This is a genomic window from Bartonella saheliensis (assembly GCF_902162175.1).
On the sequence record NZ_LR607196.1, the window covers coordinates 115343 to 166815 of the forward strand.

44 protein-coding genes, 3 tRNA genes and 2 pseudogenes (1 of these 49 cut by a window edge) are annotated in these 51473 nt (G+C 37.5%); 41 read left to right on the top strand and 8 right to left on the bottom strand.

Annotated features, from left to right (window positions below; genetic code table 11):
- Positions 1 to 593: the 5' portion of a 23S rRNA (adenine(2030)-N(6))-methyltransferase RlmJ gene (locus FS875_RS01580; RefSeq protein ID WP_144752099.1), read on the bottom strand. It extends 268 nt beyond the left edge of the window; the window shows 593 of its 861 coding nt (coding positions 1-593); the start codon lies at positions 591 to 593; its stop codon lies beyond the left edge, outside the window.
- Positions 594 to 1257: 664 nt separating this feature from the next.
- Between FS875_RS01580 and tatA the strand changes: the two genes are divergently transcribed.
- From tatA to FS875_RS01610, 6 genes and pseudogenes are all read left to right on the top strand, one after another.
- Positions 1258 to 1569, top strand: a complete 312-nt coding sequence (gene tatA / locus FS875_RS01585; RefSeq protein ID WP_144752102.1) for a twin-arginine translocase TatA/TatE family subunit — start codon at positions 1258 to 1260, stop codon at positions 1567 to 1569.
- A 55-nt stretch (positions 1570 to 1624) separates the two neighbouring features.
- Positions 1625 to 1948, top strand: a pseudogene (locus FS875_RS01590) (twin-arginine translocase TatA/TatE family subunit); the annotation flags it as partial.
- 8 nt (positions 1949 to 1956) lie between these two features.
- Entirely contained in the window at positions 1957 to 2739 is a 783-nt protein-coding gene (tatC, locus tag FS875_RS01595) for a twin-arginine translocase subunit TatC (protein ID WP_144752109.1), read from the top strand.
- A 76-nt stretch (positions 2740 to 2815) separates the two neighbouring features.
- The gene (gene serS / locus FS875_RS01600; RefSeq protein WP_144752112.1) at positions 2816 to 4093 is read left to right on the top strand and encodes a serine--tRNA ligase; all 1278 of its coding nucleotides are present in this window, start codon (positions 2816 to 2818) and stop codon (positions 4091 to 4093) included.
- Positions 4094 to 4229: 136 nt separating this feature from the next.
- Entirely contained in the window at positions 4230 to 4889 is a 660-nt protein-coding gene (locus FS875_RS01605; RefSeq protein ID WP_144752224.1) for a protein-L-isoaspartate(D-aspartate) O-methyltransferase, read from the top strand.
- Between the two features lie 169 nt (positions 4890 to 5058).
- On the top strand, positions 5059 to 6207 hold the full coding sequence (locus FS875_RS01610; protein WP_144752115.1) for a M23 family metallopeptidase: 1149 nt from the start codon (positions 5059 to 5061) through the stop codon (positions 6205 to 6207).
- A 73-nt stretch (positions 6208 to 6280) separates the two neighbouring features.
- Here FS875_RS01610 and FS875_RS10110 read toward each other — a convergent pair whose 3' ends face one another.
- Positions 6281 to 6448 (bottom strand): hypothetical protein, encoded by a 168-nt coding sequence (locus tag FS875_RS10110; protein ID WP_166428876.1) that lies wholly within the window; start codon positions 6446 to 6448, stop codon positions 6281 to 6283.
- 686 nt (positions 6449 to 7134) lie between these two features.
- Between FS875_RS10110 and yajC the strand changes: the two genes are divergently transcribed.
- The 3 genes from yajC to FS875_RS01625 all read left to right on the top strand — a co-directional run bounded on the left by yajC (position 7135) and on the right by FS875_RS01625 (position 10132).
- Positions 7135 to 7596 carry a preprotein translocase subunit YajC gene (yajC, locus tag FS875_RS01615; RefSeq protein ID WP_144752118.1) on the top strand — a complete coding sequence of 154 codons (462 nt, stop codon included), beginning with the start codon at positions 7135 to 7137 and terminating at the stop codon, positions 7594 to 7596.
- Positions 7597 to 8041: 445 nt separating this feature from the next.
- Positions 8042 to 8428, top strand: coding sequence for an Mth938-like domain-containing protein (locus tag FS875_RS01620; protein ID WP_144752121.1), 387 nt, complete (start codon positions 8042 to 8044; stop codon positions 8426 to 8428).
- An 843-nt stretch (positions 8429 to 9271) separates the two neighbouring features.
- The gene (locus FS875_RS01625) at positions 9272 to 10132 is read left to right on the top strand and encodes a phytoene/squalene synthase family protein (protein ID WP_144752123.1); all 861 of its coding nucleotides are present in this window, start codon (positions 9272 to 9274) and stop codon (positions 10130 to 10132) included.
- 808 nt (positions 10133 to 10940) lie between these two features.
- Here FS875_RS01625 and FS875_RS01630 read toward each other — a convergent pair.
- Positions 10941 to 12830 carry a peptidyl-prolyl cis-trans isomerase gene (locus tag FS875_RS01630; protein WP_144752125.1) on the bottom strand — a complete coding sequence of 630 codons (1890 nt, stop codon included), beginning with the start codon at positions 12828 to 12830 and terminating at the stop codon, positions 10941 to 10943.
- Positions 12831 to 12982: 152 nt separating this feature from the next.
- Between FS875_RS01630 and tpiA the strand changes: the two genes are divergently transcribed.
- From tpiA to FS875_RS01705, 15 genes are all read left to right on the top strand, one after another.
- A complete protein-coding gene (gene tpiA / locus FS875_RS01635; protein ID WP_144752128.1) occupies positions 12983 to 13747 on the top strand; it encodes a triose-phosphate isomerase in 765 nt (254 codons plus the stop codon).
- An 83-nt stretch (positions 13748 to 13830) separates the two neighbouring features.
- Positions 13831 to 14283 carry a preprotein translocase subunit SecG gene (secG, locus tag FS875_RS01640; RefSeq protein WP_144752131.1) on the top strand — a complete coding sequence of 151 codons (453 nt, stop codon included), beginning with the start codon at positions 13831 to 13833 and terminating at the stop codon, positions 14281 to 14283.
- Positions 14284 to 14415: 132 nt separating this feature from the next.
- A complete protein-coding gene (locus FS875_RS01645) occupies positions 14416 to 16044 on the top strand; it encodes a CTP synthase (RefSeq protein WP_144752134.1) in 1629 nt (542 codons plus the stop codon).
- Positions 16045 to 16080: 36 nt separating this feature from the next.
- Positions 16081 to 16917 carry a 3-deoxy-8-phosphooctulonate synthase gene (gene kdsA / locus FS875_RS01650; RefSeq protein ID WP_144752137.1) on the top strand — a complete coding sequence of 279 codons (837 nt, stop codon included), beginning with the start codon at positions 16081 to 16083 and terminating at the stop codon, positions 16915 to 16917.
- A 66-nt stretch (positions 16918 to 16983) separates the two neighbouring features.
- On the top strand, positions 16984 to 18252 hold the full coding sequence (gene eno / locus FS875_RS01655; RefSeq protein WP_144752140.1) for a phosphopyruvate hydratase: 1269 nt from the start codon (positions 16984 to 16986) through the stop codon (positions 18250 to 18252).
- A gap of 114 nt (positions 18253 to 18366) precedes the next feature.
- On the top strand, positions 18367 to 18774 hold the full coding sequence (locus FS875_RS01660; RefSeq protein WP_144752143.1) for a TM2 domain-containing protein: 408 nt from the start codon (positions 18367 to 18369) through the stop codon (positions 18772 to 18774).
- Between the two features lie 391 nt (positions 18775 to 19165).
- Complete coding sequence (locus FS875_RS01665) at positions 19166 to 19450, top strand: ribosome small subunit-dependent GTPase A (protein WP_425456889.1); 285 nt, start codon at positions 19166 to 19168, stop codon at positions 19448 to 19450.
- Entirely contained in the window at positions 19420 to 19530 is a 111-nt protein-coding gene (locus FS875_RS10950; RefSeq protein WP_425456890.1) for a hypothetical protein, read from the top strand. Before FS875_RS01665 ends, FS875_RS10950 begins: the two co-directional genes overlap by 31 nt.
- A gap of 239 nt (positions 19531 to 19769) precedes the next feature.
- Positions 19770 to 20081 (top strand): FtsB family cell division protein, encoded by a 312-nt coding sequence (locus tag FS875_RS01670; protein WP_139413074.1) that lies wholly within the window; start codon positions 19770 to 19772, stop codon positions 20079 to 20081.
- Positions 20082 to 20216: 135 nt separating this feature from the next.
- On the top strand, positions 20217 to 21257 hold the full coding sequence (gene pdhA, locus FS875_RS01675; RefSeq protein WP_144752145.1) for a pyruvate dehydrogenase (acetyl-transferring) E1 component subunit alpha: 1041 nt from the start codon (positions 20217 to 20219) through the stop codon (positions 21255 to 21257).
- A 16-nt stretch (positions 21258 to 21273) separates the two neighbouring features.
- A complete protein-coding gene (locus tag FS875_RS01680; RefSeq protein WP_144752149.1) occupies positions 21274 to 22638 on the top strand; it encodes a pyruvate dehydrogenase complex E1 component subunit beta in 1365 nt (454 codons plus the stop codon).
- 14 nt (positions 22639 to 22652) lie between these two features.
- Entirely contained in the window at positions 22653 to 23996 is a 1344-nt protein-coding gene (locus FS875_RS01685) for a pyruvate dehydrogenase complex dihydrolipoamide acetyltransferase (RefSeq protein ID WP_144752151.1), read from the top strand.
- 222 nt (positions 23997 to 24218) lie between these two features.
- Complete coding sequence (gene lpdA / locus FS875_RS01695) at positions 24219 to 25679, top strand: dihydrolipoyl dehydrogenase (RefSeq protein WP_144752157.1); 1461 nt, start codon at positions 24219 to 24221, stop codon at positions 25677 to 25679.
- A 68-nt stretch (positions 25680 to 25747) separates the two neighbouring features.
- Positions 25748 to 26710 (top strand): lipoyl synthase, encoded by a 963-nt coding sequence (gene lipA, locus FS875_RS01700; protein WP_144752160.1) that lies wholly within the window; start codon positions 25748 to 25750, stop codon positions 26708 to 26710.
- A 2-nt stretch (positions 26711 to 26712) separates the two neighbouring features.
- On the top strand, positions 26713 to 27174 hold the full coding sequence (locus FS875_RS01705) for a type II toxin-antitoxin system RatA family toxin (RefSeq protein ID WP_144752163.1): 462 nt from the start codon (positions 26713 to 26715) through the stop codon (positions 27172 to 27174).
- Positions 27175 to 27995: 821 nt separating this feature from the next.
- On the opposite strand, the gene FS875_RS01710 is transcribed toward FS875_RS01705, so the two are convergent.
- The 3 genes from FS875_RS01710 to rirA are packed head-to-tail and all read right to left on the bottom strand — an operon-like array spanning position 27996 to position 30124.
- Positions 27996 to 28484 (bottom strand): CinA family protein, encoded by a 489-nt coding sequence (locus tag FS875_RS01710; protein WP_144752166.1) that lies wholly within the window; start codon positions 28482 to 28484, stop codon positions 27996 to 27998.
- Positions 28481 to 29671, bottom strand: a complete 1191-nt coding sequence (locus tag FS875_RS01715; RefSeq protein WP_207999943.1) for a bifunctional 2-C-methyl-D-erythritol 4-phosphate cytidylyltransferase/2-C-methyl-D-erythritol 2,4-cyclodiphosphate synthase — start codon at positions 29669 to 29671, stop codon at positions 28481 to 28483. Before FS875_RS01715 ends, FS875_RS01710 begins: the two co-directional genes overlap by 4 nt.
- Before the next feature lie 21 nt (positions 29672 to 29692).
- Positions 29693 to 30124, bottom strand: coding sequence for an iron-responsive transcriptional regulator RirA (rirA, locus tag FS875_RS01720; protein WP_144752171.1), 432 nt, complete (start codon positions 30122 to 30124; stop codon positions 29693 to 29695).
- Positions 30125 to 30304: 180 nt separating this feature from the next.
- On the opposite strand from rirA, the gene FS875_RS01725 reads away from it, so the two are divergent.
- The 8 genes and pseudogenes from FS875_RS01725 (at position 30305) to FS875_RS01760 (ending at position 41489) form a co-directional block, all read left to right on the top strand.
- Entirely contained in the window at positions 30305 to 32569 is a 2265-nt protein-coding gene (locus FS875_RS01725; RefSeq protein WP_144752227.1) for a sensor histidine kinase NtrY-like, read from the top strand.
- Position 32570: 1 nt separating this feature from the next.
- Positions 32571 to 33929 (top strand): nitrogen assimilation response regulator NtrX, encoded by a 1359-nt coding sequence (gene ntrX, locus FS875_RS01730; protein ID WP_144752174.1) that lies wholly within the window; start codon positions 32571 to 32573, stop codon positions 33927 to 33929.
- A gap of 4 nt (positions 33930 to 33933) precedes the next feature.
- Positions 33934 to 35310: a Trk system potassium transporter TrkA gene (trkA, locus tag FS875_RS01735; RefSeq protein ID WP_144752177.1), complete on the top strand. Its 1377-nt coding sequence runs from the start codon at positions 33934 to 33936 to the stop codon at positions 35308 to 35310.
- A gap of 10 nt (positions 35311 to 35320) precedes the next feature.
- Positions 35321 to 36129 (top strand): annotated as a pseudogene (locus FS875_RS01740) (glycosyltransferase family 32 protein).
- Between the two features lie 146 nt (positions 36130 to 36275).
- The gene (gene clpP / locus FS875_RS01745) at positions 36276 to 36908 is read left to right on the top strand and encodes an ATP-dependent Clp endopeptidase proteolytic subunit ClpP (protein ID WP_144752180.1); all 633 of its coding nucleotides are present in this window, start codon (positions 36276 to 36278) and stop codon (positions 36906 to 36908) included.
- Positions 36909 to 37092: 184 nt separating this feature from the next.
- Positions 37093 to 38367 (top strand): ATP-dependent Clp protease ATP-binding subunit ClpX, encoded by a 1275-nt coding sequence (gene clpX, locus FS875_RS01750; protein ID WP_144752183.1) that lies wholly within the window; start codon positions 37093 to 37095, stop codon positions 38365 to 38367.
- A gap of 185 nt (positions 38368 to 38552) precedes the next feature.
- Positions 38553 to 40979 carry an endopeptidase La gene (gene lon / locus FS875_RS01755; RefSeq protein WP_144752186.1) on the top strand — a complete coding sequence of 809 codons (2427 nt, stop codon included), beginning with the start codon at positions 38553 to 38555 and terminating at the stop codon, positions 40977 to 40979.
- Positions 40980 to 41210: 231 nt separating this feature from the next.
- Entirely contained in the window at positions 41211 to 41489 is a 279-nt protein-coding gene (locus FS875_RS01760; protein ID WP_012231443.1) for an HU family DNA-binding protein, read from the top strand.
- A 1045-nt stretch (positions 41490 to 42534) separates the two neighbouring features.
- Here the strand turns inward: FS875_RS01760 and trmFO are convergent.
- Positions 42535 to 43947 carry a methylenetetrahydrofolate--tRNA-(uracil(54)-C(5))-methyltransferase (FADH(2)-oxidizing) TrmFO gene (gene trmFO / locus FS875_RS01765; RefSeq protein WP_144752188.1) on the bottom strand — a complete coding sequence of 471 codons (1413 nt, stop codon included), beginning with the start codon at positions 43945 to 43947 and terminating at the stop codon, positions 42535 to 42537.
- 168 nt (positions 43948 to 44115) lie between these two features.
- Here trmFO and FS875_RS01770 point away from each other — a divergent pair.
- The 6 genes from FS875_RS01770 (at position 44116) to FS875_RS01795 (ending at position 49764) form a co-directional block, all read left to right on the top strand.
- A tRNA-Leu gene (locus FS875_RS01770) sits at positions 44116 to 44198 on the top strand.
- Positions 44199 to 44332: 134 nt separating this feature from the next.
- Positions 44333 to 45760, top strand: a complete 1428-nt coding sequence (tig, locus tag FS875_RS01775; RefSeq protein WP_144752191.1) for a trigger factor — start codon at positions 44333 to 44335, stop codon at positions 45758 to 45760.
- A 125-nt stretch (positions 45761 to 45885) separates the two neighbouring features.
- Complete coding sequence (gene gatB / locus FS875_RS01780) at positions 45886 to 47385, top strand: Asp-tRNA(Asn)/Glu-tRNA(Gln) amidotransferase subunit GatB (protein ID WP_144752194.1); 1500 nt, start codon at positions 45886 to 45888, stop codon at positions 47383 to 47385.
- Positions 47386 to 47556: 171 nt separating this feature from the next.
- Positions 47557 to 47955: an NADH:ubiquinone oxidoreductase subunit NDUFA12 gene (locus tag FS875_RS01785; RefSeq protein ID WP_144752197.1), complete on the top strand. Its 399-nt coding sequence runs from the start codon at positions 47557 to 47559 to the stop codon at positions 47953 to 47955.
- A gap of 88 nt (positions 47956 to 48043) precedes the next feature.
- Positions 48044 to 48466 (top strand): DUF2155 domain-containing protein, encoded by a 423-nt coding sequence (locus tag FS875_RS01790; RefSeq protein ID WP_207999945.1) that lies wholly within the window; start codon positions 48044 to 48046, stop codon positions 48464 to 48466.
- 560 nt (positions 48467 to 49026) lie between these two features.
- Positions 49027 to 49764 (top strand): rhomboid family intramembrane serine protease, encoded by a 738-nt coding sequence (locus FS875_RS01795; protein ID WP_144752200.1) that lies wholly within the window; start codon positions 49027 to 49029, stop codon positions 49762 to 49764.
- On the opposite strand, the gene FS875_RS01800 is transcribed toward FS875_RS01795, so the two are convergent.
- The gene (locus tag FS875_RS01800) at positions 49754 to 50584 is read right to left on the bottom strand and encodes a TrmH family RNA methyltransferase (RefSeq protein ID WP_144752203.1); all 831 of its coding nucleotides are present in this window, start codon (positions 50582 to 50584) and stop codon (positions 49754 to 49756) included. The genes FS875_RS01795 and FS875_RS01800 overlap by 11 nt on opposite strands.
- A gap of 205 nt (positions 50585 to 50789) precedes the next feature.
- Here FS875_RS01800 and FS875_RS01805 point away from each other — a divergent pair.
- The 3 genes from FS875_RS01805 to FS875_RS01815 all read left to right on the top strand — a co-directional run.
- Positions 50790 to 50873: transfer RNA gene (locus FS875_RS01805), tRNA-Tyr, on the top strand.
- 35 nt (positions 50874 to 50908) lie between these two features.
- Positions 50909 to 50982, top strand: a tRNA-Gly gene (locus tag FS875_RS01810).
- 181 nt (positions 50983 to 51163) lie between these two features.
- On the top strand, positions 51164 to 51473 hold a 310-nt coding region (locus FS875_RS01815), incomplete at its 3' end, for a GTP-binding protein (protein WP_207999939.1).

Here is a 51473-nt window from a genome sequence, read left to right on the forward strand (position 1 = left end):
CATAAGGCGTAGATCCCTCCAGAAAAACGGCGATAAGCTTTTATTAATCCCTCAATAAGGCGGGAAAATTCCCCACTTTTTTCAAAGGGAGGGTCAACAAGGATAAACCCACGTTTTTCTTTTGGTGGTAAATGAGCATTTAAGGAGAGCCATCCATCCAAATGCAAAACTTTTGTTTGATAATCGCCAGCAAAATTTTTTGCTAAAATATGATAATCTTTATCGTGCAATTCTATTGCGGTGAGACGATCTTGTTTCCGTAATAATTGACGAATAAGAACAGGCGATCCAGGATAAAATACAATTTCTTTTTCCCCTTTATTGAGGGAATCAATGATATCACACCACGGACAAAGAAGTTCTCTTAAATCTTCTGGGATAGGCTTTGAAAAAATTCGTTGTACACCTTCGCGCCACTCTCCTGTTTTATAGGCTTCTAAAGAAGAGAGGTCATAAATACCAATACCAGCATGCGTATCTATAACGCGAAAAGCTTTTTCTTTGCGTTTGAGATATTCTACAATGCGCATGACAATAATGTGTTTAAAAACATCAGCAAAATTGCCAGCATGGTAAATATGCCGATAATTCATGGAAGAAACTCTATCGTATGGATAACTGTATAGGCTTATTAGCATAGAATAATAGAATTGATATCCATAAAAACTTTCTTGTAACAATCAAATAAGCCCCTCATCAAAAAATTATATACATAAAATATGAATGTCATGGGAGCACTTATTTCATTAGGATTTTAAATCTTTTATATGAAAGTTGAACAAGAAGAGGGCAAAAACATTTCAATGGAAGCTCTTTACTGAGTAAAGATGAAAGCCGGAGTTGTCATACCCCTATATATTATGATTTATTTTCTAGCATCCTTGACGTCTATAAGGAACCATTTTAATAGTTTCTATCTCTCTATATTGACCTCTCTTATGAGGTGCACGTGAATAATTCTTATAAAATAAGATATTTTACGCGTTAATAAAATATATTCTTGATCACATGCACAAATGTTGTCTAATACGCATTTTGAATGAGTTCATATTGCGGTACCACACTTAATATCTAGAAAAGTATGATATTACACCTTTTTAAAGTTTGACTGATTGATTGAAGACGATCATTCTTCTTCCGTTAAAACACGTGTGATTTCTTTTAAGTTGAGAAAAAAATATATAAATAGGATACAATATTTGATACATTATCCAGAGGAAATGAATAAGTGAGATAAAAAGCATAGAGTAGAGAGTAATGGGTAATATTTTTTCACCAACACATTTAATTGTAATTTTATTACTTATTTTGGTGCTTTTCGGACGCGGTAAAATTTCTGAATTAATGGGAGATGTTGCTAAAGGAATTAAAGCCTTTAAAAAGAATATGAAGGAAGAAGAGGGAGGCATTGAGGGTAATGTTGAAAAGACTGCTTCTTCCCAAATCATTGATGGAGAATCTCAACCATCTCAGCCGTTATCGGTAAAACATACAGCAACACGCAGAAAGGCTTCTTCTCACTCTAAAGGAGGCAAGGCATCTATTGCTAAAAAACAGCGTGTTAAATAACAAAAACGTCATCATTATTGTGCATTATTTTTTATGAGGAAGTTGAGTATAAGCGATGTTTGGGATTGATGGACCAGAGCTTGTCGTGATCTTACTTGTTCTCATCATTATCGTTGGACCGAAAGATTTACCTAAAATACTCAAGACAATCGTAAAGATAAGAGCTTATATGCATTCAACAGCAAATGAGCTTCGTCACCAGTTTGATGATGTAATAAAACAAATTGAGTGCGATGATTTGCAAAAAACGTGTTCAGATATGAATGCTTCAAGGAAGAAGTTGGCAGAAACTTTTGATTCCATTCAAAATACATTAGAGGGTATTCACGATAATTCGGATATTAAAGCAACTCACCATAAATTAGAAAAAGATAAAGAAGATGTGTCATGAATGTAAAAAAAGATGAGGTTGATGCCAATATGGCCCCCCTTTTAGAACATTTAATTGAACTTCGTCAGCGAATTATTTCGACCTTAGTTGCATTTATGATCACTTTTATGATGTGTTTTCTTGTTAAAGATTATATCTTGAATTTTTTACTATGGCCGTATCAGTGGGCAATGAAAATAGCGGGAGGGTATCCTGAGAGTATTCGTTTGCAATCAACGCAGGTATGGGAAACTTTTTTAACAAAGATGAAACTTGCTGCTTTTGGAGGAATTATTTTATCTTTTCCCTATACGGCTTTTCAGTTCTATAGTTTTATTGCACCAGGGCTTTATAAAAATGAGCGCAGGGCTTTTTTGCCCTTTCTCATTGGTAGCCCTATTTTATTTTGTATTGGAGGAGCGTTTGTTTATGCTCTATTGGCGCCAATAATACTATGGTTTAGCCTTTCTCAACAATTTCTTCCAGATGCTCAATTAAAGATAGAGTTTGTCGTACGTATTTCTGATTATTTGGGCTTTATGACGTCGTTTATCCTCATTTTTGGTTTGATTTTTCAATTGCCTCTTGTCATCAGTCTTTTAACAAAAGTTAGACTTTTAACGCCTCATGATTTGGTGTCTAAACGAAAATGGGCTATCCTGCTCTCTTTTATTATTGCGGCAATGATAACGCCGTCGGATTTTTTTACGATGTTTGCAGTAGCTTTACCAACGATAGCGCTTTATGAGGTCTCAATTTTAATTGCTTACGGTATAGAAAAGAGAAGAAAATCCACTTAAGAAAAGTGTATAATCTTACGCAATGAGAAATGAATAAAAACGATATAAATAAAAACGATATAAATGAGGAATTTTAATGCTTGATATTAAGTGGATTCGCGAAAATCCTGAAGAATTAGATAAAGCGCTTGTAAGAAGAGGCCTTGAGCCACAAGCCGAGAGATTAATACAACTTGATCTTGCACGTCGATCCCATGTTGCTAAAGTACAATTAGCACAGGAACGCCGCAATGCGATTTCAAAGGAAATAGGACAAGCTTTAGCTGCATCTGATCAGCACATGGCTGAACGGCTTAGAGCTGAAGTTGAAGAGCTTAAAGTTTTTCTTTCTTCTGCAACAGCGGAAGAAAAACAGCTGACGGAAAGTCTTGAAAAAATTCTTTCAGCACTTCCCAATATTCCATTGGATGATGTTCCAGATGGTAAAGATGAAAGTGATAATGTCGTCATTCGACATTTTGGGACACCTCCAACTTTTAATTTTACACCAAAGGAGCATTTTGACCTTGGTCAAGATCTCAAGCAGATGAATTTTGAGCGAGCTAGTCGTTTATCTGGAACACGTTTTACAGTGCTTTCAGGGGCGTTAGCACGGCTAGAGCGAGCATTGGGACAATTTATGCTTGATGTGCATGTCAATGAGCATGGTTATACAGAAGTTTCTGTTCCTCTTCTTGTTCGTGATGAGATTGTTTACGGCGCAGCTCAATTGCCGAAGTTTGCTGAAGATCTTTTTCAAACAACAGATGGCCGATGGCTTATTTCCACAGCAGAAGTGCCATTAACGAATTTGGTCAACGATGAAATTCTTGAAATATCAGATTTGCCACTGCGATTTTCTTCTTTATCTCCTTGTTTTCGTTCAGAGGCGGGCGCTGCTGGTCGTGATACACGCGGTATGTTGCGTCAGCACCAGTTTTGGAAGGTAGAAATGGTTTCGATTACCAGTGAAGAGCAGTCTCTCATTGAATTGGAACGTATGACGGAATGTGCAGAAGATATCTTAAAACGACTCGGTTTACCTTTTCGCACAGTGGTTCTTTCTACGGGGGATATGGGATTTGCAGCACGTAAGACTTATGACATTGAGGTTTGGCTTCCTGGCCAAGAATGTTATCGCGAAATTTCTAGTTGTTCCGTTTGTGGGGACTTTCAAGGCCGCCGTATGAACGCTCGCTATCGTAAAGAAGGCGACAAAAAATTGCATTTTGTTCATAGCCTTAATGGTTCTGGTACGGCTGTTGGCCGTTGTCTTATTGCTGTGCTTGAAAATTATCAACAGGCTGATGGATCAATTATTATTCCAGATGTTTTACAATCCTATATGGGAGGCATGCGTTATATTACTGCTTAATTTTGGGAAAGGAAAAACAACATGCGTTTATTGCAAAGAGGTAATGCTATGCAAACGCAAGAGGCTTTACCATTTTAAAAGAAGTGTTTTATAGAGATAAATAAAAATGCATCTCCATTAGAGAGTGAATGATACTATGGAGCAAAAGGGTATTTTGCAATTTCGTGAGGAGTTGGCTGCTCTTGTACTGAAAATGCGTAGCAAAGGCATTGATGACGTGCGATTTTTTTCGGCCTTGGAGAAAATTCCACGTCAACAATTTGTTTCTGCTCCGTGGTTTGATAGTGCTTATGATAATAAGGTTATTCCCATAGAGTGTGGGGAATATATGGAACGTTTGGAAGAACAGCTCTTGATTCTTTCAGCTCTATCATTGAAAAAAAAGCATCGTGTCTTGGAAATTGGTACGGGCTCTGGCTTTTGTACGGCTCTTATGGCATGCTTAAGTGATCGTGTGACGACGGTTGATCGTTATAAAACGCTTGTTGATTTAGCGCGCCAAAAATTTCAAACTTTGGGTATTGAAAATATTATTATACGGCAGATTGATGGAAGCCATAATGTGGCAAGTTTGGGATCATTTGATCGTATTCTTATTTGGCCGTCACGTTCTGATGAACCCAAGGAATTTTTAGAACTTTTAGCTGAGAATGGAATTCTCATTCAAGCCATAGGACCTGATGAAGGGGTACAAACGGTGACGCGCTATACAAAAATTGGTAGCCGATTTGAATGTTTAGAGTTGTTTCAAGTGCGTTATCAACCCTTTATTAAAGATATTGCGGAGAGACTCTAATTTTTAAAATTTAAGAAATAGCATAAATTATTTCACTCTCTCTATTTTATATTAAATTCACTTTGATCTTAATTAAAGATATTTATGAATAAAACATTTCATTTTAACACTTCGGTAATTTAAAAAAGCTTTAATAGAGTAAGTTGAGTATTGATGAGTGAGCAAAACGATGTGTCTAAAAGCTTTGGATAATATTTTCCAGTATAATTTTCAGAGAATAACTTTTTTAGCGGTGGTAACTATTGTTGCTGGTTGTAGTTCTGGTTCACAACGTTTTTCCAATATTGCTTCTCATCATAGGGTACCCTCTCAATCAAATATAGCGAATTCTATGTATATAGATCCGGGAATGCTATCGTACGGCGGGGACATGATACAAAGCACTGAGTTACCCCCCGTAGAACCAAATGATGATTCGTGGATCGATAGCAATCCTCCCTATAATTCTTCACAGCAAGGTAGGGGAGCTTCTCCTGATGATCGTGTTATAGGGGCACCTCCACGTAACCTTGGAACACTTTCCCGTTCACAAATGGATAATTCTCCTATTCTCCGGCAGAACTCTTATATTGTCCAGAGAGGGGATACACTACTCAGCATTGCACGACAAGTAGGGGTTAGTGTTGAGGCATTAAAATCAGCAAATGGTATAAACAGTAATTCTATTTATATCGGTCAAGTCCTTGTGCTTCCAAGCAGGCGTACGTTAGAAACTTCAACAGCAAAATCTTCATTCCAACCTCAGGTGACGTCTTCTATAAAGAATAAGAAAGCTTCTCCTATATATAAAGCTCCTGTAACAACACCACCTTCTGCACAGGTGAACAGATCAAATTCTGAAAAAAGTTCTTCTAAACAGATGGTGCAATTGAATCATGAATCTGATTTATCAAGTACCATTACGCGCACAGATAATATTAAGACGCCGCAAGCCACGGGAATTTCTAAAATGCGTTGGCCGGTACGAGGGCGTTTATTAAGCCATTTTGGTCAAAAAAAAGGAACAATAATGAATCGAGGAATAGACATTGCTGTGCCTGAAGGATCATCGGTAAAGGCGGCGGAAAATGGTGTTGTTATTTACGCAGGAGATGGCTTAAAAGAGCTGGGGAATGTTGTTATGATTCGACATGAAAATAATATTATCACTATTTATGGATGTAATAGTCAGCTTGTTGTGAGCAAAGGCCAAAGGGTAAGACGTGGTGATGAGATTGCGAAGTCGGGTGTTTCAGGAAATGTTAAAACGCCACGTGTTTATTTTGAGATGCGTAAGAATTCATTACCCGTTGATCCTTTTAAATATTTAGAAAACTAATGGATTAATGACATTAAATTTTAATAATCTTATAGTTTATAGAAATTTCATGAAAACAATTTATTTTCTTAAATCAATTGCATTCATCAGAATCTTTTAAATTTTTTAAAGCTTCTATTTTCGGTGCTAATTCTGCAATAAAATGATATCTCTGTTCAATTGGCTCTTGTAGATGATTCAAAACACTAAGCAATGTTTGAGGAGTCGAATAATCAATCTGTGATGTTACTTCTTTTTTCAAAGCCAATCTCATTTGATGAAGTATTGACGTGTTTCATGGACTTTAACATGACGTCCGATCATTGAAAGGTATTGGCCCATGTTTAACGTTATGTGGTAGCAAAAAGTCATTGGTTTAAAAGAGCAGTTTGTTTGGAGCATTAGAGATTATCATCTTTGCCTTTATGAAGGGATAGAACAAAGAGCATCACACGATTTATCAGCATCCAGCATTTGCAATATGCTTGCATTTAAGGAGCTTGAGAAGAGATATTTGACTTTTTTTCATAAAGAGTTTTTATCTTTATGTTTATTTTACAGGTGTGATGGGCAAGAAAATTTTTTGATGAATTCAAAAAGTTTGAAATGAGAGCGTTTTACGGTATTGAGCTCTATAATTCGACATTAAAAAATAATGAGTTATCTCTATAAATTAATATTTTTTCATTAAATAAATTATTTTGTATCATTTATTGAGTAAAAGAAAAGGCTTCTAGTGCAGGATATATAATAGAGAAAAATAAATCTGTTTTTTAAAATTTTTTCTTATTGTACTCTGTCTCTTAAGGGTTTATTGCATTTCCATCAAGCTGAGATTACATTGTATCATTATAGCTTTTTATAATAAATTCTTTAGGAATTTTTTCTGAATCGGGTTTAATTTTAAGAGAGTGGGAAATACCTGAAGTTTAACTATAGGAGATAAAAATGTTGATTACAAACGCTTATGCTCAAGTTGCAGGCGATGTTTCCGGTGGAATTTCATTTGTTAACGCTGTCCCATTCATTTTAATTTTTGCAATTATGTATTTTTTTGCCATTCGTCCACAGCGAGCCCAAATGAAAAAACGGCAGGAAATGCTTAATGCAGTACGTCGCGGTGATACAGTTATAACGGGTGGTGGTATTATCGGCAAGGTTACGAAGGTTCATGACGAGAGTGGTGAATTAGAGGTTGAAATTGGTGAGAATATGAATATTCGTGTTCTTCGTTCAACATTAGCGGATGTACGTGTTAAAGGTGAGCCGATTGCAGAAAAAAAATCAAAACTTAATGCTAAAACGAAAACACCACAAAAATCTAAGTCTAAAAAGACTGTGAAAGAAAATGTTAGTATCTCTGAAGAGGAAAAGGCAATATCAAAAGAAAATAAGGAAAATGCATCTTAAAGTGTAAGTGCGATTTATACCATTTTTGAAAGCATTTTTATAAAAAATGTTAAAATATAAAGAAGGAATGTTTTTATAGTCACGCTAGAAAGTGATATTTTTGTTTTCTGTAGACTATTAAAATGGTTGCTTTATTTATGGGATATTACGGAAAATCTTTCTACCTTTAAACAATGTCCTTATTTCTATAAAGAGAAGTTTTTCACTTTTGTGTCAACTAAGTTAAGAAAAATTTTTAAAAGATAGATAAATATAACCTTTCATCGTGGTTTATTGTTAACTTTTTAATATATTTTTGTCTAACCCAATCAAGGTGTTATAGTAAAATTTCTACCTCAATATTCTGATGAGCTATGGTTAACATAACACTGTTTTATATTCCCGTTGATTTTTATGGTAAGAAGTAAAAGACAAGTGAATTTTTAAAAATAAAGGGTTCTTATTCATGTCCGATGCAATTCAAATTCGTGAAGCACATTTTCCAAGTCGTGCGCCTATTGATGCTTATGGGAATGGTGGATTTCGTTTTGCTGATATGTCTCATAGAGGTTCTATTATTTGTATTCCATCAGGAATTTATGGCATTGATATGGCTGGGCCTGTTCCCACTCAAGGAGATCTATCTCGTGTTTTAGAAGAAGCAAATGAGATTGAAGTTTTATTAATAGGGACTGGAACTGAATTATTACGATTGCCTGAAGAGTTACAGGTCCTTTTATGGGAAAAGCGTATTTCATCAGATACAATGAGTACAGGAGCAGCAGTGCGTACATTTAATGTTTTATTGGCTGAAGATCGCGCTGTTGCGGCATTATTATTTGCGGTAGAATAAAGCATTGTTTAATAAAATAGATATGCTTATCTAGCATAAAAGGTGCGTGTAATTATTTTGTTGTATCTCAAAATACCATCGTTTAAGGCGGTAATATAAGGAACATAAAGTATTATACATAAAGCTTAATACATTAAGTGTATTTTTAATATAGCAGCAAGTATTCAGAGCTGAATTAGCCTGTAGAGCCTAGCATATCACATAAGTGATAAGTTTTTGGCATTTTAGGTCATTCATAAGAAGCATTTTTATTTCGTTCTAATTTTACCTACACACCCGCTTTATGTGTAAGATGAAAGAGAATAGGCATAAAATGAGAGAATCATATGATATGAGGGTTTCTAATTTAACAGATAAAATGATAAATTATTACTATAAATTAATTCGTTACGAGAGGTAGGAAACCGTCAAAAGAAATTGGATTTTTGACAGAGAAGTGAGAATAGGAATCTTTGTTCTTTGAAGTTGTAAGAAGAGGCTAATCATTTGGTGAAGTTTTGGATGATCAGTGTATTGTCATCTGTTCGGTCAAAAAGTATTTTTCTTTGTCTGTTCCTAAGTTTCATTACACATGTTACAGTTTATTTTATCTGTTTTTACGACAAATAAACGCTTAAATCCTATAAGATAAATTTTATCAAAAAAATGATTTATTTCATTTTAGAAAGTCTTCTTTCTGAAAAGAAAAGTCACTAAAAAAGAAACTTTCATTCATCAGATATGAAGAAACACATTTAAAAATCTTATTTTTTGAACTGTATTTTCTTATCTCTCATTTTTAAATATGAATAAAAAGAGAATATTAATTGAATAGCTAAAAAGGGACGTTAATAGGCTCATAGAATGATAGGCTCTCTTCCTTATTGTCTTGATATTTTACGTACTATAGATCGTGATCGCTATATATCGGTTTTATTTGCACCTAAAAAAAAGCGAAAAGCATTGGCTGCTCTTTACGCATTTAATGCTGAGATTTCTCGTATTCGCGAAAGTGTTCATGATCCACTCATCGGCGAAATACGATTACGCTGGTGGTATGATTCTATCGTGCATGAGGAAATGCAAACGAACGCAAGTAATCCGATTTTAAGTGATTTATTAACAGCAATGACTCTTTTTAATTTACCTAAGACAGCTTTTTTACGGTATTGTGATGCACAAATTTTAGATCTTTACCACAACCCATTAGAAACGCTTCATGATCTTGAGCATTATTGTAGTGAAACAGCAAGTATAATTTTACAGCTTTCTTGTCAGATATTAGATCCTGATGCCGCACAAGATTTTACAGATACCTATAAACATGGGGGAATTGCTCAAGGATTAAGCGGTGTATTGCGCCTTTTATCTTTTATGCAATCACGCTATCATTATTATTTACCTACTGATATGCTGCAGGCTGTAGGAATGAATAGGAAGGATTTAGATTCTCATCGTCTCAGTGATCAACAAAAGGGCCGTATTGTTGAAGCTATGGTAGCATTATCACGCGATCATTATAGCAAGTTTTATGCATCTTTTCATATGTTACCTAGAGCTCTTAAGCCAGCCTTTCTTCCATTGGTCATTATACCGGATTCTCTTCAAAAAGCTCTACGGTTGGGGGCTGAAACTTTTCAAGAAAGTGCAACTTTGTCATTAATACATCGCTATTGGCTGATAACAAGAGCGGCACTAAGCGGTCATTTTCCAAAGATATTGTAAAAGAATATGATGAGATTAGAGTTAGATTGATTTTTTTCATGTTGAAGACAAAAAGAGATATTATAATTATAAATCAATGTGTTATAAAAAAAGAAAAACATAAGATAAAGCCTAATACATTGGTGCATTTGATGAAAAACTTTGATATTGAGTACTCTAAATATATTGGCTGTGTCTTATTTACAAATGAAGTATAATTTCTATTTTATTATGAGGGAAATTACTTTGGCAGCCTATTAAGGCTATAGAAAAACGCTCATTTTTGAGAAATTAAAGTTATGAATCCATAATTGATGATTTCTATGACATATAAATATATTAATTTATCATGAGAGTTTATTTTTTTCCTATATTGAATGAGAGCGTTGAATAAATAAAGATTTTCTTGTTTTTAATCACGTTTATAATGAATTTTAAACTAGTTTTTTCATATCATAAGTTGGGTGTATCAATGAAAATCATTTCAGGAAGAAGCAATACGCACCTTATGAATTGAATGTTAAGAGTGGCAATATGACAAGCTGTAAATGTAATGACAAGAGGGATGACGTTTATAGCGGAATTGGCGACAACCTTTATAGCTTTTAGATGGATAATAGTGTTTACCATGTTGAAAAAACAGATTTAGCATTATCCATCACCTGTTTTCTTGCAAGCCGATATACACACTGATTTGCAAGAGAGTTAATTATGATGCCGATCTTAAGCTAGAAGCAAACAAAAGATCGGCCTTATCTTTTTCAACGATAGACGAAGTTCTGATAGAAATTCTATCAAAAAAGTTTTTTCAAAATTATATACATCCTTTTTATTGGAGAGCGTTAAAGATCTGATTATAATTTTTGCTATTAATTTCCAAAGGATGTTCTTTATTGGCAATTTGTAGCATTTCTAGCTTGAGATCTTCTCTTATCATCATATCTATATTGGCCCGAACTTCAGGTGGAAGAGTATGAGGAGTGATGTCTTTAGGCATCGTTACAGACTTTATTTGATAAACAATACGGTTTGTTGCAACTGGACCTTTTATGATGCCATAATGACCTTTGGGACTAGAAAATAATGTTTTAATTCCTTCAACACCAAGGATTTCAGAGGAATCTTGACGCCGGAGGAGGGGCGTTGTTTGTTTTGTAACACCAAGTGTTTGAGCAAGGGCAACAAGACTTTTTCCTTCCATAAGCTGTTTGAGAGCATTTTGGGCTTTTTCATCAAGAAGGCGTTGGATTTCCTCATTTTTCCATTGAGAAAGAACATCTATCTTAGCTTCTTCTAATGTTTTATCGCGAGCAGGAATAATTTTATCGACCTTATACCAGAGATATCCACCATTTTGAAAAGAGAGAGGATCAAGATCGACGCCTTCATTTGATTGATAGATGGCGTTTAACAAAGTATCTTTTTGAGGCAAATCCGTGAGGATTGTACCTTCAAGCGTTTTACCTGTTTTATCAAGGGTAATTGTGCGCAGAGTTAACTTGTATTGATCCGCAAGCTCTTTAAAAGAAGCGCCTTCAAAACGAGCATTTTCAATAGCCACATAATTGTTACGGATCTCATCAGCAGCACGATTTTTTGCAAGAGTTTGGCGAATATTTTCTTCTACACTTTCAAAAGGAAGTGAGCTTGCAGGTTCAATATGTGTGACGCGAACGAGAACAGGTCCTTGTAAATCATTTATTACAGAACTGATTTGTCCTTGTGGGAGTTCAAAAATTTCCGATGCAAGATGAGGAGGAAGTTCATTTTCTGCAAGAGGCCCTTTTTTTATGTCATTAAGAGTCTTTTTTTCAGCTTTTACCAGTTCATCAAAACTCAGTCCATCGGCTATTTTTTTTGCGGCCTTATCGGCTTCTTCGCGTGTGGAGAATCGCAGTTCTTCGAATATACGCTTTTCAGGCGTTACAAAATGTGACTCATTTTGGGTATAATAGGTTTTTGCTTCATCTGTTGAGATATCATTGGGTTTTATGAAATCATTAAGGTGCATTGATAGTAAAGAGACAGTCCGGTATTCCGGAGTGCGAAATTCACTTTGATGGGTTTCAAACCATTTTTGTAGTGTTTCGTGATCAGGATCAGTAATCGTTTGCTTTCCTTTGAGATCAATAACGAGATAATCAGCGCTCCGCCTTTCTCCTTGATAAAGAGCAAGAGCTTTATAAAAGAGATCTGGTGCTTTCATATCAGAAAGCAAAGCTGCAATAAGTTGGTTACGCTTTTCTTGTTTGGTATAATAATTAAGAAAAGCACTTTCACTGATACGTAAATGCTGAAGATAGTTATAAAATAAATTTTTATCAAATGTACCATTTATCTGGAACATCTTATCAGAACCAATCGTATGAGCGATTGTATCTTTTGAAAGACTTATTTTCATTTTACGGACTTGTTCATCAAGCAGTACATTTTGTTGCAATTGATTAAACACAAAAGCAGGAATTTGGTATTGTTGCATTTCATTTGGTGTAAACATTCGCCCAAGATGAGCCGCCTGTGCTAAACGTGCGCTTTGATCAGCAAGTGCAAGACGATAATCATCGATCGTTACGATGGACTTTCCAGAAGTAATAAGATCTCTTTCGCTTTTTGTGTGTAACCGTGGTATCCCCCATAAAAGAACGAAGCATAAGAGTAAAATAGAAAGGAAAACTCTAAAAATCCAAGAATTTGTAGCACTTCTTATGACGTCAAGCATTGTTCAATCTCATTTTAACATAAATTATTACCAAAGCAGTAATGGAATTTGCAATAAAGAGACGAAAGATGCAAGCTTTTAAAGACTTGCTTTCGTTTTATAATTTGATACTACAGATAAACAAAGTGTTATAAGAGCTCTTGAGGTAAAATATGTCTCCAAATATTCGGCCTTTTCTTGCTGGAAATTGGAAAATGAATGGAACGAGTGAATCGCTTGGAGAGTTGCGTGCTATTGCTACAGGCATAAGCTCAGATCTCAATCATCTATTTGAAGCGCTTATTTGTGTTCCAGCAACGCTTTTATCGCGTGCTTATGATACGCTGAATGGTGAAAATCTCCTTTTAGGAGGACAAGATTGTCACTTTGATGATCATGGTCCTTATACGGGAGATATTTCAGCTTTTATGCTTAAAGAAGCCGGAGCAAGTCATGTTATTCTTGGGCATTCAGAGCGTCGTACAGTGTATCAGGAAAATGATTCAATTGTCTGTGCCAAAGTGCAAGCAGCATGGCGCGCAGGCCTTGTGGCGCTTGTGTGTATTGGTGAAACATTGGAGGAGCGTGATAATAATAAAGTGTTGGATGTTCTTTCGCAACAGCTTGAAGGATCTTTACCAGATGATGCAACAGCAGAGAATACCATTATCGCTTATGAACCTGTTTGGGCGATAGGTACAGGTAATACAGCAACTTCAGAAGATATTGCAAAAGTGCATCATTTCATTCGTAATAAGATGCGCTCTCGTTTTGCTGATGAAGGTAATAAGATACGTTTGCTTTATGGTGGATCCGTAAAGCCATCCAATGCCTTCGAGCTTTTAAGCATTCCTCATGTTAATGGGGCTTTGATCGGTGGAGCCAGCTTAAAAGCAATTGATTTTTTAACGATTTGTGATGTTTGTCGTAAATTATAGAAGAGAAATTTGAGTTCCCCCTTGGATTGTGTATTATTTATGTGTAAAGAGCTTATAAAAGAGTTATTTGAAGAGCAGGGTTTATGCAAACAGTACTTATTGTTATTCATTTATTGATTGTGATTACTTTGGTTGGGGTGATCTTAATCCAACCTTCAGAAGGCGGTGGGCTCGGTGTGAGTAATAGCTCAGGGCTGATGAAAGCACGTGGATCTCGAAATCCTTTAACACGGTTGACAGCTATTTTAGCCTGTTGTTTTTTTGTTGTGTCCATTGGACTGACTGTTGTGGGAAGTATATCAAATTCGAGTTCTGATATTTTAAAGCGTATACCGGTTAATTCAGAGCAGAACTCTACCAATAAAGGCTCAGAATCAGTTCCATCATCAGATGGTAACTCTTCCCCTTCTATTCTTGAACAGCTAGGAGGGACTTCAGATTCTCCGAAGGAACAAAAATCGCTTAAAAATCCTGAAGCGGAAACCCCAGTTCCACCGGTTCTTGAAAATACAGTTCCGGATCACAGTACAAAATAGTTTTTTAAAGAAAATATAGATTTTAAAAAAGGTGATTTTTTCACCTTTTTTATTTTGTTTTAGAAGAAAAACTGTTTCTTTTTGCATTTTTTGCTGGAAAAATCATTATAAATTGCTTATCACCATAAGCCCATGGCACGTTATGTTTTTATTACTGGTGGTGTGGTTTCTTCCCTCGGAAAAGGCATCGCAGCGGCGGCGTTAGCAGCGTTATTACAGGCTCGTGGCTATCGTGTACGCCTTCGCAAACTTGATCCCTATTTAAATGTTGATCCAGGGACGATGTCACCTTATCAACATGGTGAAGTATTTGTAACTGATGATGGTGCGGAAACGGATCTTGATCTTGGTCATTATGAGCGCTTTACGGGGCGTTCTGCAAATAGCCAAGATAATATTACAACAGGGCGCATTTATCGCAATATCATTGAACGAGAACGGCGTGGTGATTATTTGGGGGCAACAGTTCAAGTTATTCCTCATGTTACGGATGAAATTAAGCGATTTATTACGAACGGAAATGAAGAGTTTGATTTTGTTTTGTGTGAAATAGGTGGAACAGTTGGTGATATTGAAGCCATGCCTTTTCTCGAAGCGATTCGTCAGCTTGGTAATGAACTTTCCCGACAAAATGTTGTTTATGTCCATCTTACATTAATGCCTTATATTCCTTCAGCCGGTGAGTTAAAAACCAAACCAACACAACATTCTGTCAAAGAATTACAATCAATTGGTATTTCTCCGGATGTTTTACTTGTACGTGCAGATCGGTCTATTCCAGAAACAGAGCGGTACAAATTATCACTTTTTTGCAATGTTCGCGCTAAAGCGGTTATTCAGGCATTAGATATGCCAACAATTTATGATGTTCCCATGGCATATCATAAAGAAGGTTTAGATTCTGAGGTTCTTTGCGCTTTTGGAATTGATTCGGCACCTCCGCCTCAGATGGATCGATGGGAAGATATTACGTATCGTATTCACCACCCTGAAGGAGAAGTGACGATTGCTGTTGTAGGAAAATATACGGGCTTAAAGGATGCTTATAAATCTCTTATCGAAGCGATTGCGCATGGTGGTTTAGCCAATAAAGTAAAAGTTAATATTGAGTGGATTGATTCGCAACTGCTTGAAAAAGAAGATTCCGTTTTAGCTTTACAAAAAGTGCATGGAATTTTGGTTCCTGGGGCTTTTGGAGCGCGTGGTGCAGAAGGAAAAATTCGAGCGATTCAATTTGCACGAGAGCGTAAAATTCCATTTTTAGGGATTTGTTTTGGAATGCAATTGGCCTGTATAGAAGCTGCGCGCAATATTGCACAAATTGAGAATGCTTCATCGAGTGAGTTTTGCGAAACAAAAAATCCAATTGTAGGTTTAATGACAGAATGGCTCAGAGGCGATATTCTTGAAAAACGGACAAAAAATGGTGATCTTGGCGGATCGATGCGTCTTGGGGCTTTTACTGCTGAATTAAAAGAAGAAAGTCATATTGCTCAAATTTATGGAATGACAAAGATTGTTGAACGGCATCGTCATCGTTATGAAGTCAATATTGATTATAAAGATAAGTTAGAACAGTGTGGTTTGATTTTTTCTGGCATGTCTCCCGATGGTATTTTGCCGGAAACGATAGAATATGTAGATCATCCATGGTTTATTGGTGTTCAATATCATCCAGAATTAAAATCACGTCCTTTTGACCCACATCCGCTTTTTTCTTCTTTTATTGAGGCAGCTGTAGAACAAAGTCGATTGGTTTAAGATATAAATTTGGTTACTTTGCTTTTGAGGGATAAAATGACAAAACCAAATGCGCGTGTAAAAGTTGGAAATGTTATTTTTTCAAATGAAATGCCCCTTTCATTAATTGCAGGGCCGTGTCAGATGGAAAGTCGTGATCATGCTTTTGAAATGGCTGGTCGTATTAAAACAATTGCCGATCAGCTTGGTATCGGGTTTGTTTATAAATCAAGTTATGATAAAGCCAACCGAACTTCTTTGAGTGCAGCACGTGGCATTGGTCTTGAAAAAGCAATGGCTATTTTTTCTGATTTAAAAAAAGAGTTTGATTGTCCCATATTGACTGATGTGCATACCGAAGAGCAATGTAGCATTGTTTCTTCTACGGTTGATATTTTACAAATACCTGCTTTTTTATGTCGTCAAACAGATCTTTTGATTGCTGCCGCAAAAACAGGGTGTGTTATTAATATTAAAAAAGGGCAGTTTTTAGCGCCGTGGGATATGGAGAATGTTTTAAAAAAGGTTGTTTACAGTGGTAATCCAAATGTTATGCTTTGTGAGCGCGGCACATCATTTGGCTATAATCGACTTATTTCGGATATGCGTTCGTTACCTATTTTACGTTCATTTGGAGCGCCTGTTATTTTTGATGCAACACACTCTGTTCAAGAACCTGGAGGGCAGGGGGCTTCATCTGGTGGACAGCGTCAATTTGTTAAAGTTTTAGCGCGTGCAGCTGTTGCTGTTGGGGTTGCCGGTATTTTTTTAGAAACACATCAAGATCCAGATCATGCACCTTCTGATGGACCCAATATGGTTAAAATTGATGATTTACAAAGATTGCTTGAGACTTTAATGGAATTTGATGATCTGTCAAAGAAGCTGAATTAAGAAGAGATATTTCATGAATAGGACATTAGGAATGAATCGCGACTTTTATTGGATAAGGAAACATAGATGACGATCATTGTTGATATCATTGGACGTGAAGTTCTTGATAGCCGTGGTAATCCGACGGTAGAAGTTGAAGTTCATTTGGAAAATGGCGCTTTTGGTCGCGCGTTGGTTCCCTCAGGAGCTTCAACGGGGGCACATGAGGCTATAGAGCTTCGTGATGGTGGTCCACGTTATCAAGGGAAAGGTGTTGAAAAAGCGGTTGCTGCAGTCAATGGCGAAATTCTTGAAGAACTTGGTGGGCGGGATGCAAGAGATCAAATCGCTATTGATCAAGCAATGATTGCTTTGGATGGAACGCCAAATAAAGCCCGTCTTGGAGCCAATGCACTGCTTGGTGTTTCATTGGCTGTAGCAAAAGCTGCTGCGGACTCATTAAATTTACCTTTGTATCGTTATATTGGTGGACCGCAAGCGCATATTCTTCCAACACCTATGATGAATATTATTAATGGTGGCGTTCATGCTGATAACTTGATTGATTTTCAAGAATTTATGATTATTCCGGTAGGAGCCCCTACCGTGAAGGAAGCTATCCGTTATGGTGCTGAAATTTTCCATGCGTTAAAAAAGCGTTTAAAAGATGCGGGATATAATACCAATGTTGGTGATGAAGGTGGTTTTGCACCTCAATTTAAAAGCGCAGAACAAGCAATTGATTTTATTATGGAATCTATAATAACATCTGGCTATAAACCAGGTGAGCAAATTGCCATTGGTTTAGACTGTGCTTCCACTGAATTTTATAAAAATGGTTCATATTTTTATAAAGGTGAGGAAAAATGTCGTGACATTCAAGAACAAGTCGATTATTTGGCGCATCTTGTGAAAAGTTATCCTATTGTTACCATTGAAGATGGAATGGCAGAGGATGATTGGGAAGGTTGGAAGCTTCTTACGGACACAATTGGAAAAAAATGTCAGCTTGTTGGCGATGATTTATTTGTAACGAATTCAGCACGCTTGCATGATGGTATTAAAATGGGGGTAGGCAATTCTATTCTCATAAAAGTTAATCAAATTGGGACATTGAGTGAAACACTTGATGCTGTAGAAGTCGCACATAAAGCAGGTTATCGTGCCATTATATCTCATCGCTCAGGCGAAACAGAGGATTCTTTCATAGCAGATCTTGCGGTTGCAACGAATTGTGGACAAATTAAAACAGGTTCTCTTGCTCGTTCGGATAGATTAGCAAAATACAATCAACTCATTCGTATTGAAGAAATGCTAGGAGTCCAAGCACGTTATGCTGGTGATGTATATCGTTGATTGTTGTGAGCAAAAAATATGAAAGTATAAGATCATTTAAATTATGAAATTAAGATGTCTTATCAAAGACATAGAGCAATCGTTTTATAGGCATTTAAATTTATAGGGATTAAGATGAGAGGTATAATTATTAGTCAAGATCAAGGAACATATCTCGTTTCGGGTGATGATGGTAAACGTTATCAGTTTGCGACTTGGGATTGGTTGGGAAAGAAACCTCCAAGGATTGGTGATACCGTTGATTTTGTCTGTGAAGGAGGTGTTGTCAGTTCTGTTTTTCCATTGTTGAGATCAGGTACAGAAAACTCAAAAATAATGTTTGCACTCCTTTGTTGGTGTGCAGGTATCTTTGGTGTCCATCGCTTTATGGTGGGGAGAGTTCGGACGGGTGCTTTAATGCTTGTTCTATCTTTATCGGTTGCTGGATTGGTGATCACTGGTATTTGGGCAATTGTTGATTTCATACTTATTCTTGCTGGAAAATTTACGGATAAAAATGGGAATCAGATTACAGATCTGTAAAATTTTTATAATTTATAATAAGGAGTAGATGATTTAGTTTGCTTTTTATTTTGATCAATATATTAAGTTCATCATGCCAAATTATTATACTCTATTTCTTTAATGTGAAATATTAAGAAAAATATGCACAGTCAAGTAAAAGTATTGAAAAAGACTGTGCTATTTTATACGGGTAAAAAACGACGTAAATCAACTAAGGTATGTTTTGTATTGCTAGCTTATAGCAGTAGAAAACATTAGGTTACTGGGGGAGCTCTAAGCTATTTTAATTTCATGTTTATCACGGCTGCTACAAATTTTATTTATGTCGTGAGGTTAATCGATATATCATCAGATTAGAAATAACTCTTTATGAAGAACACATGAGGAGCAGCTTTATAGGTGGGCAAGGATGAAGGGTAAGATTATTGGCCAAGATCAAGGAGATTATTTCGTTTCAGGGGCTGATGGTAAGCGTTATCAATTTGCGAGTTGGAATTGGTTAGGGAAAAAAACACCAAAGGTAGGGGACAACGTTGACTTTGTGTGTGAAGGAGAGCGTATTAAGTCTGTTCTCCCTCTTTTGGATCGAAAGGCAAGAGAACGATCGCGATTAGCTTTAGCTCTTATTTGTTGGTTTTTGGTACATTGGGGATTCACCGCTTTATGGCCGGTAAAATTGCGACAGGTGTTGTAATGCTTTTTATAAATGGACTAAGTATAATAACTATGCCATTTACTCCGAGATTAGGGATTATTTTTATAATTATACCTTGAGTATCGATTGATTTTATCCTTATTTTAACAGAAAATTTTAGAAAAAAAGCTGCAAATTAGAGAATATTTATAATATAAAAAGTGAGGCATTCAGCTTACTTTGATTGTGTTCAAGGGGGGGATAATTTAGTGATAACAAATTGTTTGCGTGTGTAGATTGAGTAATGAGGTGTTAATCAAAATCGTGCATAGTTAGGCAGAATATGAAGAAACTTGTGCTGTAGAGACTGTGCTATTTTATGTGGACAAAGCAGAAACGTCGATCGATTAAGGTGCGTTTTGTACTACCTCTTATGACGGTGGGCGTTTTAAGCTATTTCAGTTACCATATTTATCATGGTGAGTATGGATTATATTCACGCAGTGAAGTTAATCAGCAGATTAGCGAATTAGAAAAGGAGCTTCATAAAATAGAAGCTGAGCGGGAGTTCATTGAAAAGCGTATTTCTCTTTTACGCAATGGACATATTGAAAAGGATATGTTGGATGAATATGTCCGAAAGAATTTAAATTTTTCTAAACCAAATGAATTGACAATCTTAATGCCTTAAAATGATACCAAAGGTAAATAAAAAATCGCTTAATTTAACCGATAATCAGCAATGATATTGTTTAAGCCGATTGATAAGGCTTGTAACTTTTGTTCGTAAAGGTTATTCCTAAATAATCATAAAAGGGAGTTTAATATGGCAGAACGACTTAAAAAAAATTCTGCGTCAGTGGCGCATACTGCATTATCAAGCACCACAAAGAAAGCACCAATAGCAGATTTTACAAAAGAGGAAGAAATTGATGCCTATCGTGAAATGCTTTTAATTCGCCGTTTTGAAGAAAAAGCAGGACAACTTTATGGTATGGGGCTTATTGGGGGATTTTGTCACCTTTATATTGGACAGGAAGCTGTTGTTATTGGAACATTAAAGGCAACAAAAGAAGGTGATCAGGTTATTACATCTTACCGTGATCATGGCCATATGTTAGCTGTTGGGATGAGTCCGCGCGGCGTCATGGCAGAATTAACAGGACGCCAAGGAGGATTTTCCAAAGGCAAAGGTGGCTCGATGCATATGTTCTCTAAAGAAAAGAATTTTTATGGTGGACATGGTATTGTTGGCGCGCAGGTTCCTATAGGTTCAGGCTTGGCATTTTCGAATCAATATCTTGGTAAAGATAATGTGACATTGGTTTATTTTGGTGATGGCGCTGCAAATCAGGGGCAGGTTTACGAAAGTTTTAATATGGCTTCACTTTGGAAGCTGCCTGTAGTTTATATTATTGAAAACAATCAGTATGCTATGGGAACATCCGTTTCACGGGCATCCGCAGAAACTGATTTTTCTCGCCGCGGTCTTTCTTTTGAAATTCCAGGTATTGTTGTTGACGGTATGGATGTTCGCTCCGTAAAAGGAGCTGCTGATGAAGCAATTTCTTGGGCTCGTTCGGGTAAAGGGCCGATTATTCTCGATATGCAGACTTATCGCTATCGTGGTCATTCCATGTCTGATCCAGCAAAATATCGCTCTAAAGAAGAAGTCCAAAAAATAAAAGAGGAACATGATCCGATTGATCAAGTAAAAAGTCGGATTCTTAAACGAAATTGGGCGAGCGAAGATGATTTAAAGTCGATTGAGAAAGAGGTCCGTGCAATTGTTGCTGACGCAGCAGATTTTGCACAAAGTGATCAAGAGCCAGATGCTTCTGAGCTCTATACGGATATTTTAGTTTGATGCGAGGGAAGCAAGTATGTCTATTGATATTTTGATGCCGGCGCTTTCACCAACGATGGAAGAAGGTAAACTATCTAAATGGCTCAAGAAAGAAGGTGATAAGGTTAGCTCTGGCGATGTTATTGCTGAAATTGAGACAGATAAGGCGACAATGGAAGTAGAGGCTGTTGATGAAGGTACGCTTGGTAAAGTTTTTGTGCCTGAAGGTTCTGAAGGCGTAAAGGTTAACAGTGTTATTGCAGTTTTGTTAGAAGAAGGTGAGCGTGCTGAAGATATTTCGCACCCTACCAATACAGCACCAAAACCTGAAGTGTCTTCTCCTTCTTTTCCTTCATCAGCTCCGCAGTCTCTTGCTTTTTCTCCGCCTCCTGATTTTGATATTCCAGCGGGAACAGAAATGGTGACAATGACAGTTCGTGAAGCGCTTAATCAGGCTTTGGCTGAAGAAATGCGGCGTGATGAAAAGGTTTTTCTCATGGGGGAAGAAGTTGCGCAATATCAAGGAGCCTATAAGGTTAGCCAAGGTTTGTTGGAAGAATTCGGGGAACGGCGCGTTATTGATACCCCAATTACAGAACATGGTTTTGCTGGACTAGCTGTTGGAGCTGCTTTTGGAGGGTTACGTCCTATTGTTGAGTTTATGACATTTAATTTTGCTATGCAGGCAATGGATCAAATTATTAACTCTGCAGCGAAAACCCGTTACATGTCTGGTGGACAAATGACAGCTCCTATGGTTTTCCGTGGTCCCAATGGCGCGGCTGCGCGTGTTGGTGCTCAACATTCTCAATGCTATGCTGCTTGGTATAGTCATATTCCAGGTCTGAAAGTTGTTATGCCTTATAATGCTGCAGATGCAAAAGGTTTGCTAAAAGCGGCTATTCGTGATGATAATCCTGTTATTTTTCTTGAAAATGAAATTTTGTACGGGCATCAATTTGAGGTTCCTCAACTTGATGATTTTATTTTGCCTATTGGGCGGGCACGACTTCATAAGTCTGGACAAGATGTGACGATTGTTGCTTGTGGGATTGGTATGCATTACGCTGTTCAAGCATTACCAGAAATTGAAAAACTTGGTATTGACGTTGAATTAATTGATTTACGAACCATTCGTCCGATGGATCTTCCGACAATTCTTTCTTCCGTTAAGAAGACGGGCCGTTTGGTAACAATTGAAGAGGGTTTTCCTCAGTCATCTGTAGGAACTGAAATAGCAACGCGTGTTATGCAACAGGCTTTTGATTATCTTGATGCACCAATTGCGACGATTTCTGGCAAAGATGTTCCGATGCCTTATGCTGCTAATCTTGAGAAGTTGGCTTTGCCTGATACTGCTGAAATTATTGAGGCCGTTAAGGCTGTGACATACAGAGCATAACGGAGGAAAGCACAATGCCCATTAAAATTACAATGCCAGCGCTTTCCCCTACGATGGAAGAGGGAAATTTAACAAAATGGAATATTAAGGAGGGCGATAAGGTTTCCTCTGGGGATGTTATTGCTGAAATTGAGACGGATAAAGCGACGATGGAAGTCGAGGCCGTTGATGAGGGAACAGTTGCCAAAATTGTTGTTCCTGCCGGAACACAAGGCGTTAAAGTGAATTCTTTAATAGTTGTTTTAGCAGAAGAAGGTGAAGATTTAGCTGAAGCTGCAAAAGTTGCAGAAAAGACTTCTTCTTCTATAAAACAAGAACCAAAGGAAGAAAAACAGATAGATCCTCTGAAGCAGACGGACTCAAAGGGGACAAAGATGTCTCATGAATCATCCACTCAGCAATTAATACAGCAAGATAAAGAGGGAACTCGTCTTTTTGCCTCTCCCTTAGCGCGGCGATTAGCTTCTCAGGCAGGTCTTGACTTATCCCTTGTTTCTGGAAGTGGTCCCCATGGACGTATTATCAAGCGCGATGTAGAAAAAGCTATGAGCGGTGGTGTTTTTACAGCTTTTGATTCATCACACGGTGGACAGAAGGTTGCAGCAGGTATGTCTGATAAACAGATATTACAACTCTTTAAAGAGGGTGAATATACATTCACAGCTCATAATAATATGCGTAAAACAATCGCTAAACGTTTGGTTGAATCAAAGCAGACAGTACCGCATTTTTATGTAACGGTAGATTGTGAACTCGATGCATTATTGGAACTGCGCGCGCAATTGAATGCTGCTGCACCCATGATTAAGACGCAAGATGGCGCAAAGCCCGCTTATAAGCTATCCGTTAATGATATGGTTATTAAAGCTGTAGCATTTTCTTTGAAAGCTGTTCCTGATGCGAATGTTTCTTGGCTTGAAGGTGGCATACTTCATCATAAACACTGTGATGTTGGGGTTGCTGTTTCTGTTCCAGATGGATTAATTACTCCCATTATTCGCCATGCAGAGGAAAAATCTTTATCGGTTATTTCTAATGAGATGAAAGATTATGCAAAGCGTGCACGTGAGCGCAAATTAAAAATGGAAGAATATCAGGGGGGAACAACAGCTGTATCGAATATGGGAATGTATGGCGTGAAAAGTTTTTCTGCTATTCTTAATCCGCCGCATGCGACGATTTTTGCCGTTGGCGCTGGTGAGCAGCGTGCTGTTGTTAAAAATGGTGCCTTAGGAATTGCGAGCGTCATGTCTGTTACACTTTCCGTTGATCATCGTGCTGTTGATGGTGCACTGGCAGCAGAGCTTGCACGGACTTTTAAGAAGATGATTGAAAATCCATTAGCAATGCTCATTTGAGATGTTTTAAGTGCTTTACGTAAACTGTTTGTGTAGCGTGGTATATGAATATGGTAAAAGCGGATTTAAAGAGTTTGAAGAGTGGGGTTGTTACTGATTTAGCAAGGGCATTCCCTGTGAAGTTTAGAATGAAGGATAAAAAGAAATTTTGTCTTATTATTTTTTTAGTTTTAAGCTTAAAGAGTGCGTATCCGTTTTGTGTATATCCATGGAGGGATTACTGTGGCGAATCTTTATGATATAATTGTAATTGGATCGGGACCTGGCGGATATGTAACTGCAATTCGTGCGGCACAATGTGGCTTCAAGACTGCGATTGTTGAACGTGAACATCTCGGTGGGATTTGCTTAAATTGGGGATGTATTCCAACAAAGGCGCTTTTGCGTTCAGCAGAAATAAAACATTTTGCTGAACATGCAAAAAATTATGGTTTAAAGATAAACGGTTCAATTGAAGCCAATATCAAAGATGTTGTAGCGCGTTCGCGCGCGGTTTCGGCGCGTTTAAATGCGGGTGTTGGTTTTTTGATGAAAAAAAACAACATTGATATCATTTGGGGTGAAGCAAAACTAACGAAGGCCGCAAAGGCAAGCCAGCTTGCGGAAATTGTGGTTTCTTCATCCTCCAAACCGGTTACACAACCGCAAAATCCAATCCCTAAAGGGACATTAGGAAAGGGAACTTATCAAGCAAAACACGTCATTATTGCAACGGGTGCACGTCCTCGTGTCCTTCCTGGTATTGAGCCAGATGGAAAGCTCATTTGGACTTATTTTGAAGCGATGATCCCCCCTACCATGCCAAAATCACTTTTGGTCATGGGGTCTGGAGCAATTGGCATTGAATTTGCGTCCTTTTATCATGATATGGGAGCAGAGGTTACTGTTGTTGAAATGATGCCTCATATTATGCCGGCTGAAGATATTGAAATCTCTACATTCGCGCGTAAACAATTAGAGAAAAAAGGCATTCGTATTCTAAGCCAAGCAAAAGTAATAAAGGTTGAAAAAGCTACCGATTCTCTTACTGCGCATGTTGATGTAAAAGGTAAAACAGAAGCGATTACAACGGATCGATTGATTTCAGCTGTTGGGGTTCAGGGTAATATTGAAAATCTTGGATTAGAAGCATTAGGTATAAAAACGGATCGTGGGTGCATTGTAACCGATGAATGGAGTCGGACAGGTGTAGAGGGTATCTATGCTATTGGCGATGTCGCTGGTCCACCTATGTTGGCGCATAAAGCAGAAGAAGAAGGTGTGATATGCGTTGAACGTCTCGCAGGGTTGAAGAATGTTCATCCGCTTGATAAGAAAAAAATTCCAGGGTGCACCTATTGCACCCCGCAAGTTGCATCTGTTGGGCTTTCTGAGAAAGCCGCAAAAGAAGCAGGGTATGATATACGTATTGGTCGTTATTCTTTTTCCGCAAATGGCAAGGCGATTGCTTTGGGTGAAGATCAGGGGTTAGTAAAAACGATTTTTGATAAAAAAACAGGACAGCTTCTTGGCGCCCATATGGTAGGGGCTGAGGTAACAGAACTGATACAGGGTTTTGTTATTGCCATGAATCTTGAAACAACAGAGGAAGAATTGATGCATACTGTCTTTCCCCATCCGACCTTATCGGAAATGATGAAAGAAAGTGTATTGGATGCTTATGGTCAAGTTTTAAATGCTTGATGATTGGGTTTGTGTGAAAGATCTTATATTTTTCATTGCTCGTTCGTATTGATAAGGCAAAGGCTTAAATGGTTACGGTTGTTGATAGAGTTACGAATAGACGTTTGCGTCATCCTGAAAAGGCTCATCGTCCGGATACAAGCGTTCAGAAAAAGCCAGATTGGATTCGTGTAAAAGCGCCAACATCGCCAATTTATAAGGAAACGCATGGTATTGTCCGCGCCCATAAATTAGTAACCGTATGTGAAGAAGCAGGTTGTCCAAATATTGGTGAATGTTGGAGCAGGCGACATGCCAGTTTTATGATTTTGGGTGAAATATGTACGCGGGCATGTGCATTTTGCAATGTTGCAACAGGTATTCCACTTGCTGTGGATGAGAATGAACCAGAACGTGTAGCAGATGCTGTTGCACGAATGGAATTAAAACATGTCGTTATTACATCGGTTGATCGTGATGATTTGGCTGATGGTGGTGCTGAGCATTTTGCGAAAGTTATTTACGCTATTCGTCGAAAGGCGCCAAAAACAACAATTGAAGTTCTCACACCTGACTTTCGTCATAAGGATGGGGCTTTAGAAGTTGTTGTTTCTGCTAAACCTGATGTTTTTAATCATAATTTAGAAACGGTTCCTTCTAAATATTTAAAGGTTCGTCCAGGAGCACGTTATTTTCATTCGATTCGTCTCTTACAACGCGTGAAAGAACTTGATCCGACAATCTTTACAAAATCAGGAATTATGGTTGGACTCGGAGAAGAACGAAATGAAATTCTTCAATTGATGGATGATTTACGCTCTGCAGATGTTGACTTTATGACAATTGGTCAATATTTGCAGCCTACACGAAAACATCATCCGGTTATTCGTTTTGTACCTCCTGAAGAATTTGAGTCTTTTGCCAAAATTGGTAAAGTGAAGGGTTTTTTACATATGGCTTCCAATCCTCTGACGCGTTCATCTCATCATGCAGGCGATGATTTTGCAATTTTGCAAAAGGCACGTGATGAGAAATTTGCTTTACAGAGATAATTATGCCAACTTTTACAACACATCGACAGATTGCTCACAGTGCTCGTGAAATGTTTGAACTTGTGTCAGATATTGAACGTTATCCTGAGTTTTTACCCATGTGTGAGGCTTTAATAATACGTTCTCGCAAAGAATGTGACGAAAAGACATTGCTTCTTGCAGATATGACTGTCGGCTATAAGGTTATTCGAGAAACGTTTACGACCCAAGTTTTTCTTCAGCCAAAGAAAAGTTTGATAGAGGTTAATTATATTGATGGTCCATTTAAATATCTTGAAAATCGTTGGGTCTTTCATAATATTGAAAATACTAATGCATGTAATGTAGAGTTTTTTATTGATTATGAATTTAAAAGTAAAATACTCGGACGCGTGATGGGCTCCATGTTTGATATTGCATTTCGTAAATTTACCGATGCTTTTGAAAAGCGTGCCCATAAGATTTATGGTTCTGCGATAACATGATCTATTCCGTTATTTTTTAACAATCCCCATTGCTGCTTATGAAGATGTAAAGATGAAAATCGATGTCTATTTTTATGATTTTTTTCTTTTTTAGGGGCACATCTTTTAAACGGAGAATCACAATATTATTAGACAAAATATTGATTTATAATGATAGTTTATTGCTATTTATATTGAGTTAAAATTCTTAATATTATAAGCTGCACTTATTCAAAATTTGTTTTATATTGAATCAATCAAAACCACTCGCTTGCACGTTACAAGGAGGGGGGCGTGTAGATAAAAACTATTAAAGACAAGAACACTTATGTCTTTTATGAATTGTTTTAAGTGTTAAGGATTGTCGTAATATTAAAAGCTGGAAAAGTATGTAATGGTATCGGCTTGCGTTACATATTCATGGGCTTTGCTTTAAAAAATATCTTTTAGCGCAAGCACGTTTATTTCACGACAGCGTTCATAAATAGTATAAAGCTTCTATAAAAATGTATAAAATCCATTATGCATCGCATTTACACTTATAAAAAAGTGAGTTTGCACTGTTAATTGGTTATCTCTGAGCTATTGCAACAACTCTTGGCACTTGAGAGAGGTATAAATATTTCTTTCTTTAATAATTTTTTATCCCCATAGTTTTTTTCATTTGTAAAGTGCAGGAGAGGAGAGATTTTGATTGTTTTATCATAAAACAGGACTGGAGATAATCTTATGATATTCAGGTCTTTCATTTCTAAGTTAGGAGACAATAAATTATTTTTTCAAGATGATTATAATTATGGGCTCCAATGTAGAACAGAGAGTTTTGAAATTGGTATGGGAATTCAGAGAAGCCGCTCCAGAATCATTTGAAAAGCATTTTCAACAGTTGCATGGCGGATAGCCTTGCGATCAAGATGACCAAAGTGCATTTCTTTGTGTAGGGGAGAGTAATTTTTGTAAGCAACGGCAAGATGCACAAGTCCAACAGGTTTGTTCAGAGTTGCACCTCCTGGACCCGCAATTCCTGTTACAGAAACCGCAATGTCAGCTTGTGAATGTTTTAATCCACCTTCTGCCATTGCAAGAGCCACTTCTTTTGAAACAGCACCATAGTTTTTTATAAGCTCAGCATCTACACCAACAAGGCGTGTTTTGGCTTCATTTGAATAAACAACGAATCCACAATCGAGAACATCGGATGATCCTGCAATATTTGTGAGGCTTGCAGCAATGAGCCCCCCTGTACAAGACTCTACAGTTGTTAAAAGTACCCCCTTTTGGCGACAAGTATTAAGAACTTCACGCGCTTGTTTTTCACAAAAATATGTCATTGAGGAATTTCTCCTGGATAAAGAATACTTGCTGTTGCCAAAGCCGCAATACCTTCGCCACGACCAATAAATCCAAGCTTTTCGTTTGTTGTTGCTTTAATGGAAATTCGATCGGATGAAAGTGTGAGAATGCGCATAAGATTTTCCATCATTGTTTGACGATAAGGACCGATTTTAGGTTCTTCAGCAATCAAGGTGATATCCACATTAGCAATACGACCACCTGCTTGTGTGACAATATCGAGAGCATGACGAAGAAAAATTTCTGATGATACATTTTTCCATTGCGGATCAGAGGGAGGAAAATGTGTACCGATATCTCCTGCACCTTGAGTTGCAAGAAGAGCATCTGTTAATGCATGAAAAGCAACATCTGCATCAGAATGTCCATTTAATTTTTTATGAAAAGGAATTTTTATACCACATAATATAAGACAATCCCCTTCTTCGAAAGAATGGACATCATAACCATTGCCAGTACGAATATCAGGAAACATTTGCATTTTTTTCTGGAGATATAAATGAGCGGTATCAAAATCTTCATTCCATGTAATTTTTATATTATGAGGATCACCTAGAACAGTAAGCATAGGAATCCCAAACCATTCGGCAATTGCACAATCATCAGTGAAGTCTTCTTTAGAAACTTTTTTTGCTTGTTTATGGGCCGCTAAGATATGTTCAAAGGGAAAACACTGTGGTGTTTGTGCACTATAAAGATGGGTACGGGGAATTGTTTCTAAAACATGCTGATGATTGACGCGTTTAAGGGTATCAGAAATGGGGAGAACAGGAAGAACGCCTTCTTGAGGTGTGAGTGTGTTATGAATGTTATCAAGAAGCTTCTTTTCGATAAAGGGACGTGCACCATCATGAATATGCACATATTGGGGATTAAATTTTTTAAGTGCCTGAAGTCCATGTAAGGTAGAGATTTGACGTGTATTGCCCCCTTCAACAATAATGAGGCGTTCTTTAAATTCGGCGAGTGCTTGTTCACAGATTTGATGATCTTCTGGATGAATAACGAGAATAATTGTTGTGATCGCTGGATGCTGCAAAAAACAATGTACGGTATGATAAATAATCGGCTTTTGTCCTAGAAGCCGATATTGTTTTGGAACTTCATGGGGAGATCCTGCTCTTTCACCACGTCCAGCGGCTAATATGATTGCTGCAATAGAAATACTGAATCTCCTTATGTTTTATTATTTGTTAACTTTAAAACGATTGTGAAAGGATGGTCGTTGTAGATCAGCAAGGGATATCACGGATAACACCTCAAAAAAAGCATTTAATGCTTTGTGAAGTGCGGTATTCAAACCACAAAAATCAATCAATGGACAATTGGGTTCAGCATTATCAAAACATTCTGCGAGGGAAAAGTTATCTTCTGTTACTTTCAAAACATCAGCAACGGAAATCTCTTCTGCGGGTTTAGCTAATTTAACACCACCATTGCGTCCACGCACTGTTTGTATAAAACCTGCTTGAACAAGCGGTTGAAGGATTTTAAATAAAAAAAGTTCTGAAACAGCGTATGTTTTAGCAATTTCTGGAACACGACTGAGTGATCCCTGATTATCTGCACAATACATGAGCATTCGAAGAGCATAATTCGTTTGTTTTGTTAATCGCATCTCTTTTCCTTTGTAAAGTATAGTCGGGGGAAGTTTATTTTAAAGATATTTTGCAAAATGCAGAAGTTCTTCCTTATTGACTATATTTATTTGCCCTATTTTAAATGGAGTATTATTATTGTCAATTTTTGTCACAAAAGGTTATATGAGAATAATGAGATAAGGATCTGTAAGCTTATGATGAATGCAACATCTGTGACGAATCCTCAAGATATTGATAAAAACACTTATAACGATGAGTTATATCGTTTAAGTAAGGTATATATCTTTTTAGGGATCGCAATTATCGTATTGGCTTTACTTACAGCCTCTATTTCGTTTATCATTCTCATTGGATTGACCCCTGTTGTTCCGAGTAGAACAGTAACCCTTATTCTTATAGGGATCAATAGTTTTTGGGTTTTAGCGCTTGTTGTCATCGTTTTTTATGAGATGATTCCCATCATTCGAGCTTGGCGTTCAAGGCGTGCAGGCTCGCGTCTTCATGTGCGCCTTATTTCATTGTTTGCACTTGTTGCGACCATGCCAGCTGTTGCTGTCGCTCTTGTATCGGGTCCAGCACTAAATTTAGGGCTTGATCGATGGTTTGATACAACAACGCGGCAAATTGTCGGTTCTTCTATTGATTTAGCAAATGCTTATGCAGATGAAATGCTTCAAAATTTAAAAAATTTATCCTACGCGATGGCGTTTGCACTTGATAACAAAAAACTTTTAGAGCGTAATCCCGCTGAATATCGGATGCAATTAACGCGTCATGCTCTAGGACGCAATTTGCGTGGTGCATTTTTGTTAAGTTCTAGCGGAACGATTTTTGTATCAAGTGCTCTTGGGGATGAGGATAAACTCCCAATTCCTCCTTCGCACCTTATCGAGCGTGCAACCAGTGCGAGGCCTTTTTCTTTTCAACCAGGCGTGCATGATTATTTTGGTATTATTTTAAAATTTAACAATATCCCCAACACATTTTTATATTTGGTGCGTGACGTTGATAAAGGCGTTTTATCGGCTTTGCGTTTGACAGAAGTTAATACAGACCGTTATCGTGATTTAAATGAAAATCGCCTACTGACACAAATTGCATTTGGTATGCTTTATTTATGTCTTTTTTTTAGTTTATTCTTATCCGCTATTTGGGCCGCTATTGCTGTTGCTGATCGCTTAGTTCGTCCTATTCGTCTTCTCATTAGTGCTGCTGATGATGTTGCTTCTGGGAATATGGAAATTTTTGTGCCAGTGCGAGCAAAAGATGGGGATATTGGGCAATTATCCAAAACTTTTAATTACATGGTTAGTGAATTAAAAAGTCGACGCAATGAGTTGATTGCAGTACGTGATCAAATTGATGAGAGACGGCGTTTTTCTGAAGCCGTGTTATCGGGTGTAACAGCGGGAGTGGCAGGGATTGATGATAATGGTGATATTACAATTATCAATCGATCTATTGAAACGATGTTTGATATTCGCTTTGAACAGGTTGTTGGACAAAGTCTTTTATCTTTAAGTGCTGAAATTTGGCAAGTTTTTCAGTTTGCGCGTTCATTGGGACGTAAAAATCATCGTGAGCAGGTCACTTTAAACGTTGCAGGAAAAGAGCGTGTTTGTAATGTCCAAGTTACAATGGAAGAGAATGATGGACAAGGGCAATCTTGGGTTTTAACAATTGATGATATTACAGATCTCGTTGCAGCGCAACGTACAGCGGCGTGGGCGGATATTGCGCGGCGTATTGCACACGAAATTAAAAATCCCCTCACACCTATTCAGTTATCGGCTGAACGTATTCGCAAACGTTATAACAAAGTTATTACACAAGATAGAGAGGTCTTTGAGCGGTGTATTGACACAATTATTCGCCAAGTTGGAGATATTGGACGTATGGTTGATGAGTTTTCTTCTTTTGCGCGTATGCCCAAACCACAAATGCATGTTTTAGATATACGTGAATTGTTGCGCGAAGCATGTTTCTTGATAGAAGTGACGCGACATGATATTCAATTTGAGCAAGATTTGGGAATTCTACCCCTTATGGGTGCGTTTGATAATCGTCTTATTGTCCAGGCTTTTTGCAATGTTATCAAAAATGCGAGTGAATCCATCGATTCGGTTATGCGAGAGGAAAATATCCATGGTCATATCCTCGTCCGTTCTTATCGTCAAGAAGAATGGGTGGTTGTGGATGTTGTTGATAACGGGAAAGGACTTCCTAAAGAGCAAAGACAAAAGTTATTAGAACCCTATATAACAACACGGGAGAAAGGAACAGGACTAGGCCTAGCCATTGTGCGCAAAGTTATTGAAGATCACGGAGGCTCCATGGAGCTCCATGATGCACCGGAGAGTTTTTATGAAGGTCGTGGTGCGATGATCCGTTTGATATTTCCCTCAGATGGGGGAAAGCAGGGTAGTATTATACAAGCCATAAATCATAAGACAGGGGAATAGTATGGTATCAGATATCTTGATTGTTGATGATGAAGCAGATATTCGTGAGCTTGTTGCTGGTATTTTAGATGATGAAGGTTATGAAACGCGTGTTGCTTGTAACTCTGATGAAGCTTTAGCTCAAATTAGTGAGCGTATTCCAAAACTCATTTTTTTAGATATTTGGTTACAAGGGAGCCGCCTCGATGGTTTAGCACTACTTGATGAAATTAAGATACAATATCCATCTCTTCCGGTGGTTATGATCTCTGGTCATGGTAATATTGAGACTGCTGTTTCGGCTATAAAGCGTGGAGCCTATGATTTCATTGAGAAACCCTTTAAAGCTGATAGACTTGTATTGGTTGCAGAAAGAACACTGGAAAACTCAAATTTAAAACGTGAGCTTTTAGAATTGCGAAAACGTTCAAATGAGACATTGGAGTTGATCGGAAAATCGACAGTTATGAGAAACTTGCGTCACATTATAGAAAAAGTAGCACCAACCAATAGTCGCATCATGATAACAGGTCCTTCAGGAGCGGGAAAAGAGACTGTTGCACGAACGATTCATGCACTCTCAACACGTTCAAATGGGCCATTTGTGACAATAAATGCGGCAACGATTACGCCGGACAGAATGGAAATAGAGTTGTTTGGCAGCGAAATGGAGGGAAGAGAGCGCAAGATCGGTGCTTTAGAGGAAGCCCATGGTGGGATACTCTATATTGATGAAATTGCTGATATGCCGCGTGAAACTCAGGGTAAGATTCTACGAGTATTAACGGGACAGACATTTGAGAGAGTTGGTGGTACAAAACGTGTTAAGGTGGATGTTCGTATCATTTCTTCAACAGCGCAAAATCTTGAAAACCTCATTTCCGATGGGCGTTTTAGAGAAGATCTTTTCCACCGCCTTTCGGTTGTTCCTATTACTGTTCCACCATTATCAGCGCGTCGTGAAGATATTCCAGAACTTGTACATCATTTTGTAAAAACAATATCGCAACAAGTTGGAATTAAGCCGCGTGAAATCAGTGATGATGTAATCGCTATTTTGCAAACGCATGCTTGGCCAGGTAATGTACGGCAATTACGCAATAATATTGAGCGTCTTCTTATTCTTGTGCGGGATGGTGATGGTCCGATAACAGCGGACTTTCTTCCCAGTGAAGTGAGTGATCCTTTACCACGTCTTCAAATGGATTCGGATGAAAGTATTATGGATTTACCGTTGCGTGAAGCACGAGAATTATTTGAAAAGAGATATTTAGTGGCGCAGATTGGGCGTTTGGGTGGAAATATATCGCGTACTGCTGAATTTATAGGCATGGAGCGTTCAGCTTTGCACCGTAAGCTTAAAGCGCTTGGAGTTTCTTGAAGTTATGCGTGTTATTATTTGCGGTGCAGGACAGGTTGGTTATGGGATAGCAGAGCGTCTTGCTGCTGAAAATCACGATGTCACTGTTATTGATATCGAAACCAAATTAATTGAAAAAATTCGCGATACATTGGATGTAAGAGGTTTTGTTGGTCACGGTTCTCGTCCTGAAGTTCTTTTGGCGGCAGATGCAGATAAAGCTGATATGTTGATTGCTGTGACTTTGTTTGATGAAGTGAATATGGTTGCTTGTCAGGTTGCTCATTCATTATTTGATGTTCCCACAAAAATTGCTCGTATTCGCTCACAATCTTATTTAGAACCTCGCTATAAGACGCTTTTTTCCAGAGAGAATATTCCCATTGATGTGGTTATTTCGCCAGAAGTTGAAGTTGGAGAAATGGTTTTGCGTCGTATTGCTCTGCCTGGTGCAATAGATGTTCTTTATTTTTGTAATGATGATATTGTTGCGCTGGCTTTGGAGTGTATGGAAGATTGTCCGGTTATTAATACACCTTTGCGTCAATTAACAGAGCTTTTTCCAGATCTTCACACGACGGTTACCGCCATTAAACGTGGCTCGGAATTATTGATTGCACATTCAGAAACGCAATTACGTGTTGGTGATATAACTTATCTTGTTGTTGCTCGTGAGCAGATGCGTCGTGCTGTTGGGCTTTTTGGTCATAAAGAACAAGATGCCCACCGCATGATTATTGCAGGAGGTGGGCACATTGGCCTTTATGTTGCTCAAGCGATTGAAAAGCGTCTCCATAAATTAAAATTAAAGATCATAGAATCACAGAGAGAAAGAGCCCTCACAATTGCTGATCAACTTGAAAAAACAACAGTTTTATATGGTAACGTGTTAGATCCAGTGATTCTTCAAGATGCGGGAATTGATCAGGCCGATTTAATGATTACATTGACCAATCAGGATCAGGTTAATCTCTTAAGCGCTATTATTGCTAAAAGATTGGGTTGCAAAGCCAATATGGTATTAATTAATAATGTTGCCTATCAAGAGTTTAGCCGCGCCGTTGGTGTGGATGCCTACCTTAATCCCCATAGCGTTACAATATCGAAGGTTTTGCAACAAATGCGCCGTGGTCGTATTCGTTCTGTTCATTCAGTTTTTAATGGTCGAGCAGAAATTATTGAAGCTGAAGTGATGCAAACATCTTCATTGGTTGGTAAGTCATTATCAGAGCTTAATTTATCAGATGGTTTAAGAATTGGGGCAATTTATCGTAATAAGACAATCGTACAGCTTTCAGCAGAGACACGTATTTTGTCTGGTGATAGAATAGTGATTTTTGCTCTTGCTGATAGAGTTCGTGATGTTGAACAACTTTTTCGTGTAAGTTTGGAATATTTTTGATATATTATTGATGGATATTTGTACTTTTTGGTATAGTGGACAGTTGAGATTGGTGGATAGGCTTTGTTTGTCTCAATGGTCGAAACTGGACAGCGCGTTAAGCTTTTTAGTTATGATAAAGAAATAGATAATCTCCCTGCTGGTGTTGAGTTGCATAAAGCCGAATCAATTTTATCACGTTCAGCAATTTATCGCCTTAATCCCCATTTTTCTGATGATAAACCAGGATGTACAATTGTTCAGTTCTCGGATTTTTTTCGTGTTATGCTGATGAAATATCAACAAGGTGTGTGGTTAGATACAGATGTTTATCTCATTAAACAGTTTCATCCAGATGCGAATAAGGTTTGGTTGGCAAGAGAAAATAAGAGAAGGGGCGGTGTTTCTGCCCTTTATTTTCCCCCCAATAACCCTATTATAAAAGTATTTGAAGATTATTGGGCAGGCAGAGAAATTATTCCTCATTGGCTTGTGGTTAAGCGTCGTGTTTGGAGACCATTTTGGTTAAAGAGAAAAAAAATACCAATTTTACCGGGAAATCTTGGCGTTACGATATTTGGCAATGACGGTATTTCACGGTTAGCAAAACAATATGGTTTTTTTCACGAGGCAAAGAAAAAGGAAACTTTTTATTATTGGACTGGGCGAAAAACTGAGTACATCTTTGAACCAGCTTTTGGCATAAAACCGCTTACAGATTCACGCTTGATAGGATTTCATATTCACAGAAAGGCCAAGACCACACAAAGACCTCAGGAAGGAAGTTTTTACCATTGGGCAGTTTCTCGCATTCCTGAAGTTCATAGTTTGTTGAGGTAGAGTTATTATAGCTATTTTAACCATTGAGATTTTAATCTATCTTAAACAGCTCTTGATTGTCGCTTGCACAAGAGAGTAATGTTAGCCTATGGATAAGATATTGAATGTGTAGAGAGCGATTATTATATGACAAGGAAAATAAAAATATGAGTGATCCAATGAAAACAGCATTAAGCCTTGTTCCTATGGTTATTGAACAAACCAATCGTGGTGAACGGGCCTATGATATTTTTTCCCGTCTTTTAAAGGAGCGGATTATTTTTATTAATGGTCCTGTTGAAGATGGTATGGCAATGCTTGTTTGTGCACAATTACTTTTCTTGGAAGCCGAAAATCCTAAAAAAGAAATTAGTCTTTATATTAATTCTCCAGGAGGTGTCGTGACATCTGGTATGGCTATTTATGATACTATGCAGTTTATTCGCCCTCCTGTTTCTACGCTTTGCATGGGGCAGGCAGCATCTATGGGGTCATTATTGTTAACAGCTGGAGAAAAAGGTCATCGTTTTACATTACCAAATGCGCGCATTATGGTGCATCAACCCTCTGGTGGTTTTCAAGGTCAGGCTTCAGATATTGAGCGACATGCACAAGATATTATAAAGATGAAACGGCGTTTAAATGAAATTTATGTTCAACATACAGGTCAAAATTATGAGGTTATTGAGAGAACGCTTGATCGCGATCATTTTATGACAGCAGAAGAAGCTAAAGCATTTGGTTTGGTTGATGATGTTATACAGTATCGTGCAGAAACTGAAAAAGAAGAAAAAGATTAAGAATTTTTATAGAAAAAACAGCTACTTTAAACAAAGAGTTTAATAGAAACTATCGCAAAAATTAAGAGAAACACCTAAAAATATTAAGACATTCATGATTTTCTATATGTCTTTTAGTTTTCATGATGAAAAGCTTCCTTTGAAAAGGCGAAGTATTCATATATCGAGGTGAAAGGAAAGAAAAATGAGCAAAATTAGCAATAGCGGGAACGAATCAAAAAATACTCTCTATTGCTCGTTCTGCGGCAAGAGTCAACATGAGGTGCGTAAGCTCATTGCGGGGCCTACTGTATTTATCTGTGATGAATGTGTAGAGCTTTGCATGGATATTATTCGGGAAGAAAACAAGTCTTCTGGGGTTAAAGTGCGCGATGGCGTTCCTACTCCACAGGAAATTATATCCGTTCTTGATGATTATGTTATTGGTCAGCAGTATGCAAAGCGTGTTCTTTCTGTTGCCGTTCATAATCATTATAAACGGTTGGCGCATCAGTCTAAAAGCAATGATATTGAATTGGCTAAATCAAATATTCTTCTTGTTGGTCCAACGGGCTGTGGTAAAACTTATCTCGCACAAACATTAGCACGTATTATTGATGTTCCTTTTACGATGGCGGATGCGACTACTTTAACTGAAGCAGGTTATGTGGGGGAAGATGTTGAAAATATTATTTTAAAGCTTCTTCAAGCAGCAGATTATAACGTTGAACGTGCGCAGCGTGGTATTGTTTATATTGATGAGGTCGATAAGATTTCTCGTAAGGCTGACAATCCTTCTATTACAAGAGATGTTTCTGGAGAAGGAGTTCAGCAAGCGTTATTAAAAATTATGGAAGGAACGATTGCTTCTGTTCCTCCACAAGGTGGACGTAAACATCCGCAACAAGAGTTCCTTCAGGTTGATACCACAAACATTTTATTTATTTGTGGAGGAGCTTTTGCAGGCTTAGAACGGATTATTTCAGGGCGTGGTGAAAAAACTTCCATTGGTTTTTCTGCGACTGTTAAGGCTCCTGATGAACGTTGTGTTGGTGAAATTTTTCGTGATTTAGAGCCTGAAGATCTTATAAAGTTTGGTTTAATACCAGAATTTATAGGGCGTCTTCCTATAGTGGCTACCTTAGAGGATTTAGACGTTAACGCCCTCGTGCAGATTTTGTCACAACCTAAAAATGCATTGGTCAAGCAATATCAGCGTCTTTTTGAAATGGAAAATGTTGAGTTAGCATTTCACGAAGATGCTTTACGTGCTATCGCGAAGAAAGCAATTGAACGTAAAACGGGTGCGCGTGGTTTACGGTCCATTATGGAGAAGATCCTTCTTGAGACAATGTTTGAATTACCAGCTCTTGAAGGGGTTCAAAAAGTGGTTATTTCAAGCGATGTCGTTGATGGGAAAGCAAGTCCTCTTTATATTTACTCAGAACGTGCAGAAGATAAAGAAAATGTATCAGCATGACATTGCTGCGATATAGAATATAAAAAAATATTAATGAATGATATTTAATAAGCGTTTCTAATAATATTGTTATAATGCTTGATTTATGTGTTAGAAATTACCACTTCATGTATTGTGGAGAGCTGAGGTTTTCTAAGGGTGGGCTTGGTGTTATAGATAGCTCATAGGCTCCAGAAAGGAGAATTATGCAATATATTGATGAAAAGACAGATGAAATGAGAGATGGGGTTTATGCTGTTTTACCTCTTCGTGATATTGTCGTCTTCCCCCATATGATTGTTCCACTTTTTGTGGGCCGCGAAAAATCAATTCGTGCTCTTGAAGAAACGATGGCGGTTGATAAGCAAATACTCTTGGTGACACAAAAAAATGCTTCTGATGATGATCCAAAATCAGAGGATATTTATCATATTGGTACATTTGCTAATATTCTCCAACTTTTAAAGCTTCCTGATGGAACGGTAAAGGTCTTGGTTGAAGGGACTGCACGTGCAAAAATTAGTCAATTTTCTTTAAGTGATGGTTATCATCAGGCTTTTGCAGCTGTTACAGAAGAACCAAGAGAGGGTGATGTTGAGATTGAAGCTCTTTCAAGGTCGGTGATTTCCTATTTTGAAAATTATGTAAAGCTTAACAAAAAAATCTCTCCTGAAGTTGTCAATGCAATAGGTCAGATTGATAATCCTTCTAAGCTTGCTGATACGATTGCCTCTCATTTGATGATTAAACTTGCAGAAAAACAGGAAATATTAGAGCTCTTACCTGTACGAGCTCGTCTTGAACGTGTTCTATCTTTCATGGAAGGAGAAATTTCTGTTTTGCAGGTTGAAAAACGTATTCGTTCGCACGTGAAACGGCAAATGGAAAAAAACCAACGGGAATATTATCTCAATGAGCAAATGAAGGCTATTCAAAAAGAGTTAGGAGCAGGAGATGATAGCCGCGATGAGCTCTCTGAACTAGAAGAGCGTATTAAGAGTACAAAACTTTCCAAGGAAGCACAGGAAAAAGCTGGAACAGAACTCAGAAAATTACGGAATATGTCTCCGATGTCAGCAGAGGCGACAGTTGTTCGTAACTATCTTGATTGGTTATTAGCAATGCCTTGGGGTAAAAAATCTAAGATTAAAAACAATTTAGATTTTGCTGAAAAGGTCATGAATAATGAACATTTTGGTCTTGAAAAAGTCAAGGAGAGGATTATTGAATATTTGGCTGTACAAAGTCGTGCATCAAAGATAAAAGGTCCCATTATTTGTTTGTTAGGTCCTCCTGGTGTTGGGAAAACATCATTGGCGCGCTCTATTGCAAAGGCAACAGGGCGTGAATATGTTCGTATCTCATTGGGAGGTGTACGAGATGAAGCGGAAATTCGCGGACATCGCCGCACCTATATTGGTTCGATGCCTGGAAAAATTATCCAGTCTATGAAAAAAGCAAAAAAATCTAATCCGCTTTTCTTGCTTGATGAAATTGATAAAATGGGACAAGATTTTCGTGGAGATCCTTCCTCTGCTTTATTAGAAGTTCTTGATCCTGAACAAAATGCTACATTCATTGATCACTATTTGGAAGTTGAATATGATCTTTCTGATGTCATGTTTATCACAACTGCCAATACGCTTAATATTCCAGGTCCATTAATGGATCGAATGGAAATTATTCGTATTGCAGGTTATACTGAATATGAAAAAATGGAAATCGTTAAGCAGCATCTTTTACCAAAGGCACTCAAAGACCACTGTTTGTCTAAAAAAGAACTCGGTATTTCTGATGGAGCACTAAGATCGATTATTCAGTTTTACACACGTGAAGCAGGTGTTCGTAATCTTGAGCGTGAACTTATGAAAATAGCCCGTAAATCTGTTACAAAAATTCTCAAAACGCATCAAAAATCTGTAAAGGTTACAGAAAGTAATCTTGATGATTTCTTGGGTGTTAAACGCTATCATTACAATCAGATTGAAGGAGAAAATCACATTGGTGTTGTAACAGGTCTTGCGTGGACAGAAGTTGGTGGAGAGTTATTGACCATTGAAGGTGTGATGATGCCCGGCAAAGGCAAGATGACTGTAACTGGAAATTTGCGTGATATTATGAAAGAGTCTATTTCCGCGGCAGCATCTTATGTGCGTTCTCGTGCTGTCGATTTTGGGATTGAACCTCCACTTTTTGAAAAATGCGATATCCATGTTCATGTTCCAGAGGGAGCGACACCGAAAGATGGACCATCTGCTGGGATTGCTATGGTGACAGCAATTGTTTCGGTCCTTACAGGGATAGCTGTGCATAAAGATATTGCAATGACTGGTGAAATTACTTTACGTGGACGTGTTTTACCAATTGGTGGATTAAAAGAAAAACTCCTAGCGGCGCTTCGAGGAGGGATAAAAAAAGTCCTTATTCCTGAAGAAAACGCAAAAGATTTGGTTGATATTCCTGATGATGTCAAAAATAATATGGAAATTATTCCAGTAAATCATGTGAGTGAAGTTTTGAAACACGCTTTGGTTCGTTTTCCTGACACGATTGAGTGGAAAGAACCTTCTACAGTGGCTGTCCCTATCCGGTCAGAGAACAGTGATAGTGAAGGAATACAGATTGCGCACTGATTCACTCATCTTACTTATATCGGCATTTTAAAAGGTGCAGAAGGCATTGTCGTGGTTATTATTCTATTTTTTGTTAAAAAAAGTGAAAAATTCCGTGAATAACTGTGATTATTGCTAAAAAAACAATGTTTTGGATAAAAATAAGACTTCTGTTTGCTGTACTTTTCAATAAACTGACCAATAACATGATTAGGTCATGTTGTCAGCTAATATAGGGAAAGGAAATATCTTATGAATAAAAGTGAACTGGTTAGTTCTGTTGCTGAAAAGGCAGGTGTTTCGAAAGCACAAGCTGGTGCTGTTGTTGATGCTTTTATGGCTTCTGTAACAGAAGCTTTAGCTTCAGGAGGCGATGTGCGTCTTCCAGGTTTTGGCTCTTTTGAAGTTTCTCATCGTGCTGCAACAAAGGGGCGTAATCCTTCAACTGGTGCTGAAATCGATATTCCAGCACGTTCTGTACCTAAATTTTCTGCAGGAAAAAGCCTTAAAGAAGCAGTCAATAAAAAATAATTTAAACAATATAAAAAAAACCCGATTTATTTATAAGCGGGTTTTTTTATTAGATATTTCTTATACAGAGATATTCTATACGTCTTTCATATAAAAATTTTAAGTCTTTATACCCTTTTTCTCATTTTATGAATTACTAATGTTTTTAAAAATGATTGTAGAAATTTCATAAAATGCCATAGGCTTGAAATGTATAATTTTTAATCTTTTCAATAAATATTCTATTTTAATAATGGGGTATTATATAGCTTATAAAATATGGGTTAACTTTTATTATATGGAACTGCTAAAGCATTTCTTCAGAAACAGTATTAATAGTATAAAACAAAAAAACTCTGTGAAATGTATAAAATCTACTATAAACCACCGTTTTTGCTTAATAGGGATGCTCGTTGGGGATATCATGCTATCTTTTTTAGTTTCTATAACGTTGTTGGCCGCTATAGGCATTTGAGGCCAGTGCATAAAGGATAGTTTTATTTTTTTTTAATAGTTCTCTTAACTTACAATATCAGTCTCGCTAGTGTGATCTAGCAGTTGAGGGACTAAGCGTATGGTCTTTATTGATTGCTACAAGAGAGTCTGAGATCAAAAAATTACGATATTTAAGATGGAAGAGATGTATTCAGTTCTGTTTTAAATATCTTGGGTCCATATTTTTATTTTACTTGTGCTAGGCAAGAGAGTATTTTTTTCATCACAGAAAAATTGAAATGAGAGGCTATCATAAATATTAAGGAAATAAAAAATATTATGATTAAATAATATATGGAGTATAAAAATATTAATAGTACTAAAATAAATTATTATATATTGATAATATTGATATGTTTATTTTATGCCTTTAAATTAATTTATATAGAAACAAAGAAAATTTCTATTATCAAAAATTATTTCATATCTTTTATATTATTGAGTAAATGCCGAAATATAAGACAGTAATCTCTCGATTGAGATAGTATTTTTAACAAGGCTTTAGAATATATTTTTTCACGAGAGTCATAGAAATTTGTTCAGTAGATGAGAATCGAATCATGTATCTTTGTTATAAACAGGGGCTCTTTGATTCTTTATCTGTTAACCACTGAATACAATCATTGAGAGCTCTCGCTGTTATAATTTGTTTTTTTGCTAATTTTTTTTCTTTACTTGGCAAGCGTTTTCCTGAATGTTTAAGAGAAGCAATAGGGGGAAAGAGTCCAAAGTTGATATTCATTGGCTGAAAGGATTGTCTTTCTGCTTCTTCATCTATAATGTGTCCCCCCGTAATATGATTCAAAAGAGCACCAAATGCCGTAGTTAGTGGGGGGAGGCAAGGACAGTTTTGATGATATTCGGCAGAGGCAAAACGCCCAGCAAGAAGCCCTATAGCTGCTGATTCTACGTAGCCTTCACATCCGGTAATTTGCCCCGCAAAGCGTAGTTGTTTTTTTTGTTTTAAACGAAGGGTTTGATCAAGAATGATTGGAGAGTTGAGATAGGTATTGCGGTGAAGACCGCCAAGACGTGCAAATTCTGCTTTTTCAAGACCGGGAATCATTCTAAAAATGCGAACTTGTTCTCCATATTTTAGTTTTGTTTGAAAACCGACCATATTGTAAAGCGTTCCGAGTTTATTATCTTGGCGTAACTGAACGACAGCATAGGGTTTAACGGCGGGATTATGGGCATTAGTTAAGCCCATAGGTTTCATAGGCCCATGTCTTAAAGTTTCCAGTCCGCGCTCAGCCATAATTTCAATGGGCAGGCATCCATCAAAATAGGGCGTTTTTTCAAAGTCACGAAACTCTGTTTTTTCAGCATTTTTTAATGCTTCAACGAATGCTTCATATTGTTCCTTATTAAGAGGACAATTAAGATAATCTTTTCCTGTTCCCTCAGGACCAATTTTATCATAGCGAGACTGATACCAACAAATATTCATATCAATACTATCGGTATGGATAATAGGTGCAATAGCATCATAAAAAGAAAGGGCTTTTATACCGGTTATTGCTTTTAACTCTTGAGCAAGTGCAGGCGAGGTAAGGGGGCCTGTTGCAATAATAACGTGTTTCCAATCCCTAGGAATTTCTTGAATTTCTTCGCGTTTGATCGTTATAAGCGAATGGTTTTCAAGTGCTGATGTCACGGTTTTTGAAAATCCATCACGGTCAACAGCAAGAGCACTTCCCGCAGGGACTTTATTGGCATCAGCTGCTTTCATAATTAATGATTTTGCTAATCGCATTTCAGCATGTAAAAGCCCTACGGCATTTGTTGATGAATCATCAGAACGGAAGGAATTTGAACAAACCAGTTCTGCCAATTTATCAGTTTTATGAGCATCTGATTTTTTTTGGGGACGCATTTCATGCAAAACAACAGGAATTCCTGATTGAGCGATTTGCCAGCTTGCTTCACACCCCGCAAGACCGCCACCGATAATATGAATTGGAGTATCAAATGTCTTTAACATAGTCGACTTATTAGCGTAAGTTGCTGTGTATGAAAAGCATAGATTTTGTTTTGTTCTTTGTAAGAAAGACGTGTATTGAGTTTTTTTTAATATATTTGTTTGCTTTTTTTCTATAATTAATGGTATAGAAACGCCGCTTGTATAAGGTTATTAGCTTGCTAAGTTTGAGCGGATGTGGCGAAATTGGTAGACGCACCAGATTTAGGTTCTGGCGGGAGACCGTGGGGGTTCGAGTCCCTCCATCCGCACCAAAGCAATCCCTTAAGTGCTACGGATTTCTACGTGTCTGGAATTCCGCTTCATGGTAATGTAACACTTGAAGTGTTAGAATGTAATGATGATTAGAGAGGGGTTCTCCCTTTCCTTAGAAAAATGAAGGTGTTTAATGCAGGTTACCGAGACGCTTAATGAAGGACTGAAGCGCGAAATTAAGATCGTGGTTCCAGCGAAAGATTTAGAAAAAAAGTTGAATGAACGATTGGATGATACCAAGGGGAAGATCAGGCTTAATGGTTTTCGTCCCGGTAAAGTGCCAGGTGGGCATTTGCGAAAAATGTATGGTAAATCTTTTATGGCAGAGATTCTCAATGAGATACTCGCTGATGCGCCACGTTCTGTTTTAGCAGACCGCAATGAACGTCCAGCGATGCAGCCGGAAATTGATATAGATGAAGATGAAAAGATTCTAGATGGAAAAGCCGATTTTACTTTTAGTTTAAAGTATGAGGTTTTACCAAAAATTGAAATTAAAGCCTTTGAACATATTGAAGTTACGCGTGAAATTGCAGCTATTCCTGAAAAGGATATTGATGAGCAAGTCAATCGCGTCCTTTCTTCTACACGGAATTATTCCCTAAAAGAGGGATCTTCCGAAGAAGGTGATCGTATTACTATAGATTATCTAGGTAAGCTTGAGGGGGTTCCATTTGAAGGTGGGGCAGATAACGATGCACAACTGATTCTTGGGTCAAAACAATTTATTCCTGGTTTTGAAGAGCAATTGGTTGGTGTAAAAGCTGGGGATGCAAAAACAATTTCTGTAAAATTCCCAGAGAATTACAGTGCAGCGCATTTAGCAGGACGAGAAGCAGAGTTTGACATCACTATCAAAGCTGTCTTTAGACCAGATGAATTAAAAATTGATGATGAGGCGGCAAAAAAAGTCGGCTTAGAATCTTTAGAACGCTTGCGTGAGGTTGTTCGTGGACAGATTGAAAGTCAATATGGTTCGATGACACGTCAAAAAGTCAAGCGTCAAATTCTTGATGCTTTAGATGCTGATTATAATTTTGAGATCCCCGAAGGACTTTTAGAAATTGAATTCAATAATATATGGGCTCAGGTTAATGATGATTTGAAAAAGGCTGGGCGTACTTTTGAGGACGAGGGTATTACAGAAGAAAAGGCACGGGAGGAATATCGTGTTCTTGCACAACGTCGCGTTCGTCTTGGTTTAGTGCTTTCTGAAATTGGAATGAAGGTCGGTGTTAAAGTTAGTGAGGATGAGCTAAAAGCAGCTGTTTTTGAGCAAGTGCGTCAATATCCTGGTCAAGAAAAAGAGATTATGGACTTTTTCCGTAAGACACCGGAAGCTGTTGAAAATCTGCGTGCTCCGATTTTTGAAGAAAAAGTTATTGATCATTTGTTAGCACAGATAAAAGTCACAGATAAAGAAGTGACGATTGAAGAATTAATGAAAGAGTATGACGAATTAGATGTCTCTGAAGAAAAACCGGCAAAGAAAAAATCTGCTGCGAAAGAAAAATCTGCAGAGAAAACATCGGCTAAGAAAAAGGCCCCTAAAAAAGCTTAATATTTCCGCAAACAAAACAAGCCGGATGGAATTGGGTTGTTGTGATATTATATTCTAAGCTTGTACTGTAAATGGTTTGAAATAAACTATGAGATATGTTTTAAAATATTGGTAGTGGATTGGCAATGAGCATCATTGATACGCGCGCACCTAATTCTAAGCGTTTTATTTCTGGCGTTACAGGTGATTGGGAAGTCATCATTGGCATGGAGGTTCATGCGCAAATCATATCAAATTCGAAGCTTTTTTCAGGTGCATCAACCAAATTTGGTGCAGAGCCGAATAATCATGTATCACTTATTGATGCGGCTATGCCAGGGATGTTGCCTGTTCTTAATCAAGAATGTGTTCGTCAAGCAGTTCGAACAGGTTTGGGATTAAAAGCGCGTATTAATTTAAAATCTGTTTTTGATCGTAAGAATTATTTTTATCCAGATTTACCGCAGGGGTATCAGATTTCTCAATTTCGCTATCCCATTGTAGGAGAGGGGAAGATTATTATATCTGTTGGTCCAGATTCAAATGGTCAATTTGAGGATATTGAAATAGGAATTGAAAGATTACATCTTGAACAGGATGCTGGAAAATCAATGCATGATCAACATCCAACGATGTCTTTTGTGGATCTTAATCGCTCTGGTGTTGCGCTTATGGAGATAGTTTCTAAACCTGATATGCGCTCATCAGATGAAGCCAAAGCTTATATGACAAAATTGCGTACGATTGTTCGTTATTTAGGAACCTGCGATGGCAATATGGATGAAGGTTCTATGCGTGCAGATGTCAATGTATCCGTTCGTCGTCCTGGTGAAGCGTTTGGAACGCGTTGTGAAATCAAAAACGTTAACTCTATACGCTTTATTGGTCAAGCGATTGAGTATGAAGCGCGTCGTCAGATCGCAATTTTAGAAGATGGAGGCGTCATAGAGCAAGAAACTCGGCTTTTTGATGCCACTAAAGGAGAAACCCGCTCTATGCGCTCAAAGGAAGAAGCGCATGACTATCGTTATTTTCCTGATCCTGATCTTTTACCATTAGAATTTGATCAAGCATTTGTGGATGCTTTGGCCGCGGATTTACCAGAATTGCCTGACGCTATAAAAGCGCGTTTTGTTAAAGAAATGGGATTGACAGCGTATGATGCTTCCATTCTTGTGACAGAAAAAGCTATCGCTGATTATTTTGAAGAAGTAGCGTATGGGCGTGATGGAAAAATAGTTGCCAATTGGGTAATTAATGATCTTTTAGGGGCTTTAAATAAAAATAATCGTGAAATTGAGGAGTCACCAGTATCGCCAAATCAATTGGGAAGCATTATTGATCTTATAAAAGAAGGCGTTATTTCTGGAAAAATTGCCAAAGATCTTTTTGAGATTGTTTGGAATGAGGGGGGAGATCCGCGCCAAATTGTAGAAGAGCGCAATATGAAACAGGTAACAGATACAAAGGCTATTGAAAGAGCCGTTGATGAGATCATTGCTAATAATTCTGATAAAGTTGCGCAAGCAAAGCAAAAACCTGCTTTAGCAGGTTGGTTTGTTGGACAGGTAATGAAAGTAACAGGTGGTAAGGCAAATCCTCAAACTGTTAATGAATTAGTTAAGATGAAACTTGGCATAGATTAAATTTTGTGGGGTAGAGAAGAATTTATAAATATGATATCTTCTCGAAATTAACGGATAAAAAATTATCCTATCAATTGGAGTTGTATCTGAATTTACCAGCAACTTTTTTGGTAATTAAAAGCATTAACAAATTTATTCCAGCATGAGCATACTGAAGAAATGGAATAGAAAATGGCTCGTTTTTTAAAGCAAATCTTTACCTGGTGGAATGGTAATACCATGGGTACGCGTTTTTTTACATGGCGTAAAGGTAAGCAGATAGGGAAAGATCAATTTGGCAATATATATTATGAAGGGGGACTTCATAAGGATGGTTACCCGCACCGTTGGGTTGTTTATAGAGACTATTCTGAACCTTCTACTATTCCACCAGGTTGGCACGGTTGGATTCATCATCGCTGTGAGTGTCCACCAACACAGGAGGATTATCATCCCTATGAATGGGAAAAGCCGCACGTTGCAAATATGACAGGAACAAGTGAGGCTTATCGACCAAAGGGGGCTATTCCTTACAATGATGAGAGTCCTTGTGTACGTGAAGATTATGATGCGTGGTCACCTAAAAAATAAAATATTTTAATGGGCGCATGTGTTTTTATCTTTTTTGGCTCTACGTTATAACAAGAGTTGTTTTGGAGGTACGATTGGTTTTGATATGATGAGGTTTTCTTTATTGTTAGGGTTGAGGCATTTTTATATTTTTTTAATGGGAATTTTAGTGCTTTTATCCTTAAATAGTGGGGGGCGGGCTGAACGTATTAGCAATGGAATTGCTGTATTTGCAGGTCTTGATAAAATCACAGGTCGGACGACGCGTTTTGAAGTTTCTCTTGGTGAAGTTTATCAGTATGGTGCATTACAGGTAACGCCTCGTGCTTGTTATACGAGCTCTAAAGATGAACCAACGCGTACAACAGGTTTTGTTGAAGTCAATGAAGTAACATTAGATAAAAAAATACGGCGTATTTTCACAGGCTGGATGTTTGCAGATAGTCCTGGTTTAAACGCTGTTGAGCATCCTATTTATGATGTGTGGTTAAAAGATTGTGAGCAGGGTTCTCAAAATCTACCTCTTCAGTGATAATGTATTATATATTTGTAGTAAATTGATTTATAAGAATTATTTATCATTTTAAAATTTGAATGAGAGGCTCAAATTTCTATGATTCTCTCATTGAGAGTTTTCTTATATTGAATCGATCAAAATGATTGCCTTATTCGTTATAAGTGGCGGACGTGTGAATAAGACTATTTAAAAAGGCATAAAGTTTCAATTAAAGTATAGCGTGATTAAAAAAATAAAAAATTGGTATATTTCTGACAAAAAGCAACATATATCTATTTAATATTTTTATAATAGAATGCTCCATAAGGAGTTTGTTTATTCATAAGCTTTTATACATGGCATGATAAACTGCACATTTCAATAAGTAGGATGTTATTCATTTTATAAATTATATTTTTAATATCTACGCTTTTCAAAATCTTTTGTATAAAAGACTGGTGCTTTTATGGTGAGCTATTGAAAATAAAAAAAGGAATCTTGAAGAAGCGTAAAAAAAACTCCGTATCATTGGGAGTGGTATCTTTATTTTTTGTAAAGAATAACCAATTATTCTGAAGAAGAAGAGATTTTATCCAATGAAAGTTTCTTATCATCCATATAAGAATGTTTCTCGATTGCCGAGAAAACCTAAAGAACCTTTATTGAATGTTCCCTTTATTATTGTTGTCTTGATCGTAATTTGTTTTTGTCTTTATTGTATTCCTCAGTATTTTTTTTCTCATCAGCGTTATATTGAAAGTCTTGAGTTTTTTTCATTTACACCAGCATTGTTTAAGTCGGATCCTATCGCATTTTTTTATACCATGGTGAGTTATTCATTTATGCATGGTAGTTTTAAACATGTTGCTCTTAATATGGTTTGGCTTTTGGTTTTTGGCTCTCCTTTAGTAAGGCATTTTGGTGTTCTACGTTTTTTAATTTTTTGGGTGCTAACGGCAGTTACTTCCGTTTTGACATATTTTACATTTCATCAAGAAAGTATCATATCACTTGTTGGAGCGTCAGGTGCTGTATCTGGAATGATGGGGGCTATTGCACGTTATGGTTTTCCTAGTGGTTATTTAGGTATCAATGGGCAAAACGAAAAACCTTTGGGGACTTTATTATCCATCAAAAAAGCTCTTTGTTCCAAGAGTGTACTTATTTATATAAGTGTATGGTTGGCGGCTGATTTTATCATAGGTATTTCTTCCGTTTTGTTTGAAGAAAATGGTATCTCAATAGCATGGGAAGCGCATATTGGCGGGTTTTTTACGGGTTTTTTATTGGTTGGCTTTTTTGATATTTCACAAAAAATAAAGGCTAGAATCTAAGATATTTATGCGTTATATAAAGTGCTATTGTTGCTGCATTTGAAACATTTAATGATTTAATATTTCCAGGCATATCAAGGCGAGCTAAAGCGCAAACTGTTTCACGTGTTTTTTTTCGTAAGCCTTTCCCTTCTGCGCCTAAAACAAGAGCAATCTTATTCCCTGTTAATGTTGTTTCTAGAGGTTGATTCCCTTCTGAATCGAGGCCAAAGCTTGTAAACCCTGTTTGATGGAGCTCTTGAAGAGCTTCTGCGAGGTTTCTTACGGTGATATAATGAATCATTTCCAAAGCCCCTGATGCCGCTTTTGCAAGAACACCGCTTTCTTGGGGGGAATGACGGCAAGTGGTAATAAGTGCTTTAGCTTTAAATGCAACGGCAGAGCGCATAATAGCGCCAACATTATGTGGATCAGTAATTTGATCCATGACAATGACTAGATCAGTATTGGTGAGTTCCGATAGTTGGCATGGTTTGAGAGGAGAAGCTTCTAAAACAATCCCTTGATGAACTGCCTCACTTCCAACGAGCGAATCAAGATATTTGGGGGTACATAATGTAACAGGACAAGGATAATCTGATTCGGATATATTTAATCGCTTTAAGGCGTTTTGTGTAACGTAAAGACATTTAAAAATTCTTTTTGGGTTTTTTAAAGCAGCCTGAACTGAATGAATGCCATAAAGATGGATAGTTCCTTGCTGCAAAGAAGCGGCTTCCTTCTTCAGATATGTAGAAGATCGAGAAGGAAAGCCTTTTGCATCGCGATATCGGCGACGTAAACGAGCATAATGAGAATTTTGTGATGTTTTTTCTTTCATAACTCCTTTATAGCGTTTTAATAAGAAAAATAGCTAGAAAAAATCTATGATTTAACGTTATGAGCAGGAAATTTGTACAGAATTGTATTTATTCTGTTGACAGATACAATCGTAATCGTCATAACCACTTCGCAATCAGATTGAATTGAATGGGTGTTCAAGATGATTGTCGTGATGCCTCATCGCGCGACTTTGTCGGTGTAATGGAGGGGTGCCCGAGTGGTTAAAGGGGGCGGACTGTAAATCCGTTGCGTATGCTACGTTGGTTCGAATCCAACCCCCTCCACCATCCATCGAAGGAGAGTTAGTACGCACGTGGGTTAAGCGGGTATAGCTCAATGGTAGAGCAGCAGCCTTCCAAGCTGAATACGCGGGTTCGATTCCCGCTACCCGCTCCAAATAGTTGTTGATGATTGGGCAAGTAGGTATAATGGAAGATATTCCATTATTAAAGTGGGCGGGATTTTCCGTCTAAGAGTTGTGGTGATTGGGCTGATTACGGTCCAGTTGAATTCAGTTCTGCAGGCCTGTTTTTAGGTGCTAACAAAGACAGAGAATAAAGTTAAGAGATTAATAGCGATGGCGAAGAGCAAATTTGAACGAACAAAACCGCATGTTAATATAGGAACGATTGGTCACGTTGATCATGGGAAGACTTCGTTGACAGCAGCGATTACGAAATTTTTTGGTGAGTTTAAAGCATATGATCAAATTGATGCAGCACCAGAAGAGCGGGCCCGTGGAATTACCATTTCTACAGCGCACGTTGAGTATGAAACGGAAAGCCGTCACTATGCCCACGTTGACTGTCCAGGACACGCAGATTATGTGAAAAACATGATCACAGGGGCAGCACAGATGGATGGTGCCATTTTGGTTGTTTCTGCGG

Bases quoted from the DNA above. Each gene is read 5' to 3' on its own strand.
- FS875_RS01800 (WP_144752203.1), bottom strand. From the start codon at position 50,584: ATGAAAGAAAAAACATCACAAAATTCTCATTATGCTCGTTTACGTCGC.
- FS875_RS01760 (WP_012231443.1), top strand. From the start codon at position 41,211: ATGAATAAAAGTGAACTGGTTAGTTCTGTTGCTGAAAAGGCAGGTGTT.
- FS875_RS10950 (WP_425456890.1), top strand. From the start codon at position 19,420: ATGGCCGGTAAAATTGCGACAGGTGTTGTAATGCTTTTTATAAATGGA.
- tig (WP_144752191.1), top strand. From the start codon at position 44,333: ATGCAGGTTACCGAGACGCTTAATGAAGGACTGAAGCGCGAAATTAAG.
- FS875_RS01795 (WP_144752200.1), top strand. From the start codon at position 49,027: ATGAAAGTTTCTTATCATCCATATAAGAATGTTTCTCGATTGCCGAGA.
- FS875_RS01625 (WP_144752123.1), top strand. From the start codon at position 9,272: ATGATAGGCTCTCTTCCTTATTGTCTTGATATTTTACGTACTATAGAT.
- rirA (WP_144752171.1), bottom strand. From the start codon at position 30,124: ATGCGATTAACAAAACAAACGAATTATGCTCTTCGAATGCTCATGTAT.
- FS875_RS01670 (WP_139413074.1), top strand. From the start codon at position 19,770: ATGTGGACAAAGCAGAAACGTCGATCGATTAAGGTGCGTTTTGTACTA.
- tatA (WP_144752102.1), top strand. From the start codon at position 1,258: ATGGGTAATATTTTTTCACCAACACATTTAATTGTAATTTTATTACTT.
- gatB (WP_144752194.1), top strand. From the start codon at position 45,886: ATGAGCATCATTGATACGCGCGCACCTAATTCTAAGCGTTTTATTTCT.
- yajC (WP_144752118.1), top strand. From the start codon at position 7,135: ATGTTGATTACAAACGCTTATGCTCAAGTTGCAGGCGATGTTTCCGGT.
- tatC (WP_144752109.1), top strand. From the start codon at position 1,957: ATGAATGTAAAAAAAGATGAGGTTGATGCCAATATGGCCCCCCTTTTA.
- trmFO (WP_144752188.1), bottom strand. From the start codon at position 43,947: ATGTTAAAGACATTTGATACTCCAATTCATATTATCGGTGGCGGTCTT.
- FS875_RS01725 (WP_144752227.1), top strand. From the start codon at position 30,305: ATGAATGCAACATCTGTGACGAATCCTCAAGATATTGATAAAAACACT.
- kdsA (WP_144752137.1), top strand. From the start codon at position 16,081: ATGACAAAACCAAATGCGCGTGTAAAAGTTGGAAATGTTATTTTTTCA.
- lipA (WP_144752160.1), top strand. From the start codon at position 25,748: ATGGTTACGGTTGTTGATAGAGTTACGAATAGACGTTTGCGTCATCCT.
- FS875_RS01710 (WP_144752166.1), bottom strand. From the start codon at position 28,484: ATGACATATTTTTGTGAAAAACAAGCGCGTGAAGTTCTTAATACTTGT.
- FS875_RS01790 (WP_207999945.1), top strand. From the start codon at position 48,044: ATGAGGTTTTCTTTATTGTTAGGGTTGAGGCATTTTTATATTTTTTTA.
- FS875_RS01605 (WP_144752224.1), top strand. From the start codon at position 4,230: ATGGAGCAAAAGGGTATTTTGCAATTTCGTGAGGAGTTGGCTGCTCTT.
- eno (WP_144752140.1), top strand. From the start codon at position 16,984: ATGACGATCATTGTTGATATCATTGGACGTGAAGTTCTTGATAGCCGT.
- trkA (WP_144752177.1), top strand. From the start codon at position 33,934: ATGCGTGTTATTATTTGCGGTGCAGGACAGGTTGGTTATGGGATAGCA.
- FS875_RS01660 (WP_144752143.1), top strand. From the start codon at position 18,367: ATGAGAGGTATAATTATTAGTCAAGATCAAGGAACATATCTCGTTTCG.
- FS875_RS01630 (WP_144752125.1), bottom strand. From the start codon at position 12,830: ATGCTTGACGTCATAAGAAGTGCTACAAATTCTTGGATTTTTAGAGTT.
- clpX (WP_144752183.1), top strand. From the start codon at position 37,093: ATGAGCAAAATTAGCAATAGCGGGAACGAATCAAAAAATACTCTCTAT.
- FS875_RS01785 (WP_144752197.1), top strand. From the start codon at position 47,557: ATGGCTCGTTTTTTAAAGCAAATCTTTACCTGGTGGAATGGTAATACC.
- FS875_RS01665 (WP_425456889.1), top strand. From the start codon at position 19,166: ATGAAGGGTAAGATTATTGGCCAAGATCAAGGAGATTATTTCGTTTCA.
- ntrX (WP_144752174.1), top strand. From the start codon at position 32,571: ATGGTATCAGATATCTTGATTGTTGATGATGAAGCAGATATTCGTGAG.
- clpP (WP_144752180.1), top strand. From the start codon at position 36,276: ATGAGTGATCCAATGAAAACAGCATTAAGCCTTGTTCCTATGGTTATT.
- FS875_RS01610 (WP_144752115.1), top strand. From the start codon at position 5,059: ATGTGTCTAAAAGCTTTGGATAATATTTTCCAGTATAATTTTCAGAGA.
- FS875_RS01685 (WP_144752151.1), top strand. From the start codon at position 22,653: ATGCCCATTAAAATTACAATGCCAGCGCTTTCCCCTACGATGGAAGAG.
- pdhA (WP_144752145.1), top strand. From the start codon at position 20,217: ATGGCAGAACGACTTAAAAAAAATTCTGCGTCAGTGGCGCATACTGCA.
- secG (WP_144752131.1), top strand. From the start codon at position 13,831: ATGCAAACAGTACTTATTGTTATTCATTTATTGATTGTGATTACTTTG.
- FS875_RS01705 (WP_144752163.1), top strand. From the start codon at position 26,713: ATGCCAACTTTTACAACACATCGACAGATTGCTCACAGTGCTCGTGAA.
- FS875_RS01680 (WP_144752149.1), top strand. From the start codon at position 21,274: ATGTCTATTGATATTTTGATGCCGGCGCTTTCACCAACGATGGAAGAA.
- lon (WP_144752186.1), top strand. From the start codon at position 38,553: ATGCAATATATTGATGAAAAGACAGATGAAATGAGAGATGGGGTTTAT.
- tpiA (WP_144752128.1), top strand. From the start codon at position 12,983: ATGTCTCCAAATATTCGGCCTTTTCTTGCTGGAAATTGGAAAATGAAT.
- FS875_RS01620 (WP_144752121.1), top strand. From the start codon at position 8,042: ATGTCCGATGCAATTCAAATTCGTGAAGCACATTTTCCAAGTCGTGCG.
- FS875_RS01645 (WP_144752134.1), top strand. From the start codon at position 14,416: ATGGCACGTTATGTTTTTATTACTGGTGGTGTGGTTTCTTCCCTCGGA.
- serS (WP_144752112.1), top strand. From the start codon at position 2,816: ATGCTTGATATTAAGTGGATTCGCGAAAATCCTGAAGAATTAGATAAA.